Raw genomic sequence first — 56,926 nt, 5'->3', positions numbered from 1 at the left:
ACAGCACCTTCCGTCTCGCAGATTGGGCACCGCATTGCCGTCATGTTCTTCGTCCCCTGTGATCCTTCAGTCCTAACGATCGTACGGTTTTTGCATCAGTGCAGCCGTCGAACGTACAACTCAAAGCTGACGCAGCATCCAAAGGCTGCCTTGGCATCTCCAGCAACAGCTGCGGCGCTTAGGGCTTCTATGAGGACCTGTGGTGTCATGCGCCATAATGCCCGTGCTAGTCAGCTGCGAGCTATAGAAGAGGGCCACGGTGCTGCGTAGGACTTTTCCTACATTGCTTGTGTAGCGCACGCTTAGGAGCCCAGCCACTTGGCCGCATGCGCGTGACAGCGACGCCCGGGGCCGGGTTCTTTCGCAGCCATTGCGACGCACAGGCCTACCATGGCTCCATGGTCCGCAGACGAAAGCGAATCGATGATCAAACACGCGCCCGATGGGAAGAGGGATTTCGCGCCCATGCGGAGAGAACCGCGGCTAACCCTGAGCACGTAGCCGTAAGGGCACCCGCAGGAGTTACGCCTCTGCAGAGCCTAGGGGCAGGCTTCGTGCAAATGAGCACGATCCCCAATTTGCCGCCATCAATAGCAGCGCCGCTGCGCGCGCTGCAACAGGAGATGCTTTTGGCAGCGTGGCAGGGCGAGCTGTGGCGTGATGCCCGCGTCGTATCGATTGCAGGAAGTCGAGCTTCAATTGTGACGTTGCGCGCGTTGCAACAGCGAGGGCTGGTAGAAAAGGGCGGCGGTCAGATCGTGATCACGCAAGACGGGCTGGTTGCCCTGGAGCTGCTGTACACCGACCCGCGCGAGTGGTCCACCCCTATTGAAGCGGTAACGGGAACCTTGCAACGGACTGTTTAAAATTAGAGCGCGTGGATTAACGGCGCATCATCCGGGGTGCCGTAGAACAGCACGCGACCGTCTCCCAAGCGACAGGCTTCGTTCAAGGGCGTTCGCGCGGATAAGTTGCCAGGTGACCTTCGGCTGCGCTAACAGTTTGCTCTGCCGCCCAAGGCGCGAACATACGTAGGAACGCGGCAGCCTCCTTATCGCCTTCGAGTGCGGCGGCGCACAGTTCGACCAGTAGGGAATCAATCGTGGCCATGGTGCGGCTCCGAAGTGTGCCGCCATCGTCGCCGTAGAGCGTGCCGCTGACAATCAGGTAATGCCTCGCGTTTTTGTAAGGCTTTTCCTACTCTCTACGACTTGATCTTCCGAGGCTTCTTAAGGTTCCGAGAAAGGGCTTCTTCGCACCCTCGAATGTTGTCGAACATCGGATCGCCAATAGCACGAGGTGCCCGCCCAGGGTCCTGGAAATCGTCAGGCCCCGTGATCAGGTTGTTTAGCTGGACAAAGAGCCGGTTTGCCTCCGCAGAATCTGCGGCGTCGACCACCAGCACGTCGCCAAACTGCGCGCGAAATCGCCTTAACCGATCCATTATCTTGGCAGCAGATACCGATGTTCCGGTAATCATTGCCGGATTGACGTAATGGTCCCTAGCCAAGTCCGCGCAATCACTTAGTAATTGCTGCTGGCTTTTGCGCCATTCGCGCAAGATGTCCTCGTGGCTTTTCGACTTCTCTCTGCTTCGCGCAAAAAGATGCGTTCCTGCAACGGTCGCGACTTGCAACACGAGAGTGAGCCAGAGCGGTGTCCCCCCACCATCTGCCATGCACCGCTCCTTTAGTGTCTTGCCTCTTTGTCGGCGTCTTTGATCCGTGCCCACGCGGTCTCTACGGCGCCAGGATCGTCTTCGGCGACTATTTCAATTCTCTGGCGCAACTCTTCGATCTTGTAATAGCGGACTAATCCGCCAAAGGCCTCATCGAGGAAGCCGGAAGAGTAGCCCGCAGCGCCGGAAAGGTCGAAAACAACATGCTCATACTGTTGCAGCAAGGCGCGCGCTACGTCCTCGCGGAACTCCTCGCCAGAGTGCACACCATTAGCTCGCTTTCGACCGCCCGGTCGACGAGAAAAGGTGGTCGCCACGGTGTAGCGGATACTAGGCTGCATGGGGGAGTGCTCCATCTGAATCTTGAGGCACGTTGACGTCAACGTCTCGGATCTGCCAGACAACAAGGGTCCCATTAAGTTCCTCTGTAATTGCCCCGACCGTCACGTGGCCGCTGCTCGAAAATTCTGCGAGCCCTTGATTCGCAACCACGCGAAGCGAGCCGTTCACATCAAGCTCCTGAATGAACTCACGCAATTTTTGAAGCCCGTGCCCACGTCGACGAGACTGATGCCGGGACACGCCTTTTTCAACCGCACGCTTGATCCACTGCCCATCCGACCATCTGCCTAATACATTCCTGATCCTATCTGGCTGACGGCCTCGAATCGTTGCTGGGATGCCGGCGCCCTGATCGTAGAACGTAAAACTGATCGTACGTTGGTCGCGGTCACCGAGCCCCAACAACCACCACTCCCTTATGAAATGCGGAGCCTTTGAGTCCGTCGGATAGGCGTGCTCGAACACATTGTCCATCGATTCCAGCAGCGCTACGTAAAGACGCCGGCGATCTGCGGGGTCAAATTCGAAGACCTCCTCGAAACAGGCCAGCAATTCGTCGGCGAATTCAGGGACGTTGGAGTTCTTCCGACTGATCTGGACGTAAGTCTTGCGGTCGAAGGCCTTGGGCCTAGGGGGTTCACGAATATCCAGCGCTTTGAAAAAGCCCACATCACAGAGAAGCGCCGCCACGTCATGGGAGTTAGGGTAGGTGCCGGTGATGTCAGTTCGACGATCGCAGAACTCGCGGCAACGCTGAATCTCAGCCACCAGCGCGACTGCCGCGGCCGGCGCCATCGAAACGACATCGTAAAAATTGAGGATTACTCGGCGGTATCCGCCCCGAAGGGAGATGTCTCGAATGGTGTTGAGCACCCCCGCCAAGAGGGACCAGTCCGCGTCCGTGACGCAGTCAAGACGCGCGGGAATGTCGATGAAACGCTTGCCGCGAAGCTTGTGACGCTTGGGCTGCCGATAAGCCGGATTCGGCCTGGGATGGTGCTTCGACAATAGATCGTCCAGATCTATTCCGTGGTAGTGCTTACCGCGGCGCGCTAGACGGCGCTTTTCGCGGCGAGCAGCGATTCGCACTTGGTTCCACCTTCCCTTAGGTGATTGCTTCCCTTTCATATTCCCCCGTGCTCCCCAGCACGCCTCAATTCTATCCGGCAAACAGACGCGCTGAGCGCACCTCAAGTGGTGGTGTCCGCACGCCTTGCGGCACTGGAACCTAAATCCAGGGCGTCTACCAATTCCGCCACTTCCGCATCGAGTGCCGCCGGCGAATAGCGGAATTTCGATATCAAACTTCTCCACCAACGGTGGGAAAGCGACAGGAAAGAAACGCCGAACCGAGGGCAATAAAAAAGGCACTTAGGGAAGACCTAAGTGCCTGTTTCATTTGGTGGGCCGTCAAGGATTCGAACCTTGGACCTATTGATTAAGAGTCAACTGCTCTACCAACTGAGCTAACGGCCCCGAACTAACGGGAGCGAAATTGTAAGCAAACCGTTTTTGTTTGGCAAACCCGGCAACAAAAAACTCCGCGAATTGGGGTGGCTGAGGGGATTCGAACCCCCGACATCTGGAATCACAATCCAGTACTCTAACCAACTGAGCTACAGCCACCATAAAGCTTGTTTTGCTGCGTTTTTAAACAACTTTCTGGCGCGCCCGGCGGGACTCGAACCCACAACCACCGGCTTAGAAGGCCGGTGCTCTATCCGGTTGAGCTACGGGCGCCAGATTCACATCTTAGCTGACGCACGCATTCAAGCTGGATGTTCGAACCGGATGCCGCTTGGAAGATGGTCGGGGCAGAGGGATTCGAACCCACGACATCCAGCTCCCAAAGCTGGCGCTCTACCAGGCTGAGCTATACCCCGAGGCCGGTACTTTCGTGCGCACCAACGCCGCGAAAGGTCGGACATTTTGGGTGCCCCACCCCATTGTGTCAATGACGGAACGCGACGCGCCTTTGGGTATGCTCAGCCGAACACAGCAAGGACAATCGACATGATGCGCAGTGGCAACCCCGCTCTGAAGGAATCCACGTTCCTCGATATTGCCACCGGCATTGTCGTTCGCGGCGACAACTCCGCGATGACGCTGAACGGCACCGTCAACAAGACGGGCCTGCTGCTCCTGCTCAGCGTCATCACTGCTGCATTCGCCTGGAACCAGATCGAATTCACGCCGCAAGGTCCGGTCGGCGCCATGCCATATCTGCTGGGCGGCGCTATCGGCGGCCTCGTATTCGCGCTCGCCACCGTGTTCAAGAAGGAATGGGCGCCGGTCACGGCACCGCTGTACGCGATTGTCGAAGGCTTCTTTCTTGGCGCGATTTCGGCGCTCTACAACGCGCGCTTCGAAGGCATCGTGCTGCAAGCCGTGCTGCTCACGTTCGGCACGCTGTTCGCGCTGTTGTTTGCCTATCGCTCGGGGCTGATCCGCGCCACCGAGAATTTCAAACTCGGCGTGGTGGCGGCAACTGGCGGCATCGCGCTGGTCTATCTGGCCACCATCGTGCTGGGCTTCTTCAACATCAACATTCCGATGATCCACGAGTCGGGAATCGTCGGCATAGGCTTCAGCCTGTTCGTCGTGGTGATCGCCGCGCTCAACCTGGTGCTCGATTTCGACTTCATCGAAACCGGTGTGGAGCAAGGCGCGCCGAAGTACATGGAGTGGTACGGCGCGTTCGGCCTGATGGTCACGCTGGTGTGGCTGTACGTGGAATTCCTGCGATTGCTGTCCAAGCTGCAGTCGCGGAACTGAGCGGAATAAAGCATTGAAAAAGGGCGCTTCAGCGCCCTTTTATCTGATCAACTCTCCGCCGGTACGACTGCGGATGAGGACTCGTGCGATGACTTTCGCGCGGGCCACAACATGAAGCTGATCGTCACGGCTCCCAGCAGCCACGCGTAGTGGACCTTTCCTGCGATCGCCAGTGGAGACACTGCGCCTAACGACGCGGCCAGCAGTATCTGCGCGCCGTATGGCAACAGTCCTTGGGTCACGCAGGCAAGGATATCCAGCACGCTCGCCGCCCGCGCCGGCGGCACGCCGATGGCAACCGTGTTGTTGGCGGTGAAGGCATCCGTCGTCGCCGACAGCGCGGCGATGCTGATTTCACCGGCACGGCGGCTCTTGTGCCCGCGTGCGAAGCGCCCGATGACCCGCGCCAGCCATGCCAGCCCACCCGTGGCTTTCATCAGGGCGCCAAGTCCACCCACCAGCAACGACAGCAGGATGATTTCAACCATGCTTTCGAAACCGTCCCAGATGTGCGTCGCGTAGGCCGCAAATCCGAAGTCGTCCGCAAGGCAGGCGCCGATGAAACCCGCGAGCACCAGTCCGATGCCGAGCACGAGAATCACGTCGAGCCCGAGAACTGCCAGCACAAGCACGACAACATAGGGCAGCACCAGCCAGGGCGAAGCCGGTTCGAGCGTCTGCACGGGCGCGGTCTCACCGACGAAACCCAGCACGATCAGGGTAAGCACCGCGGCCGGCAGCGCGAGCTTGAGGTTCTCGCGGAACTTGTCGCGCATCGAGCACCCCTGGGTGCGGCTGGCGACGATCGCCGTGTCGGAAATTACCGAGAGGTTGTCGCCAAACGTCGCACCCCCGATCACTGCGCCGAGTACCAGCGCGCGGTCGAGCCCGGACGCGTCGGAAACGCCGAGCGCGATCGGCGCGACCGCGGCAATCGTGCCCATCGAGGTACCCAGCGACAGCGAAATGAAACCCGCAACAGCGAACAGCGCAGGCAACAGCAGCGCCGGATGCACGTTACCGATACCGAGCGAAACGATCGCGTCGACCGCGCCAATCGCCTTGGAGACCTCAACGAAGCCACCCGCCAGCAGGAAGATCAGGCACATCAGCACGACGTTGTGGTCGCCCATGCCCTTAAGCAGCGTTTCCAGCGGCTTGAGCTTGCGGCGCCACGCGATGAAGGCCGCCAGCGCCAGTGCCGGCAGAATCGCGACCGGTGCACGTAGCTGGTAGAAGCCCATGGCCTCCCCCTGCGCGGTGAAATACAGGCCAGCACCGAAGAACAGCGCCAGAAAAAGCAACAGGGGCGCCAGTGCCACGGCACTGGGTGGGACACCGGGAGGGACGGCCTTGTTCATCTTTTCATCCGGATGAAGACATACGTATTTATTTTGCAATGCAACAAAGACCCTGTCGAGCGGGATAGCGGAAAGCTGCTGCATTGCTCGCGAAACGACAGTCGCGAAAACGAAACGGGGCGCCGAAGCGCCCCATTTGGTTCCACCATTGCCACGTGCGGTCACACCCGGCTGGCGATCGCCGTGGCAAAACTCATCGTGTTGCCTTCGCCGCCGAGGTCGGGCGTCAGCGAATCCTTGGCCTGCAAGGTCGCGATGATCGCGGCGCGCAGGCGTTCGGCCTTCTCGGTGAGACCCAGGTGTTCGAGCATCTGCACGGCGCCGAGCAGCAGCGCGCATGGATTGGCGATGCCCTTGCCGGCGATGTCCGGTGCGGAACCATGCACGGCTTCGAAGATTGCCGCGTCGGTGCCGATGTTGGCGCCCGGCGCCAGGCCGAGTCCACCGACAAGGCCCGCGCAGAGGTCGGAAATGATGTCGCCGAACAGGTTGGTCGTCACGATGATGTCGAACTGTTCCGGCTTCATCACCAGCTGCATGCAGGTGTTGTCGACGATCATCTCGTTGCACTGGATGTCGGGGTATTCCGCGGCCACGGCACGCGCGGTCCGCAGGAACAGGCCCGAAGTCGACTTCAGGATGTTGGCCTTGTGCACGACGGTGACCTTCTTGCGGCCGGTCTTGCGGGCCAGTTCGAAGGCGTAACGCACGATGCGTTCGGAGCCCCGGCGAGTGACCTTCTGCGTGAGCACGGCGGTCTCGCCGTCTTCCGAGAGCGCCTGGCCTTCGCCGATGTAGGCGCCTTCGGTGTTCTCACGGACCGTGATCAGGTCCACGCCAGAGGGGAAACGCGACTTGGTGTTCGGGAACGACTTGGCCGGACGCACGTTGGCGTACAGGTCGAAGCGTTTGCGCAGTTCCACGTTGATCGAGGAGAAGCCTTCTCCCACCGGCGTGGTGAGGGGCGACTTCAGCGCGATGCGGTTCCTGCGGATCGAATCCATGGTCGCGGCCGGCAGCAGCTCGCCGTGCTTTTCCAGCGCGACCAGGCCGGCGTCGGCGAATTCGTATTGAAGACCCAGTTGCATCGTGTCGAGCACGTGCAGAGTGGCGTCCATGATTTCCGGGCCGATGCCGTCGCCGCGGATAACCGTAATTGTCGTCATTTGAAGATTCCAGACAGGCCGACGCCACGCTCGGAGCGTGGCGCCAGTGGGGGCTTAGAACCTGTAATTATGTCAGATGGCGTGTGCGCCGTATGGCGGCGTCCCTTCAACCATGGTCGTGTGCGTCGAGTGAAGCGGCCTCCCCGGCTTCCAGCTGGTCGAGGAAGTCCACGGCGCGGCGCAGGTGCGGAATCACGATCGAACCGCCGACGACCAGGCCCACCGAGAACGTTTCGAACATCTCGTCGCGGTTCACGCCCGCTTCCTTGCATTGCGCCACGTGGTAGCTGATGCAGTCGTCGCAGCGCAAGACCAGCGAAGCGACGAGACCCAGCAGCTCCTTCGTCTTCACGTCGAGCGCGCCGGCCTGGTAGGTCTGCGTATCGAGTGCGAAGAAGCGGCGGACGACCTGGTTGGGTTCGGCCAGGATCCGCTCGTTCATGCGTTTGCGAAACGCGGTGAATTCGCCGACCCGGTCCTTCTCGCTGGGGCCGCTCATGCCACGCTTTCCAGCAGCGGCTCGAGGCCGCCCGCGCGATGCAGCGCGATCATGTCGTCGTATCCACCGACGTGGGTATCGCCGATGAAAATCTGCGGCACGCTGGTGCGCCGGGTAAGGGCGACCATCTTCTCGCGTTCGGCGGGATCGGCATCGACGCGGATTTCGGTCCAGGCCTGGCCCTTGCTCTTCAGGAAATTCTTCGCGGCCACGCAATAAGGGCAGACCGCAGTGGTATAGATCAGTATGCGGGGGGTATCGCTCAAGGCCGGCTCCTGGAAACTTGCGAATGCTTCGTTGGTCGAAATATGGGCTCGGGGCTGCCAGTTTTCCACACCCTGTATTCGGAACAGTGACTTGCGATGGCCGAACACTTGGCCTCGCGTCGCTTACATTGATTAACCGGTGATTCACACCGCCGGTTCAACCTGCCCGCATCCTGCCGGCCGTTAGTTCGAGGATTCCCCGCTTGCGCCGCATCACCCTGCTCTCCGCCGCCGTCGTTTTCGCCCTGGCCAGCGTTTGCGCGTCCGCACAGGAATCGCGTTTGCCGGATATTGGCTCGTCCGCCGGCGAACTGCTGACACCGCGCAAGCAGCAGGAATACGGCAGCATGATGCTCGCGCAACTCCGCCACTATGACTACACGCTCGACGATCCGCTGATCGCCAGCTGGCTCGACACGCTAGGCACCCGTCTGGCCGCCAACAGCGACAAGCCGCAGCAAGCCTTCACCTTCTTCATGCTGCGCGAGCGGCAGATCAACGCGTTCGCCACATTGGGGGGATATGTCGGCGTCAACTCGGGACTGGTGCTGGCCGCCGAGCGCGAGGACGAAGTCGCCGCGGTGCTCTCGCACGAAATCGCGCACGTGACGCAACAACATGTGCTCCGCTCGGTGGAGCGTGCGCAACGCGACAGCATTCCGATCCTGTTGGCGATGCTGGGCGCCGTGGTCGCGGCGGGCGCGGCCGGTGGCAATTCCTCCGACGACGCGATCCAAGCGGCGGTGATCGGCGCGCAGGGCCTCATGTACCAACGGCAGATCGATTACACGCGTTCGAACGAGTCCGAAGCCGACCGCATCGGCATCCAGACGCTCTCACGCACCCACTACGACACCGGCGCTATGGCTGGCTTCTTCGGCACGCTCAATTCGCGTTCGCGTGCCAATCGGGCCGGCTATTACGGGGAGACGCCGAGTTACCTGATGACCCACCCGGTTACCACCACGCGCATCAGCGAAGCCAAGGACCTGGCCGAGAAGATGGCGCGCGCGCCGGCCCGCTTCACGTCGGCAGACCTCGCCAGCGACAACCCGTTGCTGCCCGGTGGACTGAAGATCGGGCCGGCGACCGCCAGCGGCGGTACGGGCCAGTTCGACTTCGCCCGTGAGCGCCTGCGCGTGCTCAGCGCCAACAGTCCGAGCGACGCCATCCGCGAATACGAGCGCATGGCGAAAGGCAAGCCGCTGAACGATGCACAGCGCTACGGCACGGCCGTGGCGAAACTGCGCGCCAACCAGGGCCCAGCCGCGGCCCCCATGTTCGCCGAGCTGCTCGACAAGCATCCCGGGGATCTCTGGCTGACCCTCGCATTGGGCGAGGCCGAAGCGCGCGCAGGCAAGCCGGAAGCCGCCGACGCACGCTTCGAAGCCATTTTGAAATCGATGCCGAAAAACCGCCCCGCCGCACTCACCTATGCACGCGTGCTGGCCGAACGCAATACGCCGGCGGCAGGCAAGCGGGCGCAGGCGATCCTGCGGCCGCTGCTGGGGCAGTCGAGCGAGGATCCGGAGTTCCAGCAGGTGTTTGCGCGTGCAAGCGAGATCGCCGGCGATCCCGTCCGCGCGGGCGAAGCCTACGCCGAAGCCGCGTTCCTGAATGGCCGCGCCGAACAGGCGCTCGTCCAGCTCAACACGCTCAAGCGCCGTTCCGATCTCGACTACTACGCCCGCTCCCGCATCGATGCGCGGATTGCCGCGATCACGCCGACGGTGCTCGAACTCAAGCGCCAGGGTATCCGCGACGAAGACCTGCGGCGGAACTAAGCCGCCGCCCGGGCCGAATTGCCCGTTGCGCGTGTCATCGGTCAGTCACAAAACGGTAGTGTACTGGTGCGACTTCAGGCTTCCCCCGCCCTTTCCTCCGGTGCCCCGTGCAGAAGCGCATCCTCATCGTTGAAGACGAACCCGCCATCCGCGACATGGTGTCCTTCGCCCTGCGCAAGGGCGAATACGACCCGGTCCATGCCGGCGACGCCCGCGAGGCGCAGGCCGCGATCGCCGACCGCGTGCCCGACCTGATCCTGCTCGACTGGATGCTGCCCGGCACCAGCGGCCTGGAACTCGCCCGTCGCTGGCGCAAGGAACAGCTGACCCGCGAGATCCCGATCATCATGCTCACCGCCCGCGGCGAGGAGAACGACCGGGTCGGCGGCCTCGAAGCCGGCGTCGACGATTACGTGGTCAAGCCCTTCTCGGCCCGTGAACTCCTCGCCCGCATCCGCGCGGTGCTGCGGCGTTCGCGCGAAGACGATGAAGACGGCAGCGTCGGCGTAGGCCCGCTGCGCATCGATGGCGCCGCGCACCGCGTCTTCGCCCATACCGATGGCAGCGAGCAGCCGGTGCAGATCGGCCCGACCGAATACCGCCTGCTGCATTTCTTCATGACCCATCCCGAGCGCGTGTACTCGCGCACGCAACTGCTCGACCACGTGTGGGGCGGCAGCGTTTACGTGGAAGAACGCACCGTCGACGTGCATATCCGCCGCCTGCGCAAGACGCTCGAACCGCACCAGCTCGACGGCATGGTGCAGACCGTGCGTGGCGCCGGCTACCGCTTCTCCGCGGCGGTCGAGGCTTGAAAGTCGGGCCGGGAATTGCATCAACCGATCGGCGAAAGCGATACCGGCAGCAAAGTGCCGTCCTCCGGCGGTGGAACAATCGCAGGACCCTCGCTACGCTCGGGATGACGGCTCCTCGGAGCGAACCTCGAATCATCGAATCACGGCCCTGACCCATGCCGCCCCGCGCCCGCTCCGCCTGGTTCCGAACCCTGGGTCAGCTCGCCCTGATCCTGCTGGCGGCGGCGCTGATCGGCATTTTGATCCAGCGTCCGTGGCAGGTGCTCACTTTCGCTGCGCTCGGTGTGGTCGCCTGGCACTACTGGCGCCTGCGCAGGCTGCTGACGCGGCTTACCGCGCGTCAGCGTCACACGCCACCACTGGGCGAAGGCACGTGGAACGAACTCGACCGCCTGCTGCACCGCGGCCAACAGGAAATGCGCGCGCGCAAGCGCCGCCTGATCGAGATGCTGCGTGCGTATCGCGCGGCCGCCGCGGCGCTGCCCGACGCGATCGTCGTGGTCGACCGCAACAGCCAGCGCATCCAGTGGTTCAACGAAGCCGCGCACGGCCTGCTGCACCTCCGGCATCCGGAGGACATCAACGCGCCGATCGCCGATCGCCTGCAGCCCTTGCAGCTCTCGCACTGGCTGGCGGCCGGCCGCAACGCCGAGCCACTCGAAGTCACGTCGCCCTGGAACACCACACTGACCCTCAGCCTGCGCCTGATTCCGTATTCCGAAAACCTGTGGCTGCTGGTCGCGCGCGACGTCACCCGGCTGCTGCAGCTGGAACAGATGCGCCGCGATTTCGTCGCCAACGTCTCGCACGAATTGCGCACGCCACTGACCGTCGTGCACGGTTATCTCGACATGCTCGATCCAACCGAGCATCCGGACTGGGCGCCGATGCTCGCCGAGATGCAGCGCCAATCGCAGCGCATGACGCAACTGGTCGAAGACCTGCTCATGCTGTCGCGCCTTGAATCGGCCGACCATCTAGCGAACGAGGAAATCGTCGCGATGCCGTCCATGCTCAACACGCTGCGCCGCGAAGCCGTCGCGTTGAGCCAGGGCCGGCACGACATCAGCGTCGAAGACAGCGCAGGCGTCGATCTGTTTGGCTCGAATAAGGAACTGCACAGTGCGTTCTCAAACCTGGTCAGCAATGCGATCCGCTACACGCCCGCAGGCGGCCACATCACCATCCGCTTTCGCAACGACAAACCGGAGCGCCTGGGCAGTGGCGCGCTCGCGAAAAATACCGGTGTGATACTGGAAGTCGCCGACACCGGCTACGGCATTCCCGCTGCACATCTTCCGCGCATCACCGAACGCTTCTATCGCGTTTCCACCAGCCGTTCGCGTGAAAGCGGCGGCACCGGCCTGGGACTCTCGATCGTCAAACACGTACTCAACCTGCACCAGGCCCGGCTGGAGATCACCAGCGAAGTCGGCCGCGGCAGCACGTTCTCCTCTCACTTCGGCGCCGAACGCGTGCGCCCTCGCGAATCACTGGATGCCTTCGACGTGAGAGCCGCCCTGCCATGAAACCAGCCGCCGATCTGGCCAACCACGCGGCCCCCGCTGCAGCGAACGAGGCCGGCAGCGACATCGACCGGCTGCGTGACACGTCGCTGTACTTCAATCGCGAACTCTCGCAGCTGGACTTCAACTTCCGTGTGCTCGCGCAGGCTCAGGACGCGAACATCCCGCTGCTCGAACGCCTGCGTTACCTGTGCATTTCCTGCACCAATCTGGACGAGTTCTTCGAGATCCGCGCCGGCACCCTGCGCCACGCGCAGGATCTTGGCCTGGCACCGGGGGCGGATGGCCTTGCGCCTGCGACGGTACTCGCGCGCATCCACGATCGCGCCGCCGACCTCGTCGCCGCGCAATACGAATGCTGGAACGACGTGCTGCGCCCCGCGTTGTCCGAAGCCGGCGTGCGCGTGCTGCACCGCGACGCCTGGAGCGAGAAGCAGACCGAATGGCTTCGCAACTACTTCCGCGAAGAAATCATGCCGGTGCTGTCGCCGCTCGGCCTCGATCCGGCGCACCCGTTCCCGAAGATCCTCAACAAGTCGCTGAACATCGTCGTCGTTCTCAAGGGCCGCGATGCGTTCGGCCGGGCCGGCCACCTGGCGATCGTTCGCGCACCGCGCTCGCTGCCGCGGATCATCCAGCTGCCGGAGGAAGTTTCCGGCGGTCCGCACGATTTCGTGTTCCTGTCAGCGGTGCTGTCGGCCTTCGTCGACGAACTGTTCCCCGGGATGAAGGTCGAAGGCGCGTATCAGTTCCGCGTCACCCGCAATTCCGAACTGATGGTCGACGAAGAGGAAGTCGACAACATCGCACTCGCGCTGCGCGACGAACTCGCCGGCCGCGGCTACCTGCGCGCGGTGCGGCTGGAGATCGCCGAGCAGTGTCCGAAGCCGATCGTCCGTACGCTACTGGAAAACTTCGACTTGCCGGAGAACGCGGTTTATCGCATCAACGGCCCGGTCAACCTCAATCGCGTCATCCAGGTGTACGACCTGGTGCAGCGGCCCGAACTCAAGTTCCCGATCTTCCAGCCTCGTGTGCTCACCGGCATCGAAGGCATGTTCGAGATGGTCGGCGACCATGACGTGCTGCTCCACCATCCCTTCGATTCGTTCGCGCCCGTACTCGAGCTGATCAAGCAGGCAGCGGAAGATCCGAACGTACTCGCGATCAAGCAGACGCTGTACCGCACCGGCAAGGATTCGCCGATCGTCGACCATCTCGTCCAGGCCGCGCGCAACGGCAAGGACGTCACCGTCGTCGTCGAACTGCGCGCACGCTTCGACGAGGAAGCCAACCTTGGCCTTGCCGACCGCCTGCAGGATGCGGGCGTGCAGGTGGTGTACGGCGTCGTCGGCTACAAGACACACGCGAAGATGCTGCTCATCGTGCGTCGCGAGGGCCGCAAGCTGCGCCGTTATGTGCACATGGGCACCGGCAACTACCACAGCGGCACGGCGCGTGTTTACACCGACTTCGGCCTGCTTACGGCGGATGCGGATATCGGCAGCGACGTCCACCAGATCTTCCAGCAGATTTCCGGCCTCGCGCCGGTGATCAGGCTCAAGCGCCTGCTGCAATCGCCTTTCACGCTGCATGCCGGCGTGCTCAAGCGAATCGACCGCGAAACGAAACACGCGCAGGCGGGCAAGCCGGCGCGAATCGTCGCCAAGATGAACGCACTCAACGAACCGCAGGTGATCCGCGCGCTCTACCAGGCGTCGCAGGCTGGCGTGCAGATCGACCTGATCGTGCGCGGCGCATGCACGCTGCGGCCGGGCGTGCCGGGCGTGTCGGACAACATCCGCGTACGTTCGATCGTGGGACGCTTCCTCGAGCACCATCGCGTCTACTGGTTCGCGAACGACGGAACACCCGACCTGTTCTGTTCCAGTGCGGACTGGCTCGAACGCAATCTCCTGCGTCGGGTCGAAACCGCTTTCCCGTTGATCGATCCCGCTCTTTCCAACCGCGTATTCGACGAAGCACTGGCCAACTATCTCGCCGACAACGTCAGTGCATGGGAATTGCGTTCGGACGGGAGCTACCAACGGTTGCAGGCTTCTGATGGGCCGCCGCATTCGGCGCAGGCCGCGTTGCTGGCGAAGATCTGCAGTTGACGATTGACGACCCCGGAAGCAACCGTCCCATCGTGGCAAGCGAATGCCCCCGCATTGCCACGAAGCGCGCCAGGCATTCCGGGCACGCGCATGAACATGGGATCATGTCCACATGAATGACCTCTTCCCGAGCACGCGCCTTCCCCTAGAAGACGGCGACCTGCTTGCGGCCGTCGATCTCGGCTCCAACAGTTTCCACATGGTGGTGGCGCGCTATCTGCTTGGGCAGCTGCGTATCGTCGACCGCCTGCGTGAAACCGTGCGTCTCGCCGAAGGCCTCGATGCCAAAGGTGGATTGGATAACGCGGTACGCCAGCGCGCGATCGAATGCCTGGCACGCTTCGGCCAACGGGTGCAGGACATCCCGCCACAGCGCATTCGCGCGATCGCGACCAACAGCGTGCGCAGCCTGGCGCAACCGCAGTCGTTTCTCGTGCCGGCCGAAGCAGCGCTGGGCCATTCGATCGAAGTCGTGTCCGGCCGAGAAGAGGCTCGCCTTGTGTATCTCGGCGTTGCGCATGCACAGCCTTCCAAACCGGGTGAACTGCGGCTGGTCATCGACATTGGCGGTGGTTCGACCGAATGCATCATCGGCTCGGGTTTCGAGGCGATCGAACGCGAGAGCCTGCAACTCGGCTGCATCGCGAGCACGCGCCGTTTTTTTCCCAACGGCAAGTTGTCGAAGAAGAAGTGGCGCGATGCCCTGACGGAAGCCACGGCGGAATTCCAGCAGTTCACCGGCACCTATCGCGCACTGGGTTGGCATGAAGTCCTCGGTTCATCGGGAACCAACAAGGCCATCGGCGAAATCTGCGCCGCGATGAAACTCACCAAGGGCGCCGTCACCGCCGAAGCGTTGCCGCAGGTGCGCGATCGCCTGCTGCAGGCCGACCATATCGACGACATAGACCTGCCCGGCCTTTCGTCCGAACGCCGCCCGGTCATCGCCGGCGGCGTGCTGGTGCTCGAAGCCGCCTTCACCGCGCTCAACCTGCAACGCATGCAGGTAAGCAAGGCGGCGATGCGCGAAGGCATCCTGCATGACATGGTCGGCCGTGGCGGCGCGCACGATCCGCGCGATTCGTCCGTCGATGCACTGATGTCGCGCTACGCGATCGACAAGAAGCAGGCGATGCGTGTCGAACACACGCTGCTGCAACTCTTCGACCAGGTCGCGAAGAGCTGGTCGCTGGATGCCGACGACCGCCTCATGCTCGCGCGCGCCGCACGCCTGCACGAACTGGGCCTGGTAATCGCCCACAGCCAGTATCACGTGCATGGCTCGTACGTGATCGAGCATTCCGACATCGCCGGCTTCTCGCAACAGCAGCAGCGGTTTCTTGCCGCACTCATCCGCACGCACCGGCGCAACATTCCGAAGTCGGCGTTCGAAGCCGTGCCGGACCGCCTCGTTGCCGCTGCGCGCCGCAGCGCCGCGTTGCTCCGTCTTGCGGTGTTATTGCATCGCTCGCACGAGAACGGCGAGATTCCGCGGCTGGACCTGAAGGCCGATGGCAACCAGCTGACGTTGACCGTCTCCAAGCGTTGGCTGGAGGCGCGCCCGCTGGTCAAGGCCGACCTTTACGGCGAAACCGAAGACATCGCTGGCCTGGGCATGCAGCTCGAAATCATCGCGGCCTGAACTCCGGGCTTTCGCCGAAGTTCAGGGCGCTTCAACGAGATAGCCTCTCGCCTCCAGGTCGGCGAGATAACCATCCGGCTTCAACAGTTCCGACATCGGCAGCACAGCAAAGCTCACCGCATTGTTGGCAATTGCGTTTTCGGCGGCAGACAGCCAGGCCACGCGAACCTCCGCCTCGTAATTGCCGAGCCCGTTCTTCTGCGCGACCGACGCTTGCGTGAGGGCTTTCTGGCAAGCCTGGTACTGATCGCCCAACGGCAAATTGCGCAATGAATCGACATCGCCGACTGCCCAGGCATTGGCACGTTCGGCCATGCGAGTCACGTCGGTTTCCAGGTTCGCCAGCATCTTGTCGAAACACTCGCGATCGCCGAGCGGCTCGGAGCGGAATTCTTTCAGCGCCGCCTTCGGATTCTTCAGCGTGGCCTTGACCTTCGGATCGGTTCGCTTGATCCCGTGTTCCTTGATCGCAGCTTCGATCACCGGTGAAACGATGCGCTTGCCGGTGAGGCCGCTGTCTTCGATCGCCGCTTCGTACAACTCGTTCGCGGCGAATATCGGACGCATTTTTTCGACATCGCCGTCGCGGCCGATGTAACGCTGCTTGAGCACCAGCCAGCGCGCATACGACTCGGGCGACACCATGTCGCGCAGCAGTTTGCCGTCGGGGTTCTTGCGCACGCCGATCAGCGAAGGCAGTAGCGACAGCTTGCCGAAGAAGCCGAGGTCGGTATCGACGACATAGCCCGGTCCGAAAACGACTTCGCCCGATTGCGCGAGCACGCGTTCGACATCGCGCGAGATCCACTCCATCCGTTTCGGCAGCGGCGACACGGTCCCCAAGACGTGCATGACGTGCCCGTTTCGCGAGACTTTCCACATTCCCGGGCCGGGGAGCGCCCCGGTCACCACGATGGGTGCTTCGTCGCGGATGGGCCTGATCGTGGGTGCCGCAGCTTCATTCGCGCTGGCCGCCGTCGCGAGCACGTATCCGAGCATCAGGCCGATCATCTTCCTCGAACGCATCCGTTGTTCTCCGTAGTTGCCGTAGCGGCATCGCTTTCCGACATCGCAGCACGAAGAAGGTTCATGCGCCCGTGGCGTCGGGCCCTGATCCGAATGGCACATTCACGTGCCGCAAAACAAAACGCCCGGCGTTGGCCGGGCGTCGTGTTCTTCGAATTGGTCGGGGTAGCCGGATTTGAACCGACGACCCTCTGCCCCCCAGGCAGATGCGCTACCAGGCTGCGCTATACCCCGAAAACTCTGGCTGTTCCGCGTTTTGCGCGGGCGGCAAGTATAGCGTGCCGCGGGAGTGCTTCCACAAAATCCGTTCAACCATGCCGCAGTGCGACCAGTGTGGATTACCGCTTCAGCAGTTGCAGGACCTCTTCCAGCTCCATCCGCACCTGCCGGATGATCTGCGAACTCAGCGCGGACTCTTCCTTCGCCGATTCGCCTTCCAGCCGCAGGCGCGCGCCGCCGATGGTGTAGCCCTGTTCGTACAGCAGGCCGCGGATCTGGCGCACCATCAGCACCTCGTGGCGCTGGTAGTAGCGGCGGTTGCCGCGGCGCTTGACCGGGCTGAGCATCGGGAATTCGGTTTCCCAGTAGCGCAGCACATGCGGCTTCACGTCGCACAGCTCGCTGACTTCGCCGATGGTGAAGTAGCGCTTGGCCGGGATCGGCGGGAGTTCGCGGTTGCTGCCGGGGTCAAGCATTCTGCTGCGCTCCCGAATAGGCCTCGACGCGCTCCTTCAGCTTCTGGCCGGTGCGGAAGGTCACGACCGTGCGGGCGGAAATCGGAATCTCCTCGCCTGTCTTGGGATTGCGGCCCGGCCGCTGGTTCTTGCGGCGCAGGTCGAAGTTGCCGAAACCGGACAGCTTCACCTGGCGGCCGTTCTCGAGGGCTTCGCGCAGCGCGTCGAAGAACGCGTCGACGAATTCCTTGGCCTCGCGCTTGTTCAGCCCGACTTCGTCGAACAGCCGTTCGGCCATTTCAGCCTTGGTCAATGCCATCGCTCGCAACCCTCAACTACGAATGACTGCGCCGTGTTCCTGTTGCAGGGCGGCGGTCACCGAAGCCACCGCCGCGTCCACGTCGCGGTCAGTGAGGGTGCGGGATTCTTCCTGCAGAATCAAGCCCATAGCCAGACTCTTGAATCCGGTTTCCACGCCCTTGCCGGCGTAGCGGTCGAACAGCACGAGGTCTCGCAGCGACGCGCCCGCCGCCTGTCTCACTGTCGCGGAGACAGCTGCCCAAGGGGTGTTCTCGGGAACGACAAACGCGAGATCGCGGCGGACGGACGGGAAGCGGGAGAGGCTGCCTGCCTTCGGCACTGCGCGGGCCAGCAACCCGGCGAGGTCCAGTTCGAAAGCGACCACGTCGGTGCCCAGATCCAGGTCGCGTTGCAGGCGGGGATGCAGCTGCCCGATCCAGCCGAGCTTCACGGCGCCGCCGCTTCCATCAATACGAACCACGTCGGCCGAACGGCCCGGGTGGGCCCACGCCGGCTGCGAAGGGCGGTATTCGAGCTGCGCCCCAGCCGCGGCTGCAAGACTGTCGAGGTCGCCCTTGAGGTCGTGGAAACCGACCGCATGCGACTTCCCGGACCACTGCTCGCCCTGTGCGTCCCCGCACGCGGCCGCCGCAATGCGCTGGGTTTCGATCGGGGCATTGGTGCCATTTGCGGCGAAGACATTGCCGAGCTCGAACAAGCGGACACGCGACTGTTGACGAACGACGTTGCGGCTCAGCGCGGCCACCAGGCCCGGGAGCAATGCGGTGCGCATGACCGCGAGTTCCGCGCTGAGCGGATTCGCAAGCGGCACATTGCCGTCGGTCAGACGCCACTTCGCCAGCAGGTCGGCATCGACGAAGGCGTAGTTCACCGCTTCCAGATAGTCGCGTGCCGCGAACTGCCGGCGCGCGGTCGCTTCGTCCACGCGGGTTTCCGAGGGCGCGACCAGGCGCGACGCAGCCGCCGGCAGCGTGGTTGGAATGTTGTCGTAGCCATGAATGCGCGCGATCTCTTCGATCAGGTCTTCTTCGATCGCGATGTCAAAGCGGCGGGTCGGCACGGTGACGCGCCAGCCGTCGTCGATGGTTTCGATGCCCAGGCCCAGCGCGGTGAGGATGCGTTCGACTTCTACGTCGACCACGCGCACGCCCAGCACGCGCGCAAGGCGCTCGCGGCGCAGACTGACGACCTGCGGCTTCGGCAGGTCGGCCTCACGCACGGCTTCGATCACGGGTCCGGGCACGCCCCCTGCCACGTCGAGGATGAGCTTCGTTGCGTATTCCACGGCGATGCGCGGCAGTTCCGGATCGACGCCGCGCTCGAAGCGATGCCCCGCGTCGGTGTGCATGCCGAGCTTGCGGCTGCGGCCGATGATCGCGGACGGCACCCAGTGCGCGGCTTCGAGGAAGACGTTGCGCGTGGCATCGGTGACGCGGGTGTCGTGGCCGCCCATGATCCCGCCGAGCGCTACGGCACGCGCCGCCCTGCCCCCTTCGCTGTCGGAAACGACAAGGAAGTCATCATCGAGGGCCACGGTTCGGCCATCGAGCAGCTTGATCTCTTCGCCGGCGCGTGCAGGACGCACGACGACCGCACCGTGCAGCGCATCCTTGTCGAAGGCATGCATTGGCTGGCCGAGTTCCAACATCACGTACTGGGTGACGTCGACGAGGAAACTGATCGGACGCACGCCGCTGCGGCGCAGGCGTTCGGCCATCCATGCCGGCGTCGGCATGTCCGCATCCACTCCATCGATGACGCGGCCGACGAAGCGCGGCACTTTGGCACCCGCATCCAGTTCGACGGGCAGCACGGCCTGGCTCTGCGGGGGTACTGGCGCTGTCTCCAGCGATGTCACCTGGCTTTCCAGTGCAGCGGCAACGTCGTAGGCGATACCGCGCACGCTGAAGCAGTCGGCGCGATTGGGTGTCAGCTTGAGCTCGATGGTGGCGTCGGGCAGGCCGAGGTATTCGGCGAGCTTCGCGCCGATGGGTGCATCACCCGGAAGTTCAAGGAGGCCGGATGCATCGGGGTCGACGCCCAGTTCCTTCGCCGAGCACAACATCCCCTGCGATTCGACGCCACGCAGCTTCGCGGCCTTGATCGCGATGCCACCGGGCAGGTTCGCGCCGACGGTTGCGAGTGGCGCCTTCAGGCCCGCGCGCGCATTCGGCGCTCCGCAGACGATCTGCACGGTGCCATTGCCGGTGTCGACCTGGCAGACCTGCAGGCGATCGGCTTCGGGATGTTTTTCCGCGCTGACGATCTGCGCGACGACCACGCCGTCGAGCGATTGGCCGAGCACGGTCATGTCTTCGACCTCGAGGCCGATGGCCGTCAGCGTCGCGGCGAGTTCATCGCGCGTGGCGTTGGTGGTGACGTGTTGGCGCAGCCAGTTTTCGCTGAATTTCATGATGCCCGTTACCTGTAGGGTGGGCCCTGGCCCACCGCGAACGATTGCGAAGATGGTGGGCTGGAGCCCACCCTACGATCACGCGAACTGTTTCAGGAAGCGCACGTCGTTCTCGAAGAAGCTGCGCAGGTCATCGACGCCATAACGCAGCATCGCGAAGCGTTCCACGCCCATGCCGAAGGCATAGCCGGTGTACTTCTCCGGATCGATGCCGACGTTGCGCAGAACGTTCGGGTGGACCATGCCGCAGCCGAGCACTTCCAGCCAGCGCGTCGAACCATCCGGCTGTTGCCACGCGATATCGACTTCAGCCGAGGGCTCGGTGAACGGGAAATAGCTCGGGCGGAAGCGCATCTCGAAATCGCGCTCGAAGAACGCGCGTACGAATTCGGCCAGCGTGCCCTTGAGGTCGGCGAAGCTCGCATGCTCGTCGACCAGCAGGCCTTCGCACTGGTGGAACATCGGCGTGTGAGTCTGGTCGCTGTCGCTGCGATACACCTTGCCCAGCGCAATCATGCGCAGCGGAGGCTTGTTCTCCTGCATGTAGCGCACCTGCACGCCCGAGGTGTGCGTGCGCAGCAGGCGGCCGTCGCCGAAGTAGAACGTGTCATGCATCGCGCGTGCGGGATGATGCGGCGGGAAGTTCAGCGCTTCGAAATTGTGCCAGTCGTCCTCGATTTCCGGACCGTTGCTCAGCTCGAAGCCGAGCCGGCCGAAGATGTCGGCGATGCGTTCCATCGTGCGGCTGACCGGATGCAGGCCGCCGCGCGCGGCGTTGAGGCCGGGCAGCGTGACGTCGATCGTTTCCGATGCGAGGCGCGCATCGAGCGCGGCATCTTCGAGCTTCACCTTGCGCTCGTGCAGCGCAGCAGTGAGCACGTCGCGCGCCTGGTTGATGGCTTCGCCCGCGGCCTTGCGCTGGTCGGCCGGCAGCGTGCCGAGCTGCTTCAACTGGGCAGTGACGCAGCCGTTCTTGCCGAGCAGGGCGACGCGTAGCGCTTCGATCGCGTCCGGTGTTTCCGCCGCGGCGATGTCGGCCAGTGCCTGCTGCGTCAGTGATTCGATTCCACTCATTTCTCAGCGACCTCTCAGATCACCACATCGTCATTCCCGCGAAGCGGGAATCCAGCGACTTCGCCTTTGTCTGCCCGGAAGAGCATGCCGGGCAAGCCCGGCACTACAAGTCACTGGATTCCGCTTTCGCGGGAATGACGAGCAAGAACAAAAACGGTTTCCCAAAACGAAACATGGGGAAGGACTTGCGCCCTTCCCCATGCGTGTACTGCGTTGTGCGAACGTGCAATCCGGACCCGGATTGCCGCCGATCAACTTACGCTGCGAGTGCGCTCTTCGCCTTCTCTGCCAGCGCCGCAAAACCCTTCGCGTCGTGCACGGCGATGTCCGCCAGCACCTTGCGGTCGAGGGTGATGCCGGCCTTCAGCAGGCCGTTGATAAATCGGCTGTAGCTCATGCCGTTGATGCGGGCCGCCGCGTTGATGCGGGTGATCCACAGCGAACGGAAGTTGCGCTTCTTCTGCTTGCGGCCAATGTAGGCGTACTGCAGCGCCCGGGTGACCGCCTGCTTGGCGACGCGGAAGACCTTGCGGCGGGCGTTGTAGTAGCCCTTGGCAGCCTTCAGGATTTTCTTGTGACGGGCTCGTGCCGTAACACCACGCTTAACTCGTGCCATTTCTCATCTCCTCACAAATACGGAAGCATGCGGTCCAGACGGCCTGCGTCCTCGGCACGAACATGGTTCGTCTGCCGCAGGTTGCGCTTCCGTTTGGTCGCCTTCTTGGTGAGGATGTGGCTCTTGTTGGCGTGGCCAGCCTTGTACTTGCCGGAAGCGGTCTTCCGGAAACGCTTGGCCGCCGCCCGATTGGTCTTGATCTTGGGCATTGCGATGTCCTTTCGGATTTCTGTGACTGGCCTGGGCGGCCCTTTTGCGCTTGGCGGCTTCGCCGCGAAGCGCAAAAAACGCGCTTTCCTTCCTGCCCGTGCCGGCTTGTAAGTCGTTGATCCCGAAGGGATCGCGACAGGTTCCGTAGTGCTGCGTACTGCAAACCCGGTGAACCGGGCCGCGCATTATGCCGGGAGATGGATTCCCTTGCAATTCCGGGGGTTACGGGCCGACCGGGCGGCCCGCCCCTCGCCCTGCGTTGCTGCGCAACGCTGTCCCCCGCAGGGGCGAGGGTTTTGTCTTGCAGTGAATCCGGAGCTCAGGCCCGGCAGGCGGTTTCCCTCCGCTTGCGGCCACCTCCCGGCTGGATCTCCCTCTCTCCGCTTTCCGCTTGCGGGGAGAAGGTGCCCGAAGGGCGGATGAGGGGCGCCTTTTCCCCTGAAAAGCGAAGGGCGCCCTTCGGCGCCCCTCCCCTCACTCTTTGCCCTCTCCCCGCAGGCGGGGAGAGGGGACCAGTTGGCATCGGCCTTCGGCCGATTATTTCTTCTTTGGCGCGATCATCATCACCATCTGCCGCCCTTCCAGGCGCGGGCGCGACTCGATCACGATCTCGTCGCCCAGGTCCGCCTCGATACGCGCGGCCATCTCGCGACCCAGTTCCTGGTGGCTCATTTCGCGGCCACGGAAGCGGATGTTGATCTTGACCTTGTCGCCTTCCTCGAGGAACCGGCGGATGTTGCGCATCTTGATCTGGTAGTCGCCTTCATCGGTGACCGGCCGGAACTTGAGTTCCTTGATCTCGACCTGCTTGGACTTCTTCTTGGCCTCGTTCGCCTTCTTCTGCAGCTCGAACTTGAACTTGCCGAAATCCATGATCTTGCAGACCGGCGGATCGGCGTTCGGCTGGATTTCGACGAGGTCGAGACCCTCTTCCTGCGCCTGATTCAACGCCTCGTCGCGCGTGAGCACGCCGATCATTTCGCCATCGCTGCCGATGACGCGCACGCGGGGTACGCGAATTTCCTGGTTCTTTCGATTGGGCTTTTCGGGGGTACTGATGTTGCGATCTCCAAGAAGTCGCACGTCGATAGACGAGCGGGTACCGGTCGCACGCAGCGGCGGCCGGGGTTCATACCACTACTGTGCGCTCTCACTGCGCAAACGCGAGGCGAAATCGGCGACGGACATGGTGCCGAGATCTTCCCCTCCCCGCGTACGCACAGCGATCAGGCCGTTTTCCTTTTCGCGGTCTCCGACCACCAGCAGGTACGGCACGCGCTGCAGCGTGTGCTCGCGGATCTTATAGCCGATCTTCTCGTTCCGCAAATCGGATTGCACCCGGAAGCCTTGATTTGAAAGGGTTTTCCGAACCTCCTCGACCCAGTCGGCCTGGGCGTCGGTGATATTCGCCACGACCGCCTGCACCGGCGCCAGCCAGGCCGGGAAATGGCCGGCATGGTGCTCGATCAGGATACCGATGAAGCGCTCCATCGAACCCACGATCGCGCGGTGCAGCATGACCGGATGCCGCTTCTGGCTGTGTTCGTCGACATATTCGGCCCCGAGGCGTCCCGGCATCATGAAATCGACCTGCATGGTGCCCAGCTGCCAGGTCCGGCCGATGGCGTCCTTGAGGTGGTATTCGATCTTCGGGCCGTAGAAGGCGCCCTCGCCCGGCAGCTCCTGCCATTCCACGCCAGCCGCGCGCAGGGCCGAACGCAGCGCATTCTCGGCCTTGTCCCACGTGGCGTCGTCGCCCAGGCGCGGTTCCGGGCGCAGGGCGATCTTCAGCTGGACGTCGGTGAAGCCGAAGTCGCCGTAGACCTTCATCGCCTGCTGGTGGAAGGCGGTCACTTCGGCCTCGATCTGGTCCTCGGTGCAGAAGATGTGGCCATCGTCCTGGGTGAAGCCACGCACGCGCAGGATGCCGTGCAGCGCGCCCGAGGGCTCATTGCGGTGGCAGGCGCCGAACTCGCCGTAGCGGATCGGCAGGTCGCGGTAGCTGTGCAGCCCCTGCTTGAACACCTGCACGTGGCCCGGGCAGTTCATCGGCTTGAGCGCGTAGGTGCGCTTCTCCGACTCGGTGAAGAACATGTTGTCCTTGTAGTTGTCCCAGTGGCCCGAGGACTTCCACAGCGACACGTCGAGGATCTGCGGGCAACGCACCTCGCCGTAGCCGGTCTCGCGGTAGACGCGGCGCATGTACTGCTCGACCACCTGCCACACCGACCAGCCCTTCGGATGCCAGAAGATCAGGCCGGGCGCCTCTTCCTGCAGGTGGAACAGGTCCTGCTGCTTGGCGATCCTGCGGTGGTCGCGCTTCTCGGCTTCCTCCAGCTGCGTCAGGTACGCCTTGAGGTCCTTGTCGTTGAGCCAGGCCGTGCCGTAGATGCGGCTGAGCATCTGGTTGTTGGAATCGCCACGCCAGTAGGCGCCGGCGACCTTCATCAGCTTGAAGGCGCGCAACTTGTCGGTGCCGGGGACGTGCGGGCCGCGGCACAGGTCGGTGAATTCGCCCTGCGAATACAGCGAGAGATCTTCGTTGGCCGGAATCGATTCGATGATCTCGGCCTTGTACTTCTCGCCCATGTTCTTGAAGAAGGCGACCGCTTCGTCACGCGACTTCACGCTGCGCGACACCGGCAACGATTCCTTGACGATCTTCTGCATCTCGGCCTCGATCGCCGGCAGGTCTTCGGGCGTGAACGGACGTTCGTAGGCGAAGTCGTAATAAAAGCCGTTGTCGATCACCGGGCCGATCGTGACCTGCGCGCCGGGGAACAGGCGTTGCACGGCCTGCGCGAGCAGGTGCGCGGTGGAGTGGCGCAGCACGTCGAGCGCGTCGGGATGCTTGTCGGTGACGATCTCGAGCGAGGCGTCGTGGTCGATGCGGAAGCTGGTGTCGACGAGCTTGCCGTCGACCTTGCCGGCGAGCGCGGCCTTGGCCAGGCCGGCGCCGATGGAGGCGGCGACGTCGGCGACGGACACGGGGTTGTCGAATTCACGGCGGCTGCCGTCGGGGAGCGTGATGGCGATCATGGGAGCGGAGATCTCTTGGAGCGGGTCGGATCCGCAGCGGACGGATACCGGAAACGAAAACGGCGCCCCGAGGGCGCCGTCGAAACGGGACCTGAGGACGTGTCAGCGATGGGCGGTGGTAGTGCTCATGTCACACGCTCGGCCGACGTTTCCGCGGGCCACCTTGTCCTGGTCTCGTTGCGGGCGCGGCGATCGCCGCAGGGTGCAATGGTTGGGGAGGCTGCGAGGCAAGTCAACTCGCGATCCGGCCGTGGCCGGTTTCGAACCCTTTGCCGGACCCTAGCCCGTCGCCCAGCCCTCGGCACACGAACTCTGGCTCGGAGGTCTGCTCCTCGCGCGACGACTGAACCCGGATCGCACTGGCGGCAGGAGGAGGTCTGGGTAGAGCCGGCGCCGTGATCGATGGTGACGCCTCGCGAGTTCGGTGCTAGCTGCGTGAACATCACACCCCGCGCGAAAGTTTCACACCTCCGCAGCCACCATCCGCACCATGGACGAATCTCACACGCTCTGGACCATCGGCCATTCCACGCGCGAGTGGGACACATTCGTCGCGATGCTGCGTGAAGCGGGCATCGAAGCCCTCGCCGATGTGCGGCGTTATCCGGGTTCGCGTCGCCATCCGCAATTCGCGGCTGAAGCGATGGCGCGGTCACTGCCTGCGGTGGGTATCGAATTCGTACCGATGCCGGACCTGGGCGGACGACGCAGTCCGCGCAAGGACTCGGCCAGCACAGCATGGCGCAACCTGCATTTCCGCGGGTATGCGGACTACATGGGCACCAGCGAGTACCGTCACGCGCGCGATCGCCTGGCCGCGCTCGCGCGAGGCAAGCGCACGGCGATGATGTGCGCCGAAGCGATGTGGTGGCAATGCCATCGCAGCCTGATTGCCGACGATTTCAAGGCACAAGGCTGGACCGTGATCCACCTGGTGCAGCCCGGTCGTGCGCAGGAACATCCATACACGGGGGCCGCAAGGATCGTTGGAGGAAAACTCGACTACAGCGCGGAAGACCCGCCGCAACGGCCATTGCTTTGACGCGCGGTGCGCGGGCAATGCCAGTGCACCGCGTGCCAAAGAGCGGACTTACCGTCCCGCCACTTTCTTTCTTTCCGGCATCCGCTCCGGCCAGCCGCCCGCCAGCGCCTTGTACAACGCCACGGCACTGTTGACGCTCCGCGTCCGGCCATCCGCGAACGCATCCTGCGCCTGCAACTGCGTGCGTTCGGCATCGAGCACTTCGAACAGATCCGCCGCACCCGCTTCGAAACGCACGCGCGCGAGCTGTGCCGCCTTCGCACTGTCGAGCGCTGCCTGTTCCAGATGCTGGTCCTCGACGCGCGCGCGGGCGTGGCGGACCAGTGCGTTCTCGGTGTCCTCGAGCGCCAGCAGCACGGTTTGTTCGTAACGCGCGAGTTCGCCTTCGGCATCCGCGTCAGCGGCCTTGATGCGGGCGCGCACGCGGCCGATATCGAGGAACGACCAATCGATGCCGAGCGCCACCAGACGCGTTTCGCTGTCGCGTTCAAAGAGCGCGCTGCTGTCGATCGCCTGCGAACCGATCAGGCCGCCGAGCGTGAAGCGGGGGAACAGGTCTGCGGTCGCGACGCCGATCCGCGCCGTGGCCGCATGCAGGCGCTGTTCCGCTGCCGCGACATCGGGACGGTGGCGCAACACCTCGCCAGGCGCGTTTGGATCGATGCGCGCCGGCAACGGCGGCAATGGCTGCTGTTGCTCGAGTTCCCCGATCAACGCGTCCGGCGTGCGGCCAGTGAGCACCGCGATGCGATGCATCGTTACCGCCACCTGCGCTTCCAGTGCAGGAACGCGCGAACGCGTGGCTTCCAACTGTGCACGCGCACGCGACGTATCGAACTCGGTGCCGCGTCCCGCATTGAAACGCGCATCGACGAGGCGCAGCGTTTCCTGCTGGTTCTCCGCGTTTTCGCGAGCCACGCGCAGTCGCTCCTGCAGCCCGCGCAGATCAACGTAGCTGCGTGCGACCTCACCGACGATGGCAACCTGCATCGCCTGCAGGTCCGCGCCCGAAGCCGCCGCACCAGCACGCGAGGCTTCCACGCCGCGGCGGACGCGACCAAACAGGTCGAGTTCCCACGACACCTGCGCGCTCGCGCTGTAACTCTCGGCATCGCGGTCCGCGCGCGACACCCCAGGCGCCTGGTCGGCGCTGGCACGCCCGTCGGATGCTTCGCCGGTCGCCGTGATCGTCGGGAAATAATCGAACTTCGCACCGCGCAACAGCGCATTCGCCCGGTCGTAATTCGCCAGTGCGATACGCAGGTCGTGGTTGGCCGACAACGCTTCCTCGACCAGCCGCGTCAGCAGCGGATCATTGAAGCCGCGCCAGAACTCGTTGTCGGTGGCGAGGACGAAACCGCCGTTCTGCACAGGCACTTCGCCATCGACGGCGTCGCCCTGTCCTGCATTGCCAGCCTGCGCGAAGTGTTCGGGCGTTGGCATGTCCGGGCGCACGAAGTCGGGACCGACCGTGCACGCCGCAAGCACCATCGTGGCGACGGCGACGGCAAGCGGACGAAAGTTGAAAGTGCTCACCATGGCAATGTGTCCTCGAAATAGACGAAGCCACCATTCGGACCGGCATCGTCGAGCAGCGCCATCCGCACGCTGGTCTTCGCACCGTCGGCGACTTCGAGTTCGCCATGCGAATTCATGTCGGTCTTCACCGAACCCGGATGCACGGCGTTCACCTTGATGTTCGTGTCGCGCAACTCGTGCGCCAGCTGCACCGTCCAAGCGTTTACCGCGCTCTTGGACACGTTGTAGGCCGGCACCTTGAAATCGTAGATCGGCGAAGCCGGATCGGCATTCGCCGCGACCGAACCGAGGATGCTCGACACGTTGACGATGCGAGCGGACGGCGCGAGCTTCAGCAGCGGCAGGAATGCCTGCGTCGTGGCGACCACGCCGAACACGTTGGTGTCGAACGTTTCCCGCCAGGTGTCGAGCGACTGTTCCGACGGCTTACGCTCCGCATCGTCGCGGAAGACGCCGGCATTGTTGACGAGGATGTCGAGCTTGCCGTGCTTCTGTGCGATTTCCTGGGCGGCACTGGTAATGCTGTCCGCGCGGGTGACATCGAGCGAGATCGCTTCGACCGACAATCCTTCGGCCTGCAGCTTCAGCGAAGCTTCGACCGCCTTGCCGCGATCGCGACCGGCGAGCAGCACGTGCACCCCGTTGCTGGCGAGCTGGCGAACGGTTTCAAAGCCGATGCCGCGCGTGGCACCGGTGACGAGGGCGATCTTGGAAGAAGACATGGGGGAGTTCCTTGAATTAGGCGGACTTCGGCCCGCCGTGGAGATTCGGGAACCGCCGGCGGGCAAACCCGCCGGCAGCATTGCCGGTTGTCAGAGCACGGACGACGCGGTGATCGAGTGGGCCGCTAGCGAAGACGGTTTGTCGTGCCGCACCAACTCGCGGCCTGCGAGCTTGCGCAACGCCACGTAGAACACCGGCGTAAGGAACAGGCCGAACAGCGTCACGCCGAGCATTCCGGAGAACACCGTGATGCCGGTGACGGAGCGGACTTCCGCTCCGGCGCCGTGCGACAGCACCAGCGGGATCGTGCCGGCGATGAACGCGATCGACGTCATTACGATCGGCCGCAGCCGCAGGCGGCACGCTTCCAGCGCGGCTTCGACAATGCCCTTGCCCTGCATTTCCAGCTCGCGGGCGAACTCGACGATCAGGATCGCGTTCTTGCATGCCAGGCCCATCAACACGACGAGGCCAACCTGCACGAAGACGTTGTTGTCGCCCGTCAGCCATACACCCAGCAGCGCGGACAGCATCACGATCGGCACGATCAGGATTACCGCGAGCGGCAGCGTCCAGCTTTCGTACAGCGCGGCGAGCACGAGGAAGGCGAGCAGCACGGCGAGCGGGAAGACCACCATCGCCGCCTTGCCCTGCGTGGCCTGCTGATAGCTCAGGTCCGTCCACTCGATGCCCATACCGTTGGGCAGCACCTTTTGCGACAGCTCCTCGAGTTTTTCCATCGCCTCCGCGGACGAAAGCATGCGCGGATCGGCTTCGCCGAGGATGTCCGCCGCCGGATGGCCGTTGTAGCGGATCACCGGATCGGGGCCGAACGTCTCGGTGACCTTCACCATGCTGCCGATCGGCACCATCTCGCCATTGACATTGCGCGTGCGCAGGTTGGCGATGTCGTCGGCGCCGTCGCGGAACTGTCCGTCGGCCTGTGCGATCACCTGCCAGGTACGTCCGAACATGTTGAAGTCATTGACGTAAGCCGAACCGAGATACGTCTGCAACGTGTCGAACAGCTCGGTCAGCGGCACGCCCTGCGCCTTGGCCTTGGTGCGATCGACTTCCGCGTCGAGCTGCGGCACGTTCGCCTGGTAGCTGGTGTTGGGGAAGCCCAGCCCCGGTGTCTGCGCACCTGCACCCTGGAACGCCTGCACCGCACTCTGCAGCGCGCCGTAGCCGAGATTGTTCCGATCCTCGATGAAGAATGAGTAGCCCGAGCCGTTACCCAATCCCTGGATCGGCGGCGGCAACAGCGAGAACGCGAAACCGTCCTGGATGCCCGCGATCTTCGCGCTAAGCTCGTCGTTGATTTCCTTCGCGCTGCGATGACGCTGGCCGAACGGCTTGAGGTTGATGAAGGTGACGCCGTAGTTCGGCGTGTTGCTGAACTGCAGCGGGTTCAGGCCCGGGAAGGCGACGTCGTTCTGCACGCCATCGATCGCCATCGCGATCTCGCCGATCTTCTTCAGCGCCGCGTCCGTGCGCTCGATCGAAGAGCCTTCCGGCATCTTCACGCCGGCGATGATGTACGACTTGTCCTGCACCGGGATGAAGCCCTTCGGCACGATCTGGAACATGACGCCCGTGGCCACCAGCAGCACCGCATAGATCACGAACACCGCGCCGCGGCGACCGAGCGCCTTCGACACGCCACGCTGGTAGCGACCGGCGTTGGTGGCGAAGAAGCGGTTGAACGGACGGAACACCCAGCCGAACAGGCGATCGATCACCCGCGTCGGCGCGTCCTTGGCGGCGCCGTGCGGCTTGAGCAGGCGCGCGGCCAGCGCCGGCGACAGCGTCAGGGAGTTGATGGCCGAGATCACCGTCGAGATGGCGATCGTGACTGCGAACTGCTTGTAGAACTGGCCTGTAACGCCGGACAGGAACGCCATCGGCACGAACACTGCGCACAGCACCAGGGCGATCGCGATGATTGGCCCGGAGACTTCCTTCATCGCAAGGTGCGCGGCTTGCAACGGGGTGGCGCCGTCTTCGATATGGCGCTCGACGTTTTCCACGACGACGATCGCGTCGTCCACTACGATGCCGATGGCCAGGACCAGCCCGAACAGCGTCAGCGTGTTGATCGAGAAGCCGAGCAGGTGCAAGGCCGCGAACGTGCCGATCACCGACACGGGAACGGCGATCAGCGGAATGATCGAGGCGCGCCAGGTCTGCAGGAACAGGATCACGACCAGCACGACAAGGAAGGTGGCTTCGAGCAGCGTGGTCACGACCGCCTTGATCGAATCGCGCACGAAGATCGTGGTGTCGTAGATCGACTTGTATTCGACGCCCGGCGGAAACTGCTTGGACATCTCGTCCATGCGGCGGATGACTTCGTCACGAATCTGCAGCGCGTTGGCACCTGGCGCCTGGAAGATGCCGATCGCGGCGGCGTTCTTGCCGTCGAGGCGTGCACGCATGGTGTAGTCGCCCGCTGCAAGTTCGATGCGGGCCACGTCGGACAGGCGCACCACTTCGCCATCGGTACCGGACTTGATCACGACTTCGCCGAACTGTTCGGGTGTGGTCAGCCGGCCTTGGGCGTTGATCAGGGTCAGAAAGTCGCTTCCGTTCGGCATCGGTTCGGCACCGAGCTGTCCGGCAGAGACCTGGATGTTCTGCTCGCGCACTGCGCGCACGACATCACCTGCGGTCAGGCCGCGCGAGGCGATCTTGTCGGGATCCAGCCACAAGCGCATCGCGTAGTCGCCACCGCCGAACGGCTGGGCTTCGCCCACGCCCGGAATGCTCGCGAGCTGGTCCTTCACGTGCAGGCGCATGTAGTTGCGCAGGTACAGCGTGTCGTACTTGCCGGTGGGCGATACCAGGTGGACGACCATCAGGAAGACGGGCGACTGCTTCTGCGTGGTCACGCCCTGGCGGCGAACATCTTCCGGCAGTCGCGCGAGCGCCTGGGCAACGCGGTTCTGCACGCGCACCGCGGCTTCGTCCGCGTTGACCTCGGGGTTAAAGGTCACCGTGGTCTGCAGCACGCCATCGGAGCTGGCGACCGACTTGATGTACATCATGCCTTCGACGCCGCGGATGGCTTCTTCCAGCGGCGTGGCGACGGTTTCGGCGATGACCTTGGGATTGGCGCCCGGATACACGGTGCGCACGACCACCGAAGGCGGCACCACTTCGGGGTACTCGCCGATCGGCAGCAGCGGGATCGAGATCAGGCCGGCGGCGAAGATCACGATCGACAACACCGCGGCGAAGATCGGCCGGTCGATGAAGAATTTTGAGAAGTCCATGGGGAAGTTCCTTGTGGCCTGCTTGCGCAGAAATCCGCATGCAAAGAGGTAGGCCTGCCCGACCCTCTCCGCCAGGGGGAGGGAAACGGAGAGGATCGGCGGCCTGTAAACAACCGGCTGATCGGAGAAGCGAATCGATCAGCCGTTCAAGCGCACAACGTCAGGCGTTACTTCGCACCCGCGGCACTGGCGACCAGCTTCGGCGGCGGGGCGCCCATCGCGATCTGCTTCGGCGATACCGGCATGCCGGGGAAGAAGACCTTCTGCACGCCGTGCACGATCACCTTGTCCGCCGGCGTCAGTCCCGACTGCACGACGCGCAATCCGTCGATGTTCCGGCCGAGTACGACGTCCTTGCGCACCGCTTCGTTCTTCGGTCCGAGCACGTAGACGTATTTGCGGTCCTGGTCGGTGAGCACGGCCTTGTCATCGATCAGCAGGGCCTTGAACTCGCCCGTTCCCTGCAGCTGCACGCGGGCATACAGGCCGGGAGTGAAGACGCGATCGGGATTGCGCAGCACTGCTCGCGCACGAATCGTGCCGGTACGCGGATCGACCTGGTTGTCGACGAAATCGACGGTGCCTTCGTGCGGATAGCCCGTTTCGCTGGCAAGCCCGACGCGCACCGGATTCTTCGTGTCATCGCGTTCGCCCTTGCGTGCGAGCTCGGCGTAACGCAGGAAGCTCTGCTCATCGCTTTCGAAATAAACGAACACCGGATCCTGCGAGACGACCGTCGTCAGCAGCGTCGCATCGGCCTGGGCGAGGTTGCCCTCGGTCACCAGCGCACGTCCGGCGCGGCCACTGATCGGCGAACGCACCTGGGTGAACTGCAGGTCGAGCTGCGCGGCCGCGACCGCTGCTTCCGCCGCGCGCACCGAGGCATTCGTGCCGGAAGTAGCGGCCTTGCGCGTTTCGAATTCCTCGCGCGAGATCGCCTTGGCTTCGATCAGCGTCTGTGCACGCGCGTCCTGTGCCTGCGCCAGGCGCGATTCGCTGCGGGCGCGTTCGAGGTCGGCCCGCGCACGATCAAGCGCGGCCTTGTACGGACGCGGATCGATCACGAACAGCAGGTCGCCTTTACGCACTTCCTGACCTTCCTGGTACGCGACGCGCTGGACATAGCCGCTGACGCGCGGACGCAGGTCGACGGTTTCCACCGCCGCGACGCGGCCGGTGAATTCGTCCCACTGGTGCACGGGCTTGGCCAGCACGTAGGCGACGCTGACTTCAGGCGGCGGCGGCATGCCGGCGTTGGGCGCGGCTTCGCTGCTGCAACCGGCGATCGCGAGGATGAGGGTGACGCCGGCCGCGAGTGCCAGCCATGGCAGACCGGCAGCTGGCCGGAACAGTCCTGAGCGGGAGAGATACCTGCGGCTCATTTCGTACGCTCCTGGTTCTTCTTAGTGGGGTTGGTGTTTTTCGGGGAAGCGAGTGACGTGAAGTTCTCGAGCAGCTTGCGCACGTCCTGCAGACAGCGTGATGGCAGCAGGGATGCGTCGCTATCCATTTCTTGCGGTGCGATGCCGTGCGAAGCGGTGGACTCTGGAGCCTGGAGCTGCTTCAGGGTCAAGCCTTCGGAATCGTCCCTTTGCGAGTTCGACGAACGAGGCGATGCGGATTCGACATCGCCATCGGAGTACGGCTGCTTGTTGACTGCCGCTTGCGCGCCTTCATCCCAGGTCGCCTCGCTGCTGATGCATGCGTCGCTGCGGTAATCGACGACCGCTTCGGTGCAGCGCGAATCGTTGCGATGCTTCAGCAGGGCGAGCGCCTTGCGGCCGATGTGGTCGACGCAGGGCCATTGCTTGCAGGCGTGCTTCTCGTTGTCGTTGGTGCGAACGGGGGATTCGACTTCGAGCAACTGCAGGCGGACCGCATAAGTGAGCGCCTCGGCATGCAGCACGCGCGCAAGCATGTGCACCGCGGCCGCGGCGATCGAACGATGGCCGTAACCGGCCCAGGGATTGCGGCTGCCCGGCCCGCCGACCACGACGTAACCGCAGTTGCGGCCGGATTCCGCCAGCCACGGCAGCAGGTGTCGGGCCGCGACGAGATGCGGGATGACGGCGTCGTCGAAAGTTTCGCGCAGACGTTCGGAGGGATGATCGAGCAGACGTCCGCGTTCGTTGCCCGTACCGAGGGCGGCAACGACGCCGGCGAAGGGCCGGGTGAGCTTGCGCAGTTCCGATACCAGCGCGGTCGCGGAAGCGTCGTCCGCCACGGAACCCACGATGGTGCGAAGGCGTGCATCGGGATGGCGGGCGCGCAGCTCATCGAGCGATTGCCGATCCCGGGCGACCGCAACGACAGGCCAATCGGCTTCGATCGCGGCGCGGACAACGCCACTGCCGATCGTGCCGGTCGCACCGAGAACCAGAACCGCGGGCTTCATCGTCCCGCTCCCGGGACATTTTCTCCCGCATTCGGGATTATCCCGTTAACCCGCACATTCCGCTTCAGCCAGCTGGCAACAGGAAGCAGGATCAGCGCCACGGGCAATCCGACCACTACCGCGAGCACGCCCGCCATCATCCAGGCCTCGGCAACACCGGCAAAAAGCGCCTGTTTCAGAACGATTACAGCCAGCCCCAGCACGCCGGCGAACGCGGTCAGCATGATCAGGACATAGGCGAATCGGGCGCGGCGGGAGGACAACATGACTGCAGTACCGTGGGAACTGGTGCGCAGATTAGTCGCAGGGATGGCACTTGATTAGCCATCGATTAAGGGAATAATTGTCCCGACATCGGTCCAATCGGACCGTCCCCACCGGAGTCGCCCCCATGACCCGCGATCTCAACGACACCCTGATCTTCGTCAAGGTCGTCGAACACGGCAGTTTCATTTCCGCGGCGCGTTCGCTGCGGCTTCCCAAGACCACCGTCAGCCGCAAGGTACAGGAACTGGAAACGCGCCTCGGCGCGCAGTTGCTGCATCGGACCACGCGCAAGCTCGGGCTTACCGAAGCGGGCAACATCTATTTCGAGCATTGCCAGCGCATTGCTCGCGAACTCGACGAAGCCGAGAGCGCGGTTGGCCAGTTGCAGAGCGGTCCACGCGGCTGGCTGCGTTTCACTGCGCCCTACTCGCTCGGCATCGACAAGATCGCACCGCTGCTGGGCGAATTCCGCACGCGCCATCCGGAAGTGCGCGTCGAAATGCTGTTGAGCAACGAGCCGCTCGACCTGATCGACAAGGAAATCGACGTCGCGCTGCGCGTCGGAAACCTGCCCGATTCCAATCTCGTCGCGCGCAGGCTGGCGGTGTTCCGCACGCAGGTATTCGCGAGCCCGGAATACATCAAGCGGCACGGCGAACCGCTGCATCCCGACGACCTGCAGCACCATGCCACGCTCGCGATGAACAAGGCGCGCCGCAACGGCAACGGATTCGCCTGGGCACTGAGCGATGGCGAACGCACCATCGATTTCCGCATCGATCCCGTGTTCGTCGCCAACGACTACGGCGCGGTGAAAGGTGCCCTGCTCTGCGGCGAAGGCCTGATGCTGGCCGCGGACGTGATGATGAAGCCGCTCGCCGAACACGGTTACGTGCAGCGCGTGCTCGCCGGCTGGACCGGGCCCGAATACGAATTCAATGCGGTGTTCCCGCGCGGCATGACGCAGTCGCCGAAGGTGCGCGCGTTCATCGACTTCCTCGTCGAACGCCTCAACTTCGAAGCCAACTACATGGAAGAACTGTGCCCGATCTTCAAGCGCCAGCAGGAGCAGGCGATGGCGACCGCGGAACGCAAGCCCGGCAAGAAGCGCGGCGTAACGGCAGTCGAAGCGGCCTCGATTGCAGAGCCGGAAATTGAAGAAGAAGCGCTGGCCTGAGCCGCAGAAGCAAAACGGCGCGATCCGAAGATCGCGCCGTTTGATCACGAACCGGGTGACGCGGCGACAGCCACATCGAAAACACGGGTTCAATCGTCGTTGGTGATCAGCCCTTGCGCTTGGCTATCGAAGACCGTCGCCCCCCTCGGTGCGCTCAGGCTTACCAGGAATGTTTCATTGTTTTCCCGCGCCTGGTCTCCGTTGATGGTGACCGCGAATGTACGGCTGGTCTGTCCGGCGGTAATCGTCTGCCCAGTGAGACTGCGAGCGACATAGTCGCTCCCGGCGGCGGCACTGCCGTTCCTTGTGGCAATCGAATAGGTGACGTTGCTACTGGAGGCTTGAGAAAGCCGGACCGTGAACGTCGCCAGCTTCGTACCCGAGTTGCCTTCGCTTACCGACACGTCGCCGATCGAGAGCGTGGGGCCGTCGTCGTTGAGAATGACGCCCGTAGCCTGGCCAGCCGCGACCGTGGCCCCCGAGACCGAACTCAATCTGACGTAGAACGACTCGTTGGATTCGCGCGAGGTATCGCCATTGACGGTGACGGTGAAGGTGCGGGTGGTTTGTCCGGCGGTAATCGTCTGCCCGCCAAGACTGCGCGCAACGTAGTCGGTGCCTGCGGCCGCTGAGTTGTTGGCCGTGGCAATCGTGTAGGTGACATTGCTGGCCGACGGTGCCGACAGACGTACCGTAAACGTGGCGGTCCTGGTGCCGGAATTGCCTTCGCCGATCGCGACATTGCCGATCGAGAGCGAAGGCAACGACTGGCTGGACGGGTTGACGGTAAATGCTGTCGTCTGCCGGACGCCCGCATAGGTCGCCGACAGCGTGCCGGTGGTCGCCGTGCTGGTGGCCGCAGTGGTGATCGGGAAGCTGGCGCTGCGGGCGCCCTGCGCCACCGTTACGCTGGCGGGCACCGAGAACGCGCTACTGGCGCTGGCGAGCGCAACGATCGCGCCGCCTGTCGGCGCCACTGCCGACAAGGTCACTGTGCCCGTAGCCGACCGGCCACCGGTCACCGGGTTCGGACTGGCGCTCACCGAGCTAAGCGTCGGGGCGGTTGCGGCCGGCGGTTTCCAACCGAGCTGGACCACTTCGAAGTCGCTTGCCGAAAGCGTGGAGAACGCCGGGTTCAGCACGCTGTTGTTCCAGCGCACATCGAACGTGCCTGAGATGTACATGTCCGATCCGTTGTCGGCCACGATCAATCCGTACTTCTGCATGGCGCGGAAGATCTTCCGTGAGATCGGGTCGCTGGTCCGCAGCGCCGGGTCGACGCCGTTGACACTGCGCTTGAGGCGCAGGCGAGCTCCCAATGGCAGCGCACCGGCCGTGCTGCCGGCCCGGTGCGACGCGGGGAAGACATAGCCGTTCGTTGCACGGACGGTGACGCGCAAAGCGTGGTTGATTTCGGGCACTGCCGAATTGGCGGCTTCGTCATAGCGGATCAGCCCCGGGAAGATCGCCAGGCCGGAGGCATCGGCGGACGTCCAGCCTTCCGGCCGCCGGTTGTTGCGCTTCATGTCGAAGAACGCGCCGGAGCCGGCAAGCCATTTCGACTGCGACGACGAGTAGTAGACGTTGTAGAGCTCGTACAGGTAGCGGTTGGTGCAATCGATGATGAGCAGATGGCGGTCGGACTCGCCACGCTGGTCGACGTTGCCGGCCGCGCCACCTTCGATCCAGTGCGGTTGCGTGATCGCCTGGGTCGGGATGGGATAGAACGGAACACTCTTGCCGGTCGAATCGACCCCGTCGCTTTCGTCCCAGTACTCGAAGGTCACGGCCTGCTTGGGCTGCGAACCGTTCACGATGACGTACGGAAATCCATAGATCGCGGTGCTTCCCGGTGACTCCTCGCCCCCGAAGTCGGGATGCGGGCGGCGCGTACTTCCGATATAGGAGATGTAACTGGCCGATCCCGTATCGACCGGAGCCGAGCTGATGTCGACGTTCCACCAGTTGTCGGCGGGAAAGACCGGCAACGGGCCTGGCACGGGGGCACCCTGCACCGGAACCTGTTGTGGACACTCCTGTGCCTGTACCGCCCCGGCGAACATGCAGGACAGACCAAGAGTGAGCACAAAGTGCTTGAAGGAGCGGCGCATCGGAAATCCTCGGTTTTGCGTAGGCCGACGATGCTGGTGCCCACCGGGACGAGGATCAAACGGCAGTAGGCCGCTATGACACTCAAATCACAGTTTGGCTTGATGAATGAAGGTCCGGATTTAGTGGCCGTTTGGATACGTGAGCGCTGAACAGGCGGAGCCATGTTCCTGGCTGGCCGGGCGCTTCCGGACGCAGGGCGACCGACCGGGCTTTGTGCGCGGCGGGTTCCGTAACCTGTTTTGAGTCAGGCTGACGCGCCTCACGGAGACCTGGCCCTGGCCACAAAAAAACCGCCTTGAGGCGGTTTCATTGTGCTTTTTCCCGTACCGGTTGGTCCGGACAATTAAAGAACGGCCAAGCCGTTGTATTAATTGGTGGGCGGTACAGGGTTCGAACCTGTGACCCCTACCATGTCAAGGTAGTGCTCTACCGCTGAGCTAACCGCCCGTTTGCAGCCTGCAACCCCGCTGCAAGGGGCGCGCAGTGTAGCCCGGCCGCTGCCCTCGCGACAAGGCTTTCCTCAGTCCCCCACTCGCCGGGATGAGTTATGAAGTGTCGGGCCGAAGTGCGTTGCCTCAGGTTCTCCGGCCGACGGCCTATGCGGCAAAACCAGCTTCGCGCAGGCGCCGTAACTGGTCGCGCACCGCCGCGGCCTCCTCGAATTCCAGGTCGCGCGCGTGCTTGTACATCTTCTGCTCCAGCGCTTTCACCCGCGCCGCGAACTGGGCCGGGCTGAGCGCGGCGTATTCCGCGGCTTCCTCGGCCACCTTGCGTTGTTTGCCTCGGGCCTTGAGCGACTCGGGGTCGACACGCGCGCCTTCCATCACGTCCATTACGGCGCGCACCACGCTCTGCGGCGTGATGCCGTGCGCCTGGTTGTATTCGACCTGCTTCTGGCGGCGACGATCGGTTTCCTCGATCGCCTTCTGCATCGAGTTGGTGATGCGATCGGCATACAGGATCGCCTTGCCCCGCAGGTTGCGCGCCGCGCGGCCGATGGTCTGGATCAGCGAGCCGGCCGAACGCAGGAAGCCTTCCTTGTCGGCGTCGAGGATCGCGACCAGTGAGACCTCGGGCATGTCCAGGCCCTCGCGCAGCAGGTTGATGCCGACCAGCACGTCGAACTTGCCCAGGCGCAGGTCGCGGATGATTTCCACGCGCTCGACCGTATCGATGTCCGAATGCAGGTAACGGACGCGAACGCCGTGCTCGCCGAGGTATTCAGTGAGATTCTCGGCCATGCGCTTTGTCAGCGTGGTGATCAGCACGCGGTCGCCCATCGCGACGCGCAGGCTGATTTCGCCCAGGACGTCATCGACCTGCGTCGCCACGGGGCGGATCTCGACTTCCGGGTCGATCAGGCCGGTTGGGCGCACGACGAGTTCGGTGATTTCGCCTTCGGAATGCTTCAGCTCATACGCACTTGGCGTCGCGGAGACGAAAATCGCACGCGGCGAACGCAGCTCCCATTCCTCGAATTTGAGCGGCCGGTTGTCGAGCGCCGATGGCAGGCGGAATCCGAATTCGACCAACGTTTCCTTGCGCGAACGGTCGCCCTTGTACATCGCCCCGACCTGCGGAACGGTCACGTGGGACTCGTCGACGACGAGCAGTGCATCGGGCGGCAGGTAGTCGAACAGGCACGGCGGCGGCTCGCCGGGCATGTGGCCGGTGAGATGGCGGCTGTAGTTCTCGATGCCGTTGCAGTAACCAACTTCGGCGAGCATCTCGAGATCGAACTGCGTACGCTGCGCGAGGCGCTGCGCTTCGACCAGCTTGTTCTGTGCGTACAACTGTTCGAGGCGCTCGCGCAGCTCGTCCTTGATCGCGGTGATGGCGTCCAGGACGGTGCGGCGCGACGTGACGTAATGGGAACCCGGATAAATCGTGAAGCGCGGCACCTTGCGCAGGGTTTCGCCGGTGAGCGGATCGAACATCGTGAGGTTTTCGATCTCGCCGTCGAACAGCTCGATGCGCAGCGCTTCGCTGTCGCTTTCGGCCGGGTGCACATCGATCACTTCGCCGCGAACCCGATAGGTGGCGCGACGCAATTCTGTGTCATTGCGCGTGTACTGCATCTCGGTAAGCCGACGGATCAGCTCGCGCTGCTCGATGCGCTCGCCGCGAATCATGTGCAGCACCATCTTGAAGTATTCGTTCGGATCGCCTAGGCCGTAGATGGCAGAAACGGTGCAGACGATCAGCGCGTCCTTGCGCTCGAGCAACGCTTTCGTCGCCGACAGGCGCATCTGTTCGATGTGCTCGTTCACCGAGCTGTCCTTCTCGATGTAGGTATCGGAGGACGGGACGTAGGCTTCGGGCTGGTAGTAGTCGTAGTAGCTGACGAAGTACTCGACCGCGTTATGCGGGAAGAACGACTTGAACTCGCCATACAGCTGAGCGGCAAGCGTCTTGTTCGGCGCCATCACGATCGTCGGCTTCTGCACCTGCTGGACGACGTTGGCGATGGTGAAGGTCTTGCCGGAACCCGTGACGCCCAGCAGCGTCTGGTGCGCTAGGCCGTTCTCGAAACCGGCGACCAGCTTCTCGATCGCCTGCGGCTGGTCGCCGGCGGGCTGGTACGGGGACACCAGCTGGAAGCCGGCTGGGTGGATCAGATCGTTCATCGGCCTGCGGGGGAGATAGGCAATCAGTGAGTTTAGCCAGTCCCGGTAATGAGGGCGGCTGCGGGGTTTTCCTACCCAGCGTTCGGGAGAAGGCCGGCTGCTGCACCTGAACAGCTCAGTCAGGCTGGCGGCATCCCAGACCTGGAGACCGCGATGTTCCGCCCTGTGAAAGGATTCACCCTGATCGAAGCTTTGGTCGTCATGGCAATAGCCGCGATTTTGCTGGCAGTTGCTGTTCCGGCGTGGTCGCATGCCAGGGCGGCGGCGAACGCCGGGGCAGTCCGCGCAAGGCTTGCGACCAGCCTGCTAGATGCCGTTCGCCACTCATCCATCGCGGGAACTGAAGTGGTGATTTGTCCGGCCTCGTCATCGGGCCTCTGCAGTGGATCAACGAACTGGGATTCCGGCTGGATCGCCTTCGCAGACATCAACGGAAGCCGTGCGCCTGACCCCAATGAAACCAGGCTGAGTGGCGGGGATGCGTTGCCAGATGACGTGCACTTGCGCACAACAACCGGTCGAACGCGACTGGTCTTTCAACCAAATGGCGGCAACGCGGGCTCAAATGTCACCTTCACGCTATGCGACTCGCGCGGCCCTAGATCCGCGACAACTCTGGTCCTGTCCAACGCTGGCAATCTTCGGCCGGGACAACCCACGGCAGCCGCCGCCTGGAACTGCGTATACGGCCAATAGACCAGCAACGCCCGAAATGCCAATGCCTTGAGCCGACACGAAGATGTAGCAACAAAAAACCCGCCTTTCGGCGGGTTTTCTGCTTGATCTGGCGCCCGAAGTTGGACTCGAACCAACGACCCCCTGATTAACAGTCAAGTGCTCTAACCGGCTGAGCTATTCGGGCGGGGCGCGTATTGTGCAACCCCGCTCGCCTTAACGTCAACAACCCTTACTCGCACGTCCACCCTGCAAATGCTGCTCCGTTGCATACCGGTGCTGCGTTCACATCGGATACTGCACTGAATACCAGTGTATGCGTGGCGCCAGCTGTCACGGAACTAAGTATCACGCGGCTGACTTCCGACGGCTTACCTGCAGTACCGGAAACCAACGTACCTCCAGTCAGAGCGTACGCCTTGCACACCGCCTGCCCTTGCCCGATCTTGCCAGTGCCTCCGGTGCAAGGATTGTTGATGTTGCCATTCTCGGCTTTCAGGTAGTTAAAGCTGCCCACGGCAACAGTCACGCCGCTCATGCTCTCCGTCGTGCACTCGAACGGATTACCTCCGCGCGAAGCGTTTTCCGGATTGCAGGGCTGAGGAGAGGTGGAACCAACGTTGACCAGCGGGTCATTGACTGCATTATTGTCCGTCGCGTATGGCAAGCCACGTAGCTCAATCAGGAACCTGGTGCCCCCAGAAACATTCGCGAATCCTCGTTTGGGATCTGTCGCATTTCCGAACAATATGCCGGCGGGATTCGCTACGGTCAGCCACGTCCCGGTCCGGGTGCCAGAAGCCAACGCGAACGTCTGTTCGTCCTTGATCGGATTATCGTCGTCCTCTGGGCTGATCGGAGCTACCAAGGCCAATCCCGACACGAAGCGATTCAGTGCCGCCTGCGCGTAATTCTTGAGCGTCGTCGGAAGCGCGAGCGTTCCCGTGTGCACGATGCCGGTGTCACTGGTTTCCTGACCTCGCCAAGTTGCCAGCTCTGTGGCATTGACCGTCGCTACCGGCACGTATGGCAGAACGCACTGCGCCTGCGCGACAGTGTCCACCCCCTCGCAATCGTCAATCACCTTATCGATCTTGCTAACTGCACTTGCTTCCAGGTAATCCGTCAGCACGGCACGCGCATGCAACCACCGCGTATCACCCGCCTTGATCGGAACATATTCGGGATTATTAAGGCCTGCCGCACTCTGCATGTTCGCCAACGCAGCCCCGTCCAACGCGGTCTTGTCGTAAAAGAACTGTTTGATGAAGTCGTAAGCGAAGGTTACGTAGTTCGTCTTTCCGGCCTCGGATACCAACGCTGAGGTGGCCGCGTTATTGTCGGAAGGCGCAGTTGTGGACCCAGTTGTTGACGGGTACACCTGCGTCGGGAGCAGAGCGATGTCCTGCACCTTGGGGTCAGGCGTGACGCGCCAAATTCCATCGACCCTGATCACGCGACAGGCCTCAAGGAAAGTACCTGTCGTAGCCGGACTTCCCGCGATGTTCAGATAATGTGCGTGCGTCGTCGACCAAGGGTTGAACTTTGGCCCCGTCGCCCCCGCATCATCGTGGTCCCGACAGCAGACATCGCAAAGCTCGCTCTGCGCGACGCTCGTATCTGGGCTCCGGGTTGGAACACCCGCTGCAACTGGCTGGGTGTAACGAGTGCCGTCCCAGTAGCTCGGCCGATATGCCCTATCCCTCAGCAAAACGTTGACCTCCGGCGCATTCCCCCCCGTGGGAAAACCGTCCAGGCCGGCTTGGCAGGTGCAGCCCACCATCGCGGTCTCGATACGCTTGTCGAAGCGCGCAAATCCGCTTGCAAGGCCCTCGCTGGCATTGAAGGTAAGAAGATCGAAACGTGTATCCGACACCAAGGTATCGTTATTGCGGCCCACCAATTCTGGCTTCGGGTTTGTTGCCGCAGTGTCCTCACCGCCACCCATTGCAATTGGAATCATGCCCTCGGTTACGGGCGACGGGCGACGCACGATAGGCCGGTAGGATCCTCCTGTCGGAGGGTCGAGCTCATTGAGAAGATTCTGGCTCAACAGCAGTGGGCTTACGACACTGCGGACATGTATGTTGCGAGGCGCCCCGGTGACGTCTGTCCATTGCAATCCAAGATCGATTGTCTTGTATTTGGAAGACCCGTTCGTGATTTCCGCAATGGTCGTAGATTCGCTGAGAGTCGAAACGCCCATTGCCTGCGCTGCAGCAGTGAGCGCATTGCCTGTGGACGTGGATAACAGAGCCTGCTGATTACCAGTAGGAATCGCACCATAGCCTTGTTGCCTCGCAGCTTCGACCAGCGATTGCGCATAGATCGCAACCTGCGATCGCGCTTTCGCATCAGCACTGTTCCGCACCAAAGCACCCTGGAGTGCAGAAAGCGCCAGCAATCCGGTGGCCAGCACTACGACCGCGATCAATACTTCGATCAGTGAGAAGCCGACCTGTTTCGAAGTTGGCGTCGATGTTGTCTTCATCTGCATTGCTCCGCTCAGTACCGCACACGGTCCGTCCACGATCCCGGCAGTGATGTCGGATCGGGCGGCAACTCAGGGTCATTGACCAGATTGCTGAGCACTTTCTCGTTGAAGACGATCGCAGCAGTGCCGCCGCCGCCAGACGTCATGCGACCCTGCACCACGGCGGCCCCATAGATGGTGGCTCCCGCGTTCAATCCGAGCTCGCCACTGCCGCCCGTCGTAGCGTCGAGCGTCGAGCTGGCATTGGGTTCTCTCACGAAAAGTAATCCGTAAAGCCTAAAGTGCACCTGCGTCAGGGCGCCGTCATAGATCAGCGCCACCGGGTGGCTGGGAGTGCCGAAGTCATCCAACCCGCGAAGCGTGGTGTTGCAGTCATATCCAGCCATTCCGGCGACCGTACTTCCTCCGGACTGGATGGGTTGCGAATGCACCCAGACAATGCCGCGTGAACCCGCTCCTAGTGCGCTGCATTCGGCCGCGTCATTCACACCGTCGCCGATGTGAACGATGTGATCAAGCTTCAGCAGATAGCACGTATCTTCAGGAAGTGTCGCGGTGGTCTGCACCCCTGTTGCAGGATGCGGAAACTTGCACTCCGATACGCGTCTGGTCTCCGCGAAGTTGAACTCCTTGTTGGAGGAGATATCTCCACCCGTTCCTGCAACGTTGTCATCCCAGCCCCGCTTTCCAAAAACGAAGGCAAATAGGTCTGGCGGAAACTCGGACCGGCGGATATCGAGATTGGGAGCAACGGCGCAATCATTGGGCTCGTTGTTGTCGATATCCACTATGTCCATGCCTTGGCACGCCTGACTGCCAGACTTGGGGTACGACAGCGAATCCGTCCCTGGACACGAGCAGGTATGGCAGACCTCGATTCCGTCGTAGTACTGAGGCCCTCCGCTTGCGTTGGTGCCACCCTGGCGCAGGAACGCTTCCATGTAGCAAGTGTTGGGGGTGCCACTCTTGGTCATTTCCAGCCGCGTCCAGACGGAGACCGGCATGTTGGACCCCTCACCTAGACCAGCCGCATTCGGCGACGCGACGATCTGAAGACCGCCGCCGACCTCGACAGATCCGGACGCCACAACCGGCGGAATACCCGGCCGGAAATTGAAGATCCCATAGGAACCGATTGTCTGTGTGGCCGTCGCGCTTGATCCTTCGTCTGGCAGCCCGCCCTTGGACACCAGGGTAAGGGCCCAGATCGATGAAGCTTCCGCATCGTTAGTCGCGCAGGAAGTTGGTGAAGTAGCACTCGTCGGCCGCTTGATGCGACACATCACTGCCCCGACCTGCTGGGTTGCGGCGAATCCCCCTGTCGAGGTAATTGCGCTGGGAAGCGGAATTAGCCGCGCCGCGAATCCGGTGCCGCTGCCACCAATAAACCGATACATGGTGGAACGGCGAGGAAGGGAGGCGTCTGCGGCACTGTTCTGCGAGATGGCTCCGCACGGGAAGCTCGTGTCGGTTGTCGCACACAACTCCCACTTGGAGGTGTCGGATCGGACGGTCGGATTAGCCGCAAAGTACTCAGCAGCCTGATGGATGCCGGAATCGGCGAGCTCCTGGACAAGTTTGGCTCGATAGTCATTGCCCGAGGTCCGCTGTTCGAAGGTACCCACTCGCAACGCGAAAAGCACAAACATCGAGGAGAGCAGCAGGAGCAGGACAACAATCAGGAGCACGTTTCCCGACTGACGCGGTTTGGCATTAAAGTGATTCATCAGTCCACCTCTCCCGAGCGGATGTAGACATCTTGCTGGAACGTTCTGGTCAGGTTTGCCAAGTCGCCCGTCGCCTGGGCCAGGCGCCCACCAACACGAATACGTACGAAGCTGTCTACCGAAGAAGTGCCGTCGTAAGGAGCGGTCGTATCGTTATCGAACGAAAGTGCACTTACCACGACTTGGGGCGTGCTGATGGCAGTGCCGCCGCTACAAGTACCGCTGCTCGCCAGAAAAATCCGATTGCCACTTAGGTAGATGGCCCGCTGAACTTGACCGCCGCCCTCACTGGGCGGCTGGTCATACCGCAAACTAAGACAGTCCCCCGTGGCACTGATCGTCACCCCGTCATTTACTTGAGGGGGCGTGCCTGCGCCAGACTGCGTGACATTGGCAATCGGATCAGCGACATACCGCGCCCTGCGAACCTCACGACCAATTACTTCGGTGAGAGCTCGGAGTTCCTGGGTCAACCGTGTCGTCTTGAGGTCATCAGAATTCGCGCGTGCAAGCGAGAGAAAAAAGCTGATCGCAGCAAACGAAACTATGAGGGACGCCACCATGGCAACCAGAAGCTCGACCAAGGTAAAGCCTTGAAGCGCCCGGGGTGCAATGCCGTGAGTGTTTTTTTTCAGCATGTGGGATATCCGGGGAATGGATCCTTGCTGGCTGGACGGCATGCCCGAGCCTGACCGAGCGGAGAGATCTGGACTTCCAGGCCATACCTTCCGGTACTTGAGAGAAACGTCACGCTTGCCGGGCTCAGTGGTGTAAGTGTCCCGTTCTTGCTGTCAAACGTGATTGTTGCCCCCCCCGAAGCCATCGTGACTCCCCGACCATCTGCGGCGGCGACCAGGCGCTGTGCACTTACCAGGCAAGTATCGGGCGCTGTTTCGCAGGCACACGGGGCTGGATCGACAGGAGCCAGTTCACCCGCAGCAGGATCGGCCTGCTGGATACCACCGACGCACCAATCGCTTGTGTCGCTGGAGAACTTGACCTTGACGTTGCGGTCAGCCTTGACTGCTCCCTGCCTCGCAGTTGCAAACACGGTCAAAACATCTTCGACCGCTCCGCGAAGGCGATAACGCTCGAAGAACTCACGTAACGAGGGGGCCGCGGTCGCTGCGAGGATGGCGATGACCGCCAGCGTGACCATCAACTCCACCAGAGTGAACCCCTTGAAGCTTCTTGAGCGCACGTCGTTACCCCAGACTTAGCTCGCGAGACTTTGAGAGAGGAACCCAAGCCCCGCAAGCTTCACCGGACGAATGGTCGCGGGGGGGCGATGGGCGCAGAGCACTGCCTTCTTTGCAGGCAGCCGGCCAGTGCTACCATCACCTGAACTTCAATTTCAACGTCAAATTGGGATCAGGCCATGCGCATGCAACGCGGTTTCACGCTGATTGAATTAATGACCGTGGTGCTCGTAATCGCAGTCTTGGCGGCCATAGCTATCCCGAATTATCTGGAGCAGAGCCGCAAGGGGCGACGGGCCGAAGCGGTACGCGCGATTGGGGAATACCGTTTGGCATTGGAACGCTGGCGCGCCGAAAACCCTTCGTACGCCAATTGCTCGGGGGCTGGCTGCGGCTCAGGCACATACCCGAGCACTCCTACTGCTGATTTTTACACGTATGAACAGATAAGCGCCCCGACGGCGACGAGCTACAGGTTCCGGATGACGCGCACGTCGGGGGGCAAACAAGCAAGCGATCGTTGTGGTGACCTGTCGGTCTCGAACCTCGACAGCAAGCCCACCTGGAGCGGCGACGCCGATTGCAACCGCTGAGCTCGTTTAGGCCACGACGCGATAGCAAGGCTTGTACTCCCCCGCAATCTTCATGCGGCGCTGCTCAACAAATGCACGTAGCAGCGCATCCAGCGAATGCATGATGTCTGCGTCTCCGTGGATCTCGAACGGGCCACGTTCCTCGATCCGGCGCATTCCATCTTCCTTGACGTTGCCTGCAACGATGCCTGAGAACGCGCGCCGCAGATCGGCGGCAAGTTCGTGCGCCTTGCGGCCATGGTGCAGATCGAGAGCCGCCATTGCCTCGTGACTGGGGACGAAGGGCTGCTGGAATTCCTGCGGAATCTCGATTGACCAGTTGAAGAAGAACGAATCCTTCTGCGCAATGCGGTATTCGCGGACCTTCCGGATGCCCGAGGTCATGCGTTTAGCTACTTCGACGCTGTCGCCCGTGATGATCTGGTAGCGACGCGTCGCTTCCTCGCCGAGGGTAAGGCGTATGAAACGATCGATCTGCTCGAAGTAAGGAGCCGAGGTCGTGGGCCCGGTGAAGATCAGCGGGAACGGCAGGCCTGCGTTTTCTTCGCGCAGCAGGATCCCGAGCAGATAGAGGATTTCCTCCGCGGTGCCTACCCCGCCAGGAAAAACGATGATCCCATGGCCAAGCCGGACGAACGCCTCCAGGCGCTTTTCGATGTCGGGCATGATCACCAGGTGGTTGACGATGGGGTTCGGCGATTCGGCGGCGATGATGCCGGGCTCGGTAATGCCGATGTAGCGTGTGTGGCGCTTGCGCTGCTTTGCATGCGCGATGGTCGCGCCCTTCATGGGTCCCTTCATTGCGCCGGGACCGCAGCCAGTGCAGATGTCCAGGCCCCGCAGGCCGAGCTCGTAACCGACCTGTTTCGTATAGACGTACTCCTCTCGCGAAATCGAATGACCACCCCAGCAGACGACGAGGTTCGGATCGGCCGGCCGCAGCAGGCGTGCGTTCCGTAGCAAGCCGAACACGGAGTCGGTGATGCCTTCGCTGGTGCTCAGGTCCCTGCCGCCTTCCTGTTCCAGCTCGATCGCGATATAGGCGAGATCGCGCACCGCGGCGAATAGCAACTCGGCCACGCCCTGAATGATCTCGCCATCGACGAACGCCATGGCAGGTGCATTGGTCAGATCGATGCGTACGCCGCGATCCTGTTGCTGCACCTGAATATCGAAGTTCGGGTACAACTCGCGCGCGGCGCGCGGATCATCCGAAGCGCTGCCGCTCGTCAGCACTGCCAGCGCGCAACGGCGCAACAACTCGTGCATGCCTCCTGCTGATGCATCGCGAAGCCGTGCGACTTCCGAACGCGACAGCACGTCCAGCCCACCCCGCGGGTAGATATGGGTGTTTACTGTCGGCAGTGTCGTGTCGATGGCTTCCAATATCGAATTCATTCTCTTCTCTATGCACTTCAGGCAAGGCTACTCACAGACTCTAACGCAGCCCGCCCTTCAAAAGAAAACGGCCGGATCGCTCCGGCCGTTTTCCATCGCAGGGGTTCCGCTGATCAGAACTTGTAACGGAATCCAACCTGCAACGCCCAGCGCGAAATACCGCGATCGTCGTAGATGCGCAGTTGGTCCGGGCTGTTGAAGCGGTACACGTACTTGCCGGTGGTGGGATCGATGCCGCCATACTCCACGATGCCGCGATTACCTGGGAACGCCACTTCCTCGATCTGCCCCCAATCCTTGTTGAGCATGTTGCCGATGTTGAGGATGTCGAGCCAGATCTCCGACTTGTGGCCGTTCATGAAGCCAGGAAGTTCCTGCGAGATGCGCACGTCGAACTGGTTGACCCACGGCGAGGTGGCGCCATTGCGCTCGGCGACCTGTCCACGGTGTTGGGACAGGTAATCGTTGCTGTTGACGAATTCCCAGAACGCTGCCTCTTCCGCCGGCGAGCCGAAGAGTACGTCGCCGGGCGCCGACGGGATGTACAGCAGGTCGTTGCCGAAGCGGCTGTCGCCGTTGGCATCGTTGTCGTAGGTGTAGCTGTACGGACGGCCGCTGCGGCTTTCGAAAAATGTCGACACGGTCGTGTTGTAGTCGCCGAAGAATGCCTGCTTCCAACTGACCGCGGCACTGAAGCGATCCCGGATCTCGTAACTGGAGCGCGCCGAGACCTCTTCGTTCGGATTGAACGTGTTGAGGTTGCCCCACTGGGAACCCGAGGTAGAACTGGTCAGCGGACTGACTTCGTTCGCGTTGGTGTAGGTGTACGCCGCCATCCACGACCAGTGGCCATTGTTGAACGGCTTGTTCAAGGACAGGGTCAGCTGCTGCGACTCGCCCTTGCTCGTCGGGCGGGCGATGATGGCGTCGCTGAAGGCCGAGATGGCGTCCCTGCGATTGCGGACGCCCGCACCGTTGGGATTATTGCCCGAGGCATTCCAGTTCGCCGGATCGTAGCCGTTGGCGTTCCAGTACATCAGGCGACCGTCCTGGCCGACTCCCGTGGGTGCACCCAGGTTGAGGTGCTGGTAGTAGATGCCTTCCTTGACCGAAGTCAGCACGAGTTCGGCCGCGCCAACGACGCCCCACCATGGCAGTTCGTGGTCGAACGCAAGGTTGGCCTTCCACACCGACGGCTGGCCCAGGTCGGGGTCGACGAAGTCGATCGACTGGGTACCCGTGCGCGAGCCTGCGGGAATCAGATCGATCTGCGCGGATGGATCGGCGCTGAAGCAGCGCTGGCCCGTCTGCATGCAGGGAGCCGTTTCCGGAAAGCCACTCGAAAGGTTGTAGTCGATGTAACCAAAGCCGGTGTTGGTGAACGGGTTCGACAGCCAGACGTTGGCAGACGCGCCCTGGAACAGACCGATACCACCGCGCAACTGCATCGGGCGATCGCTGTCGAAGGTGTAGTTGAACCCGAAGCGCGGCTCGATCAGATCGTTGCCGTCGATCGTGGCACTGTTGTCGAACCCGAAGGCATTGAATGCCGCCTGGTTGAAGGTCGGCGTGCCATCGACCATCGGCTTGTCCCAACGCAGGCCAAAGGTGAGCGTCAGGTTGTAGTTGACAGCCCAGGAGTCCTGCACGAACACGCCGAGGTTCTTCAGGCCCCAGATGGCGGCCATGTTGTCGAGGTTGCCACCGGCCGGATAGAACAAACGGTAAGAGCTCGGACGGCCCGCCTCGAAGTCGGCAGCGCTGTCGAACACATAAACGCCATTGGTACGACGGCCGAAGAGGTTGTAGATGTCGTTGTCTTCGTAGTCGAAGCCGAACTTCACGGTGTGGTCGCCGAGGAACAGATTGCCGGCGAAGAAGGCGTTCCAGGTCTCGGTCTCGAGCACGTTGACGTGCGTGTTTTCCTCGGTCCCGAAGATCACGCTGTTGTCGCCGAACTCAACCTCGACTTCCGGCAGATTGGTGCTTGGGGTACGCACTGCGGAGTAGTCACGATATGAGACCTTCGCCTCGGTCGAGAACACGTCGCTCCAGTCGCTGAACAGCTGTGCGGTATACGTGTCGAACTTGTAATCGCGCTGATACGCATGGGTATCCAGTGCGATCATGTCCGGGAAGAAGTCGGGGAACTGCGCGACGCTCTGGTCCGAGGTGCCATACCGGAGGCTGAAGCGCTGGCTGTCCGTGATGTTCCAGTCGATCTTGAGGCCGTATTCCTCGCTGGTCGTGTCCGCACCGCTGACCGCGTACTGACCAGCGCTGAAACCGTAGGTCTGGGCGATGCGGTTGAGGTCGGCGATGTCGGTGTCGGTAATGTCGACGATATTGGAAGCACCCGAGCCGATCGGGCCGAAGGTCGGCGCCGCAGCTGCCTGCTCATACTTTTCGTAGTTCAGGAAGAAGAAGAGCTTGTCTTTGACGAGCGGGCCGCCGAAGGTCATGCCGTACGTGGTTTCATCTTCGAAGCCGGAGAAGTCGCTGCCGTCCTCATTCTCGCGGACCATCGAGTTGTCACGGTAGAGCCCGTACACCGAGCCATGGAACTCGTTGGTACCCGACTTGGTTACCGCGTTGATCACGCCGCCAGTGCCACCGGAGATGGTGACGTCGTAATTCGCGACGTCCACGGCGATTTCCTGGATCGCATCCATCGAGAACGGCTGCTTCGGCGTCGGCAGGCCGTTCGATTCCAGGCCGAAGGCATCGTTGGTGCTGATGCCGTCCACGCGGATGGCGTTATAGCGGGGATTCTGGCCGCCGACCGAGATCTCGTTGCGCGACTTGTCGGTCTGCGTGACGCGGGGATCGAGACGAGCGTAATCCTGAAGGCTGCGCTCGATCGAGGGGAAAGCTTCGATCTGCGCCCTGGTGACGTTCGAGCCAGCGCCCATCTTGGTCGCACTGAACACTTCCGAGCCGGCAGCTGCGACGGCCTGGACGGCTTGCAGCGTGGTGACGTCGGCGTTCAGCGAGGCATCAACCTGGTTCACCTTGTCGAGGTTGAGGTAGACCCCGTCCTGACTGGTCGAACCGGAGCCTGCCTTGTTGATCGTGATCGTGTACGGCCCGCCGACGCGCAAGCCGCGAGCGTTATAGCGGCCATCCGCATCCGTAATGGCCCGGCTGACTGTGCCGGACTCGGCATGGGTGATCGTGACTTCGGCCCCGGCGACGGGTTGGCCGTTGGCACCGATAACCCGACCGCCAACGCCGGCGGAGGTGCTCTGTGCAAATGCAGGCGCAGTGGCAAGGACAGCAAGCAGGCCAAGCGTGAGCTTCGACATGCGGACGCGATTGGATTGAGTCATTTGATGGGATGCCTCGAGATGAAGAAACGGTGACAAGCACGACGGGCCTGCATCCAGCCGGCCTCATATCGAATGCTTATTTGGGTGCCCCTGACCCGGCCGTGCCCCCGGCCGGGTTAACGCCAGTTTAACCCATCCTATGGCGGATGGATGTCAAACCCGTGACAGCCGGCACCCTTCTCGCGGCCGGCTGATGCTGAAAGAGTCAGGCGCCGGGAGCGATCTGCAGGTACGTCCCGAGGCCATCCAGGAACATCTGCACGGAGATGGCCACCAGCAGCATGCCCATCAGGCGCTCGACCGCGGTCAGCACACGGGTTCCGAGCCACTTGTAAAGATAGGTCGCGCTGAAGAGGATCGCCGCGGTCGCGCCCCACGCCAGCATGAGGGCGAGGCTCCAGTCGGCCAGGCGTTCGGGGTCGTTGCTGCCCATCAGCATGACCGCCGCCATGCCCGAGGGTCCGGCCACCAGGGGGATAGCCATGGGGACGATGAAAGGCTCGCCGTCGGGCAGTTCGCCCATCAGCCCTTCCGGCGGCGGGAAGATCATCCGGATACCGATCAGGAACAGGACGATACCGCCCGCGATCGAAACCGATTCCTGGCGCAGATGCATCAGTTCAAGCGCGTACTTGCCGCCCCACAGGAACATCATCAGCACGGCCAGCGCGATCAGCATCTCGCGCGCCAGCACGATGCGTTGCCGTTGCTGCGGCAGGCCACGCAACAGGCTGAGGAACACCGGAATGTTTCCCAGCGGATCCAGGATGAGGAACAACAACAGGGCGGCGGAAGCGATCGTCATCGTCAGGCTGCAGGCGTCCAGATCCGGCCACGATGGGCGGCGCCCGCCGGGGACAGCAGCGTAACGCAGGCTTCTGCGTAAGCCTCGGGGTCGCGCGCGGCGCGGTCGCCTTCTTCGACATACGCCTTGGCCCGAAGCGGAGTCCGCATCGGTCCGGGCTGCAAGCCCGAGATGCGGATTTTCGAACCCGCGAGTTCGGACTGGAGCATTCCCACCAGTCCGGAGAGTGCGTGCTGCGCCAGGCCGTATCCGCCCCAAAACGCATTGCCGACCCGCGCGATGTCATCGAGGACGAAGACGACCGCCGCATCCCCGGCCTTCGCCAGCAGCGGCAGGCACGCCTGGGTCAGCCACCAGCGCGCCGTCAGGTTGACGTGGATAGCGCGTGCGAACGCCGCGGGATCGGTCTGCAACAACGGCGTCAGCCCAGCGAAGTTGGCGGCGCAATGCAGCACGCCGTCGAGACGGCCGAGTTCGGATCCGATGCGCTCGGCCATCTCCGCGTAGTCGTCGGCGGAAGCGCCTTCGAGATCCAGCGGATACAGCAGCGGTTCGGGACCGGCCGCCGCAACCGCGTCATAGATGCGATTCAACTTCGGCACCTTGCGACCCAGCAGGACCACCGTCGCGCCCGCGCGTGCGCAGGCCACGCTCGCAGCGGCCCCGAGGCCACCGTGCGCGCCGGTCACCAGGATGACGCGATCCTTCAATGCCGGATCGGGCAATGCCGGATCAGAAGCCGGCGCGGCCGCATCGCTCACTGCTGCTGGGCTTCGCTGATCATCCGGGCCAGTTCGCCCGACTCGAACAGCTCCATGGTGATGTCGCAACCGCCGATCAGTTCGCCGTTGATGAAAAGCTGCGGGAACGTGGGCCAGTTCGAATAACGCGGCAGGTTGGCGCGCACTTCGGGATCTTCCAGCACGTTGATCGTGTGCAGCTGGCTCGCACCGGCCGCCTTCAGCGCCTGCACGGTACGACTGGAGAAACCGCACATGGGGAACTGGGCAGTGCCCTTCATGAAAAGGACGATCGGATGGCCTTCGACTTCGGCCTGGATCCGCTCAATGACAGACATGGAACTACTCCTGCAAGGGCTGCGTGGACGCACGTGGAATGGCGCGTCGCCGGACCGTGAGGACCGACCAGCTGAACGTGGGGATACAATGCGTATTGTAAAAGCTTTCACCCCGCCGCCGCCCACGGCGCGCCGGCACCCTCCCCGCTTCCAGCCACTCAACAAGCCAGCAAGGAGCCAGCCATGGCCATCGAACTGCCCCCGCTTCCTTACGATCGCAGCGCACTCGAGCCGCACATCTCCGCGGAAACGCTCGACTTCCACTACGGCAAGCACCACCAGACGTACGTTACGAACCTCAACAACATGATCGCGGGCACCGAGTTCGAAGCGATGCCGCTGGAAGAGATCATCCGCAAGGCGCAGGGCGGCATGTTCAACAATGCCGCGCAGGTGTGGAACCACACCTTCTACTGGAACTGCATGAAGCCTAATGGCGGCGGCGAGCCGACCGGCAAGGTGGCGGACGCGATCAACAAGGCCTTCGGTGACTTCGCCAAGTTCAAGGAAGAGTTTTCCAAGCTGTCGATCGGCACGTTCGGTTCGGGCTGGGGCTGGCTGGTGCAGCGTCCGGACGGCTCGCTCGCGCTGGTGAGCACCTCGAATGCCGGCACTCCGCTGACGGGTGAGGACACCGCGCTGCTGACCTGCGACGTCTGGGAGCACGCCTACTACATCGACTACCGCAATGCGCGTCCTAAGTACGTCGAAGCGTTCTGGAACCTGGTGAACTGGGACTTCGTCGCTTCGAACATGCGCTGATCGCATACGCGCGATCGAAGTGACATTGGAACGGCCGGGCAACCGGCCGTTCTGCTTTTCGAGTGTCGTTTTGCCGAATCTGACCTTTGGCACCTAGCCGCGCACTCCCGAGCGAATAAGCTGCCGCGAACCCGACAGGAACCCGGCCATGGCCGCCACCGCGCTCCCCGCCCTGCTCCCCTACGCCTTCACTGCCGGAATCGGCTGGATGTACTACCGGCGCATCCGGCGCCAGTTCGGGCGCCAGCCGTGGCAACCGCGGCGAACCGTGGTTCGCATCGGGCTGCTTTCGCTGGTGCTGGTGTCGTTAGTGCTCGCTGGCATCTTCGTTCCGCACGCGGCTTGGGCGGTCACTGCGGGATTCGTCGTCGGCCTGGGACTCGGCTTTTACGGCGTGTCGCTGACGAGCGTCGACCTGGTTGATGGGCAACGCAGCTATCTGCCGAACCCGTGGATCGGCGGTGCACTCTCATTGCTGCTCATCGCGCGTCTGGCATGGCGGTTCCTGCACGGCGGTTTCATGCAGTCGCAGGCGGCCACGGGCGCGAGTCCGCTTACGCTCGGCTTCGCCGCGGCGCTGATCGGCTACTACCTCACCTACTCGATCGTGCTGGTGCTGAGAATGAGACGGCTCGCGCCGAGGCAGGCCTGACGAAAGAAAACGGCCGGATTTCCGGCCGTTTTCGCATGACGCGGTCAATGCGCACTACTGAACCCCGTACTTACAGCTCACATTGGGGTTCCAGTCGGCAAAAAGACCCGACGGATTGTTGCGCCACACCCAGGCATGCAGGCCCCACAGATCGAAGGGCGCGCCGACGTAGTGGAAGTGCTGGCCGAACATCGGCGGCGGCTCGGGCGTATCCGCCTCGTTGGGGTGGTCGCCGCCATCGATAAAGATGTACTCGACCGCCACCAGCTGCATTGAGCCGTTCTTCTGCGGCTCGTAGATGAGCAGTTGCGGACGCGCCGGGTCGTGGACGCCGAAATTGGCGAGGTTCGCGTAGTGGTAACCCATGCCGCCTTCGGGTGCTGACATGCACAAGGTCAGCGGGACTTCCCACGGGCCCGAACCCGGCGCCGTTGCGGCGCTGAAGTCGTGGTACGGGGCCGTAGCGGAACGCAGTGCAGCCAATTGCTGCCGCGCTTCCGGCGTGAGCTCTTCCTCGTCGTAGGCGCCCCCGGAATCGTGGGCGAAGGATTGGATCGGAAGCCATCCCAGGGATAGCGAAAGCGCGGCAATCGCGAGTGAACGGATACGCATGGCGGTTCTCCAGTTCCGGGCCAGCAGGGGATGCTGGCCGGGACACCTGACCCATGTGCCCGGCCGCATGCAGCGGCGGACAAACTCGCGCGATGTCGAGGTGACACGGAAGGGATTCCCGGGGCTTCACGGTGAACCCTGGGATGTCACGTCCAGCCCTGCCCAGTGCAGGCCTATAGTCGGGCCGACTTCAACAGGGCCATACGGTCCAGCAGGAGAGGGACATGCCGCAATTCGTGATCGAACGTGAAATCCCCGGGGCCGGGCGCCTGTCGCAGGACGAACTGCGCGACGTCTCGGAAAAATCGCTCGCCGTGCTTGGCGAGCTTGGACCGGACATCCAGTGGATGCACAGCTATGTCACCGACGACAAGATCTACTGCATCTACTTCTCGCCGAACGAGGACCTGATCCGCGACCATGCACGCAAGCTCGGCGTACCGGCAGATCGCGTGTCGGCCGTGCGGGGCATGCTGGATCCGGACAAGTACCGCTGATACGGAGTGCTAACGCGCTGGCCGCACCGCTGCCAGCGCATAGTTGATCGCTGTTTCCAGCGGCATCGAAGCGCCCTGCAAGCCATAACCCTTGGCGATCTGCGGATCGATATCGCGCCGTATCGGCGCAAGCGCTTCTTCCAGGCGCGCCTGCTGCAACGAACGGCCGGGTATCGAGATGGTGTCGCGCAGCTGCTTCGCCGCACCAGCCATCACCAGCGCCTCTTCTGCACGCCCCCGCAGCGCGGCGAGCTGCGCGCAGCCTTCCAGGAGGATGGCGATGCCGCGCCGGTGCCGCAGTTGCCGGAACAACATCAACGCATCGACAAAACGCGCGCCGGCTTCATCGAGATCACTTCGCGCCATCGCGAGATGCCCGCGATCCGTCGAACAGCGCGCGATGCCCCAGGCATCGCCGGCGCTTCGGAACATCGTTTCGCTCTCGCGATAGAGGCGGTCGGCCTCATCCGCATCATCGGTGGCGGCTGCGACATCGCCGAGATGGTTGAGGCACCAGGCGACCAGCAGCGGATCACCCTCGGCGCGGAACAGCTCCAGCGCTTCCTGGAGGTGGATGCGTGCCGTTTCGTGATTGCCGAGCAGC

Annotated in this window: 50 protein-coding genes and 7 tRNA genes (1 of these 57 running past the window's edge); 14 read left to right on the top strand and 43 right to left on the bottom strand. The window is 62.9% G+C overall.

The window, feature by feature from the left end:
* The first annotated feature begins 560 nt into the window (after positions 1-560).
* The gene (locus ASD14_RS10330; RefSeq protein WP_056132967.1) at positions 561-866 is read left to right on the top strand and encodes a hypothetical protein; all 306 of its coding nucleotides are present in this window, start codon (positions 561-563) and stop codon (positions 864-866) included.
* Between the two features lie 82 nt (positions 867-948).
* On the opposite strand, the gene ASD14_RS16075 is transcribed toward ASD14_RS10330, so the two are convergent.
* The 8 genes from ASD14_RS16075 to ASD14_RS10295 form a co-directional block, all read right to left on the bottom strand.
* On the bottom strand, positions 949-1,110 hold the full coding sequence (locus tag ASD14_RS16075; protein ID WP_157475263.1) for a hypothetical protein: 162 nt from the start codon (positions 1,108-1,110) through the stop codon (positions 949-951).
* A 94-nt stretch (positions 1,111-1,204) separates the two neighbouring features.
* On the bottom strand, positions 1,205-1,678 hold the full coding sequence (locus ASD14_RS16070; RefSeq protein ID WP_157475261.1) for a hypothetical protein: 474 nt from the start codon (positions 1,676-1,678) through the stop codon (positions 1,205-1,207).
* Positions 1,679-1,689: 11 nt separating this feature from the next.
* Positions 1,690-2,019 (bottom strand): STAS-like domain-containing protein, encoded by a 330-nt coding sequence (locus ASD14_RS15760; RefSeq protein WP_235565378.1) that lies wholly within the window; start codon positions 2,017-2,019, stop codon positions 1,690-1,692.
* The gene (locus ASD14_RS16065) at positions 2,009-3,109 is read right to left on the bottom strand and encodes an ATP-binding protein (protein WP_157475259.1); all 1,101 of its coding nucleotides are present in this window, start codon (positions 3,107-3,109) and stop codon (positions 2,009-2,011) included. Before ASD14_RS16065 ends, ASD14_RS15760 begins: the two co-directional genes overlap by 11 nt.
* Positions 3,110-3,420: 311 nt before the next feature.
* A tRNA-Lys gene (locus tag ASD14_RS10310) sits at positions 3,421-3,496 on the bottom strand.
* A gap of 73 nt (positions 3,497-3,569) precedes the next feature.
* A tRNA-His gene (locus ASD14_RS10305) sits at positions 3,570-3,646 on the bottom strand.
* 37 nt (positions 3,647-3,683) lie between these two features.
* Positions 3,684-3,760 (bottom strand) — tRNA-Arg (locus tag ASD14_RS10300).
* Positions 3,761-3,826: 66 nt separating this feature from the next.
* Positions 3,827-3,903, bottom strand: a tRNA-Pro gene (locus ASD14_RS10295).
* A gap of 133 nt (positions 3,904-4,036) precedes the next feature.
* Between ASD14_RS10295 and ASD14_RS10290 the strand changes: the two genes are divergently transcribed.
* Positions 4,037-4,795 (top strand): Bax inhibitor-1/YccA family protein, encoded by a 759-nt coding sequence (locus ASD14_RS10290; RefSeq protein ID WP_056133510.1) that lies wholly within the window; start codon positions 4,037-4,039, stop codon positions 4,793-4,795.
* A gap of 47 nt (positions 4,796-4,842) precedes the next feature.
* Here ASD14_RS10290 and ASD14_RS10285 read toward each other — a convergent pair whose 3' ends face one another.
* The 4 genes from ASD14_RS10285 to grxC form a co-directional block, all read right to left on the bottom strand.
* Complete coding sequence (locus ASD14_RS10285; RefSeq protein ID WP_056132955.1) at positions 4,843-6,156, bottom strand: Na+/H+ antiporter NhaC family protein; 1,314 nt, start codon at positions 6,154-6,156, stop codon at positions 4,843-4,845.
* Positions 6,157-6,317: 161 nt separating this feature from the next.
* Positions 6,318-7,322 (bottom strand): isocitrate dehydrogenase, encoded by a 1,005-nt coding sequence (locus ASD14_RS10280; RefSeq protein WP_056132953.1) that lies wholly within the window; start codon positions 7,320-7,322, stop codon positions 6,318-6,320.
* A gap of 106 nt (positions 7,323-7,428) precedes the next feature.
* Positions 7,429-7,821, bottom strand: coding sequence for a carboxymuconolactone decarboxylase family protein (locus ASD14_RS10275; RefSeq protein WP_056132949.1), 393 nt, complete (start codon positions 7,819-7,821; stop codon positions 7,429-7,431).
* Entirely contained in the window at positions 7,818-8,087 is a 270-nt protein-coding gene (gene grxC, locus ASD14_RS10270) for a glutaredoxin 3 (RefSeq protein ID WP_082538928.1), read from the bottom strand. Before grxC ends, ASD14_RS10275 begins: the two co-directional genes overlap by 4 nt.
* Positions 8,088-8,290: 203 nt before the next feature.
* Between grxC and ASD14_RS10265 the strand changes: the two genes are divergently transcribed.
* The 5 genes from ASD14_RS10265 to ppx all read left to right on the top strand — a co-directional run bounded on the left by ASD14_RS10265 (position 8,291) and on the right by ppx (position 15,971).
* Positions 8,291-9,871: a M48 family metalloprotease gene (locus tag ASD14_RS10265; protein ID WP_082538907.1), complete on the top strand. Its 1,581-nt coding sequence runs from the start codon at positions 8,291-8,293 to the stop codon at positions 9,869-9,871.
* 107 nt (positions 9,872-9,978) lie between these two features.
* Entirely contained in the window at positions 9,979-10,686 is a 708-nt protein-coding gene (gene phoB, locus ASD14_RS10260) for a phosphate regulon transcriptional regulator PhoB (RefSeq protein WP_056132946.1), read from the top strand.
* 155 nt (positions 10,687-10,841) lie between these two features.
* A complete protein-coding gene (phoR, locus tag ASD14_RS10255) occupies positions 10,842-12,215 on the top strand; it encodes a phosphate regulon sensor histidine kinase PhoR (protein ID WP_056132942.1) in 1,374 nt (457 codons plus the stop codon).
* Positions 12,212-14,329: a polyphosphate kinase 1 gene (gene ppk1 / locus ASD14_RS10250; RefSeq protein ID WP_082538906.1), complete on the top strand. Its 2,118-nt coding sequence runs from the start codon at positions 12,212-12,214 to the stop codon at positions 14,327-14,329. Before phoR ends, ppk1 begins: the two co-directional genes overlap by 4 nt.
* 112 nt (positions 14,330-14,441) lie before the next feature.
* The gene (ppx, locus tag ASD14_RS10245; protein WP_056132938.1) at positions 14,442-15,971 is read left to right on the top strand and encodes an exopolyphosphatase; all 1,530 of its coding nucleotides are present in this window, start codon (positions 14,442-14,444) and stop codon (positions 15,969-15,971) included.
* Positions 15,972-15,992: 21 nt separating this feature from the next.
* On the opposite strand, the gene ASD14_RS10240 is transcribed toward ppx, so the two are convergent.
* The 10 genes from ASD14_RS10240 to thrS form a co-directional block, all read right to left on the bottom strand.
* The gene (locus tag ASD14_RS10240) at positions 15,993-16,997 is read right to left on the bottom strand and encodes a TraB/GumN family protein (protein ID WP_056132933.1); all 1,005 of its coding nucleotides are present in this window, start codon (positions 16,995-16,997) and stop codon (positions 15,993-15,995) included.
* A gap of 157 nt (positions 16,998-17,154) precedes the next feature.
* Positions 17,155-17,231: transfer RNA gene (locus ASD14_RS10235), tRNA-Pro, on the bottom strand.
* Positions 17,232-17,335: 104 nt separating this feature from the next.
* A complete protein-coding gene (locus ASD14_RS10230) occupies positions 17,336-17,692 on the bottom strand; it encodes a MerR family transcriptional regulator (RefSeq protein ID WP_056132930.1) in 357 nt (118 codons plus the stop codon).
* Positions 17,685-17,990 carry an integration host factor subunit alpha gene (locus ASD14_RS10225; RefSeq protein ID WP_056132927.1) on the bottom strand — a complete coding sequence of 102 codons (306 nt, stop codon included), beginning with the start codon at positions 17,988-17,990 and terminating at the stop codon, positions 17,685-17,687. The genes ASD14_RS10230 and ASD14_RS10225 overlap by 8 nt, the downstream gene beginning before the upstream one ends.
* A gap of 12 nt (positions 17,991-18,002) precedes the next feature.
* Complete coding sequence (gene pheT / locus ASD14_RS10220; RefSeq protein ID WP_056132925.1) at positions 18,003-20,405, bottom strand: phenylalanine--tRNA ligase subunit beta; 2,403 nt, start codon at positions 20,403-20,405, stop codon at positions 18,003-18,005.
* A gap of 78 nt (positions 20,406-20,483) precedes the next feature.
* The gene (pheS, locus tag ASD14_RS10215; protein WP_056132920.1) at positions 20,484-21,479 is read right to left on the bottom strand and encodes a phenylalanine--tRNA ligase subunit alpha; all 996 of its coding nucleotides are present in this window, start codon (positions 21,477-21,479) and stop codon (positions 20,484-20,486) included.
* Between the two features lie 256 nt (positions 21,480-21,735).
* Positions 21,736-22,095 (bottom strand): 50S ribosomal protein L20, encoded by a 360-nt coding sequence (gene rplT / locus ASD14_RS10210; RefSeq protein WP_056132917.1) that lies wholly within the window; start codon positions 22,093-22,095, stop codon positions 21,736-21,738.
* An 11-nt stretch (positions 22,096-22,106) separates the two neighbouring features.
* Positions 22,107-22,304 carry a 50S ribosomal protein L35 gene (gene rpmI / locus ASD14_RS10205; RefSeq protein WP_056132915.1) on the bottom strand — a complete coding sequence of 66 codons (198 nt, stop codon included), beginning with the start codon at positions 22,302-22,304 and terminating at the stop codon, positions 22,107-22,109.
* 538 nt (positions 22,305-22,842) lie between these two features.
* On the bottom strand, positions 22,843-23,388 hold the full coding sequence (gene infC / locus ASD14_RS10200; protein ID WP_082538904.1) for a translation initiation factor IF-3: 546 nt from the start codon (positions 23,386-23,388) through the stop codon (positions 22,843-22,845).
* Between the two features lie 54 nt (positions 23,389-23,442).
* Positions 23,443-25,344, bottom strand: coding sequence for a threonine--tRNA ligase (thrS, locus tag ASD14_RS10195; protein ID WP_056132912.1), 1,902 nt, complete (start codon positions 25,342-25,344; stop codon positions 23,443-23,445).
* Between the two features lie 490 nt (positions 25,345-25,834).
* Between thrS and ASD14_RS10190 the strand changes: the two genes are divergently transcribed.
* Positions 25,835-26,386, top strand: a complete 552-nt coding sequence (locus ASD14_RS10190; RefSeq protein WP_056132910.1) for a DUF488 domain-containing protein — start codon at positions 25,835-25,837, stop codon at positions 26,384-26,386.
* Between the two features lie 48 nt (positions 26,387-26,434).
* Here the strand turns inward: ASD14_RS10190 and ASD14_RS10185 are convergent, their stop codons facing one another.
* The 6 genes from ASD14_RS10185 to ASD14_RS10160 form a co-directional block, all read right to left on the bottom strand.
* Positions 26,435-27,922 carry an efflux transporter outer membrane subunit gene (locus ASD14_RS10185; RefSeq protein ID WP_235565377.1) on the bottom strand — a complete coding sequence of 496 codons (1,488 nt, stop codon included), beginning with the start codon at positions 27,920-27,922 and terminating at the stop codon, positions 26,435-26,437.
* Positions 27,919-28,647: an SDR family oxidoreductase gene (locus tag ASD14_RS10180; RefSeq protein ID WP_056132902.1), complete on the bottom strand. Its 729-nt coding sequence runs from the start codon at positions 28,645-28,647 to the stop codon at positions 27,919-27,921. The genes ASD14_RS10185 and ASD14_RS10180 overlap by 4 nt, the downstream gene beginning before the upstream one ends.
* Before the next feature lie 90 nt (positions 28,648-28,737).
* On the bottom strand, positions 28,738-31,923 hold the full coding sequence (locus ASD14_RS10175) for a multidrug efflux RND transporter permease subunit (protein ID WP_056132900.1): 3,186 nt from the start codon (positions 31,921-31,923) through the stop codon (positions 28,738-28,740).
* Positions 31,924-32,090: 167 nt separating this feature from the next.
* On the bottom strand, positions 32,091-33,305 hold the full coding sequence (locus tag ASD14_RS10170) for an efflux RND transporter periplasmic adaptor subunit (RefSeq protein WP_056132897.1): 1,215 nt from the start codon (positions 33,303-33,305) through the stop codon (positions 32,091-32,093).
* Positions 33,302-34,318: an SDR family oxidoreductase gene (locus ASD14_RS10165; protein ID WP_056132893.1), complete on the bottom strand. Its 1,017-nt coding sequence runs from the start codon at positions 34,316-34,318 to the stop codon at positions 33,302-33,304. The genes ASD14_RS10170 and ASD14_RS10165 overlap by 4 nt, the downstream gene beginning before the upstream one ends.
* Positions 34,315-34,584, bottom strand: coding sequence for a hypothetical protein (locus ASD14_RS10160; protein ID WP_056132890.1), 270 nt, complete (start codon positions 34,582-34,584; stop codon positions 34,315-34,317). Before ASD14_RS10160 ends, ASD14_RS10165 begins: the two co-directional genes overlap by 4 nt.
* 125 nt (positions 34,585-34,709) lie before the next feature.
* On the opposite strand from ASD14_RS10160, the gene ASD14_RS10155 reads away from it, so the two are divergent.
* A complete protein-coding gene (locus tag ASD14_RS10155; RefSeq protein WP_056132887.1) occupies positions 34,710-35,762 on the top strand; it encodes a LysR family transcriptional regulator in 1,053 nt (350 codons plus the stop codon).
* Between the two features lie 89 nt (positions 35,763-35,851).
* On the opposite strand, the gene ASD14_RS10150 is transcribed toward ASD14_RS10155, so the two are convergent.
* The 3 genes from ASD14_RS10150 to uvrB form a co-directional block, all read right to left on the bottom strand.
* The gene (locus ASD14_RS10150; RefSeq protein ID WP_082538903.1) at positions 35,852-37,873 is read right to left on the bottom strand and encodes a Calx-beta domain-containing protein; all 2,022 of its coding nucleotides are present in this window, start codon (positions 37,871-37,873) and stop codon (positions 35,852-35,854) included.
* Between the two features lie 373 nt (positions 37,874-38,246).
* A tRNA-Val gene (locus tag ASD14_RS10145) sits at positions 38,247-38,321 on the bottom strand.
* A gap of 149 nt (positions 38,322-38,470) precedes the next feature.
* A complete protein-coding gene (gene uvrB, locus ASD14_RS10140; RefSeq protein ID WP_056132882.1) occupies positions 38,471-40,501 on the bottom strand; it encodes an excinuclease ABC subunit UvrB in 2,031 nt (676 codons plus the stop codon).
* A gap of 153 nt (positions 40,502-40,654) precedes the next feature.
* Between uvrB and ASD14_RS15750 the strand changes: the two genes are divergently transcribed.
* Positions 40,655-41,197, top strand: a complete 543-nt coding sequence (locus tag ASD14_RS15750; protein WP_162247703.1) for a GspH/FimT family protein — start codon at positions 40,655-40,657, stop codon at positions 41,195-41,197.
* Between the two features lie 89 nt (positions 41,198-41,286).
* Here the strand turns inward: ASD14_RS15750 and ASD14_RS10130 are convergent.
* The 5 genes from ASD14_RS10130 to ASD14_RS15745 all read right to left on the bottom strand — a co-directional run bounded on the left by ASD14_RS10130 (position 41,287) and on the right by ASD14_RS15745 (position 46,598).
* A tRNA-Asn gene (locus ASD14_RS10130) sits at positions 41,287-41,363 on the bottom strand.
* A gap of 45 nt (positions 41,364-41,408) precedes the next feature.
* Positions 41,409-43,673, bottom strand: coding sequence for a prepilin-type N-terminal cleavage/methylation domain-containing protein (locus ASD14_RS10125; RefSeq protein WP_056132876.1), 2,265 nt, complete (start codon positions 43,671-43,673; stop codon positions 41,409-41,411).
* A gap of 8 nt (positions 43,674-43,681) precedes the next feature.
* A complete protein-coding gene (locus ASD14_RS10120; RefSeq protein WP_056132872.1) occupies positions 43,682-45,397 on the bottom strand; it encodes a hypothetical protein in 1,716 nt (571 codons plus the stop codon).
* Positions 45,397-46,035, bottom strand: coding sequence for a prepilin-type N-terminal cleavage/methylation domain-containing protein (locus ASD14_RS10115; RefSeq protein WP_056132869.1), 639 nt, complete (start codon positions 46,033-46,035; stop codon positions 45,397-45,399). The genes ASD14_RS10120 and ASD14_RS10115 overlap by 1 nt, the downstream gene beginning before the upstream one ends.
* Positions 46,029-46,598, bottom strand: a complete 570-nt coding sequence (locus tag ASD14_RS15745) for a GspH/FimT family pseudopilin (RefSeq protein WP_157475255.1) — start codon at positions 46,596-46,598, stop codon at positions 46,029-46,031. The genes ASD14_RS10115 and ASD14_RS15745 overlap by 7 nt, the downstream gene beginning before the upstream one ends.
* Positions 46,599-46,775: 177 nt before the next feature.
* Here ASD14_RS15745 and ASD14_RS10110 point away from each other — a divergent pair, with 177 nt between their 5' ends.
* The gene (locus tag ASD14_RS10110; RefSeq protein WP_056132866.1) at positions 46,776-47,189 is read left to right on the top strand and encodes a type IV pilin protein; all 414 of its coding nucleotides are present in this window, start codon (positions 46,776-46,778) and stop codon (positions 47,187-47,189) included.
* Between the two features lie 6 nt (positions 47,190-47,195).
* Here ASD14_RS10110 and ppnN read toward each other — a convergent pair whose 3' ends face one another.
* The 5 genes from ppnN to grxD form a co-directional block, all read right to left on the bottom strand.
* Complete coding sequence (gene ppnN, locus ASD14_RS10105) at positions 47,196-48,587, bottom strand: nucleotide 5'-monophosphate nucleosidase PpnN (protein ID WP_056132864.1); 1,392 nt, start codon at positions 48,585-48,587, stop codon at positions 47,196-47,198.
* 113 nt (positions 48,588-48,700) lie between these two features.
* The gene (locus tag ASD14_RS10100) at positions 48,701-51,892 is read right to left on the bottom strand and encodes a TonB-dependent receptor (protein ID WP_157475295.1); all 3,192 of its coding nucleotides are present in this window, start codon (positions 51,890-51,892) and stop codon (positions 48,701-48,703) included.
* A 229-nt stretch (positions 51,893-52,121) separates the two neighbouring features.
* A complete protein-coding gene (locus ASD14_RS10095) occupies positions 52,122-52,721 on the bottom strand; it encodes a MarC family protein (protein ID WP_056132860.1) in 600 nt (199 codons plus the stop codon).
* Between the two features lie 2 nt (positions 52,722-52,723).
* Positions 52,724-53,482 (bottom strand): SDR family NAD(P)-dependent oxidoreductase, encoded by a 759-nt coding sequence (locus ASD14_RS10090; RefSeq protein ID WP_235565376.1) that lies wholly within the window; start codon positions 53,480-53,482, stop codon positions 52,724-52,726.
* Complete coding sequence (gene grxD / locus ASD14_RS10085) at positions 53,479-53,799, bottom strand: Grx4 family monothiol glutaredoxin (RefSeq protein WP_056132857.1); 321 nt, start codon at positions 53,797-53,799, stop codon at positions 53,479-53,481. Before grxD ends, ASD14_RS10090 begins: the two co-directional genes overlap by 4 nt.
* A 183-nt stretch (positions 53,800-53,982) precedes the next feature.
* On the opposite strand from grxD, the gene ASD14_RS10080 reads away from it, so the two are divergent.
* The gene (locus ASD14_RS10080) at positions 53,983-54,561 is read left to right on the top strand and encodes a Fe-Mn family superoxide dismutase (protein WP_056132854.1); all 579 of its coding nucleotides are present in this window, start codon (positions 53,983-53,985) and stop codon (positions 54,559-54,561) included.
* Between the two features lie 148 nt (positions 54,562-54,709).
* Positions 54,710-55,213, top strand: a complete 504-nt coding sequence (locus ASD14_RS10075; RefSeq protein ID WP_056132853.1) for a hypothetical protein — start codon at positions 54,710-54,712, stop codon at positions 55,211-55,213.
* Between the two features lie 54 nt (positions 55,214-55,267).
* Here ASD14_RS10075 and ASD14_RS10070 read toward each other — a convergent pair whose 3' ends face one another.
* Entirely contained in the window at positions 55,268-55,825 is a 558-nt protein-coding gene (locus ASD14_RS10070) for a hypothetical protein (protein ID WP_056132850.1), read from the bottom strand.
* A gap of 224 nt (positions 55,826-56,049) precedes the next feature.
* Between ASD14_RS10070 and ASD14_RS10065 the strand changes: the two genes are divergently transcribed.
* Positions 56,050-56,322, top strand: coding sequence for a DUF4242 domain-containing protein (locus ASD14_RS10065; RefSeq protein ID WP_056132848.1), 273 nt, complete (start codon positions 56,050-56,052; stop codon positions 56,320-56,322).
* 9 nt (positions 56,323-56,331) lie between these two features.
* Here the strand turns inward: ASD14_RS10065 and ASD14_RS10060 are convergent, their stop codons facing one another.
* On the bottom strand, positions 56,332-56,926 hold the 3' end of the coding sequence (locus ASD14_RS10060; protein WP_056132845.1) for a tetratricopeptide repeat protein. Its footprint extends 2,033 nt past the window's final position; only the last 595 of its 2,628 coding nucleotides appear in the window; its start codon lies beyond the right edge, outside the window; the stop codon is at positions 56,332-56,334.

This window comes from Lysobacter sp. Root494 (genome assembly GCF_001427225.1).
GTDB lineage: Bacteria > Pseudomonadota > Gammaproteobacteria > Xanthomonadales > Xanthomonadaceae > Agrilutibacter.
This window is presented reverse-complemented; position numbering and strand designations above follow the sequence as displayed.

What these genes read in the sequence shown, in the direction of transcription:
- ASD14_RS10170 (WP_056132897.1), bottom strand. Translation starts at nt 33,305, where the DNA reads ATGAGCCGCAGGTATCTCTCCCGCTCAGGACTGTTCCGGCCAGCTGCC.
- ASD14_RS10290 (WP_056133510.1), top strand. Translation starts at nt 4,037, where the DNA reads ATGCGCAGTGGCAACCCCGCTCTGAAGGAATCCACGTTCCTCGATATT.
- rpmI (WP_056132915.1), bottom strand. Translation starts at nt 22,304, where the DNA reads ATGCCCAAGATCAAGACCAATCGGGCGGCGGCCAAGCGTTTCCGGAAG.
- ASD14_RS10190 (WP_056132910.1), top strand. Translation starts at nt 25,835, where the DNA reads ATGGACGAATCTCACACGCTCTGGACCATCGGCCATTCCACGCGCGAG.
- ASD14_RS10100 (WP_157475295.1), bottom strand. Translation starts at nt 51,892, where the DNA reads ATGTCGAAGCTCACGCTTGGCCTGCTTGCTGTCCTTGCCACTGCGCCT.
- thrS (WP_056132912.1), bottom strand. Translation starts at nt 25,344, where the DNA reads ATGATCGCCATCACGCTCCCCGACGGCAGCCGCCGTGAATTCGACAAC.
- uvrB (WP_056132882.1), bottom strand. Translation starts at nt 40,501, where the DNA reads ATGAACGATCTGATCCACCCAGCCGGCTTCCAGCTGGTGTCCCCGTAC.
- ASD14_RS10075 (WP_056132853.1), top strand. Translation starts at nt 54,710, where the DNA reads ATGGCCGCCACCGCGCTCCCCGCCCTGCTCCCCTACGCCTTCACTGCC.
- ASD14_RS10115 (WP_056132869.1), bottom strand. Translation starts at nt 46,035, where the DNA reads ATGCTGAAAAAAAACACTCACGGCATTGCACCCCGGGCGCTTCAAGGC.
- ASD14_RS10125 (WP_056132876.1), bottom strand. Translation starts at nt 43,673, where the DNA reads ATGCAGATGAAGACAACATCGACGCCAACTTCGAAACAGGTCGGCTTC.
- ASD14_RS10065 (WP_056132848.1), top strand. Translation starts at nt 56,050, where the DNA reads ATGCCGCAATTCGTGATCGAACGTGAAATCCCCGGGGCCGGGCGCCTG.
- ASD14_RS10225 (WP_056132927.1), bottom strand. Translation starts at nt 17,990, where the DNA reads ATGGCATTGACCAAGGCTGAAATGGCCGAACGGCTGTTCGACGAAGTC.
- ASD14_RS16070 (WP_157475261.1), bottom strand. Translation starts at nt 1,678, where the DNA reads ATGGCAGATGGTGGGGGGACACCGCTCTGGCTCACTCTCGTGTTGCAA.
- ASD14_RS10275 (WP_056132949.1), bottom strand. Translation starts at nt 7,821, where the DNA reads ATGAGCGGCCCCAGCGAGAAGGACCGGGTCGGCGAATTCACCGCGTTT.
- ASD14_RS10280 (WP_056132953.1), bottom strand. Translation starts at nt 7,322, where the DNA reads ATGACGACAATTACGGTTATCCGCGGCGACGGCATCGGCCCGGAAATC.
- ASD14_RS10120 (WP_056132872.1), bottom strand. Translation starts at nt 45,397, where the DNA reads ATGAATCACTTTAATGCCAAACCGCGTCAGTCGGGAAACGTGCTCCTG.
- ASD14_RS10155 (WP_056132887.1), top strand. Translation starts at nt 34,710, where the DNA reads ATGACCCGCGATCTCAACGACACCCTGATCTTCGTCAAGGTCGTCGAA.
- pheS (WP_056132920.1), bottom strand. Translation starts at nt 21,479, where the DNA reads ATGAGTGGAATCGAATCACTGACGCAGCAGGCACTGGCCGACATCGCC.
- ASD14_RS16075 (WP_157475263.1), bottom strand. Translation starts at nt 1,110, where the DNA reads ATGGCCACGATTGATTCCCTACTGGTCGAACTGTGCGCCGCCGCACTC.
- ASD14_RS10165 (WP_056132893.1), bottom strand. Translation starts at nt 34,318, where the DNA reads ATGAAGCCCGCGGTTCTGGTTCTCGGTGCGACCGGCACGATCGGCAGT.
- ASD14_RS10180 (WP_056132902.1), bottom strand. Translation starts at nt 28,647, where the DNA reads ATGTCTTCTTCCAAGATCGCCCTCGTCACCGGTGCCACGCGCGGCATC.
- ASD14_RS10095 (WP_056132860.1), bottom strand. Translation starts at nt 52,721, where the DNA reads ATGACGATCGCTTCCGCCGCCCTGTTGTTGTTCCTCATCCTGGATCCG.
- ASD14_RS10330 (WP_056132967.1), top strand. Translation starts at nt 561, where the DNA reads ATGAGCACGATCCCCAATTTGCCGCCATCAATAGCAGCGCCGCTGCGC.
- grxD (WP_056132857.1), bottom strand. Translation starts at nt 53,799, where the DNA reads ATGTCTGTCATTGAGCGGATCCAGGCCGAAGTCGAAGGCCATCCGATC.
- ppnN (WP_056132864.1), bottom strand. Translation starts at nt 48,587, where the DNA reads ATGAATTCGATATTGGAAGCCATCGACACGACACTGCCGACAGTAAAC.
- ASD14_RS10285 (WP_056132955.1), bottom strand. Translation starts at nt 6,156, where the DNA reads ATGAACAAGGCCGTCCCTCCCGGTGTCCCACCCAGTGCCGTGGCACTG.
- ASD14_RS15750 (WP_162247703.1), top strand. Translation starts at nt 40,655, where the DNA reads ATGTTCCGCCCTGTGAAAGGATTCACCCTGATCGAAGCTTTGGTCGTC.
- ASD14_RS10150 (WP_082538903.1), bottom strand. Translation starts at nt 37,873, where the DNA reads ATGCGCCGCTCCTTCAAGCACTTTGTGCTCACTCTTGGTCTGTCCTGC.
- pheT (WP_056132925.1), bottom strand. Translation starts at nt 20,405, where the DNA reads ATGAAATTCAGCGAAAACTGGCTGCGCCAACACGTCACCACCAACGCC.
- ASD14_RS10160 (WP_056132890.1), bottom strand. Translation starts at nt 34,584, where the DNA reads ATGTTGTCCTCCCGCCGCGCCCGATTCGCCTATGTCCTGATCATGCTG.
- phoR (WP_056132942.1), top strand. Translation starts at nt 10,842, where the DNA reads ATGCCGCCCCGCGCCCGCTCCGCCTGGTTCCGAACCCTGGGTCAGCTC.
- rplT (WP_056132917.1), bottom strand. Translation starts at nt 22,095, where the DNA reads ATGGCACGAGTTAAGCGTGGTGTTACGGCACGAGCCCGTCACAAGAAA.
- ASD14_RS10070 (WP_056132850.1), bottom strand. Translation starts at nt 55,825, where the DNA reads ATGCGTATCCGTTCACTCGCGATTGCCGCGCTTTCGCTATCCCTGGGA.
- ASD14_RS15760 (WP_235565378.1), bottom strand. Translation starts at nt 2,019, where the DNA reads ATGCAGCCTAGTATCCGCTACACCGTGGCGACCACCTTTTCTCGTCGA.
- ASD14_RS10110 (WP_056132866.1), top strand. Translation starts at nt 46,776, where the DNA reads ATGCGCATGCAACGCGGTTTCACGCTGATTGAATTAATGACCGTGGTG.
- ppx (WP_056132938.1), top strand. Translation starts at nt 14,442, where the DNA reads ATGAATGACCTCTTCCCGAGCACGCGCCTTCCCCTAGAAGACGGCGAC.
- ppk1 (WP_082538906.1), top strand. Translation starts at nt 12,212, where the DNA reads ATGAAACCAGCCGCCGATCTGGCCAACCACGCGGCCCCCGCTGCAGCG.
- ASD14_RS10080 (WP_056132854.1), top strand. Translation starts at nt 53,983, where the DNA reads ATGGCCATCGAACTGCCCCCGCTTCCTTACGATCGCAGCGCACTCGAG.
- ASD14_RS10175 (WP_056132900.1), bottom strand. Translation starts at nt 31,923, where the DNA reads ATGGACTTCTCAAAATTCTTCATCGACCGGCCGATCTTCGCCGCGGTG.
- ASD14_RS10230 (WP_056132930.1), bottom strand. Translation starts at nt 17,692, where the DNA reads ATGCTTGACCCCGGCAGCAACCGCGAACTCCCGCCGATCCCGGCCAAG.
- ASD14_RS10240 (WP_056132933.1), bottom strand. Translation starts at nt 16,997, where the DNA reads ATGCGTTCGAGGAAGATGATCGGCCTGATGCTCGGATACGTGCTCGCG.